Here is a 56,407-nt window from a genome sequence, read left to right on the forward strand (position 1 = left end):
GCCCCTTGTCATGTTGGGGGGCCAAGCCCCCCAAACCCCCACGGTGCGAGCTTCTCCCAACCCAGCGCTGGGCACGTGCGCTAGACCAGCGCGGCTTCGACCATGTCGAAGGCCTTTTCCGCCCCACGGGACCGGGGTGCTCGGTTGCGGTACAACCTCGCGGGGTCACCCCTTGTCATGTTGGGGGGCCAAGCCCCCCAAACCCCCACGGTGCGAGCTTCTCCCAACCCAGCGCTGGGCACGTGCGCTAGACCAGCGCGGCTTCGACCATGTCGAAGGCCTTTTCCGCGCGGGTGATCGCTGCGGGGTAGACCTCGTCGGCGGTGCGCCCGGAGCGGATCTCCTGGGCGTTGTGGTCGGCCAGGATCCGCTGCACGCCGAACACCTGCGCGGCCACGATGTTCGCGGTGAACTCGTCGTCCAGCTCGCCGGACGCGAACAGCTCGGTGGCGAGCTCACGTTCCTGGGCGAGCATGTAGACCGTCAGACGAGTCATCACGGTGGGCGTCGAGTACAGCAAGTTGTGGAACGTGATGGCCGTTGTGCTGTCGTTCAGACCGGTCAACGTGTCGCGCTTCGCGAGCCGTTGGAGGTAGCTCTGCCGCAGGGCCTTCAGCGCGGGCACGCCGGATGGGCGGTTCCGTATGACAAACGCCGGACCGCTGGTGTCGTCGAGGAACCGGCGGAGGACAAGGTCCTCCTTGGTGGAGAAGTAGGCGAACAAGGTCGGCTTGGACACCTCGGCGGCCGCGGCGACGTCCGCGACCGAGACGCCGTCGAACCCCGATTCCCGGAACAGCGCGAAGGCCGCGTCCATGATCGCTTCGCGGGTGCGGCGCTTCTTCCGCTCCCGCAGTCCGAGCTCTTCCATGAACAGAGCCTACCTCGGACAACAACTTAACCTCGTATTCTTCTTGACCGAGTTAAGTATTCTGGTGGCATGGCTGTCGAATCAGAGATCCGTGCCGAACGCGACTACATGGACGCCTGCCGGGCTCAGCTCACCCGCATGCGCGAGGAGGTCCGCACGATGCTGGCCACCGGCGCGGGTGAGGGCGAGGCCGTACTGGACAAGTACTTCAACCACGCGTTGCGGCAGTTCCGTGTCCAGGTGCTCGAGGAGCTGTCCGACATCGAAGGTGCGCCGTTGTTCTTCGGACGCCTCGACTGCCCACCGGGTGACCTTGTGTATGTCGGTCGCCGCGGTGTCCGTGACGGCGACGGCGAGCCCATGGTCATCGACTGGCGTGCACCGTTGGCGCGTGCCTTCTACGAGGCCAGCCAACAGGATCCGATGGGCGTTCGGGTTCGCCGCCGGTTCGGGTTCGATCGCCACGGCGTACTGACCGCCTACGAGGACGAACCCATCGACCGTCAGGCCGAGCCGAATGGCCTGCTGGCCGCGGAGATCGAGCGACCACGCGAAGGCCCGATGCGGGACATCGTCGCGACGATCCAGCCCGAACAGATGAGGCTGGTACGTGCGCCGCTCAACCGCACGCTGTGCATCCAAGGAGCGCCCGGCACGGGAAAGACCGCCGTTGGGCTGCACCGTTTGGCGTATCTGCTCTACACCGAGCGGGAACGCCTACGGCGAGACGGCGGAGTCGCCGTCATCGGTCCCAACCACTCGTTCCTCGCCTACATTCGCAACGTCCTGCCTGCTCTCGGCGAGGTGGAGGTCTCCCAGACCACCATCGACGAACTCATCGGCCTGAGCGTCACGGCGGAACGGACCGACGATCCGCGAGTGGCGCGGATCAAAGGCGATGCCCGGATGGCGCAGGTTGTCCGGCGGCACCTGTGGTCACGGATCCAGCCACTCGGGCAGACCGTGGAAGTCGAGTACCAGCACCGCACGTGGCGTCTGTCCCCTGAGGAAATCGCCGAGGAAGTCGACACCGTGCTCAGCCGCGGAGCCGACTATGGCACCGGGCGTGAACTGCTGGCGCAGCGTCTGGCGTATCTCGTGCTGCGTCAGATGGAGCGGGCTGGAAACCCGACCGCCACACCGCACCAGCTCCGACGCAACAAGGCGATCAACCGTGCCGTGGGGCGAATCTGGCCCACAGCAGATCCCGCGCGCCTGGTCTTCGATCTGCTCACCGACCGGACGCACCTCGCTCATGCCGCGAACGGCATCCTCTCCGCCGACGAGCAGGACGCCATCTTGCAGACGCCTCGCCCTCGCAGCGTGAAAGCGATGCGGTGGACCAGCCTCGACCTGGCTCTTCTCGACGAGGTCGCCGCGCTCGTCGAACGTCCCCGGAAACTGGGCCATGTCGTGGTGGACGAGGCCCAGGACCTCAGCCCGACGCAGATCCGGGCGATCGCCCGGCGCATGGCGGGTTCCGGCACCGTCCTCGGCGACCTGGCGCAGGCCACCAGCCCGTCCGCCGTCCAGGACTGGGCCGAGGTCCTCGCGCACCTCGACCAGCCGGACGGCCAGATCGAGGAACTGACGCACGGCTACCGCGTTCCGGCGCAGGTGATCGACTTCGCCGCCCGGCTGCTGCCGCACATCGCGCCGGGACTACGCGGCCCAGCATCGTTCCGGCACTCCGACGACGCCCTGTGCATCACCCGGACCATGCCCGGCGAGAAGATCGCGGCGACCGTCACGACCTGTCGCACCGCGCTGTCCAAGGAGGGGTCGGTCGGGCTCATCGCCGCCGACAACGACATTCCCCAACTCCACCGCGCTCTCGCCGAGAACGGGCTGAAGCACACCGTGCTGGGGACGGGCACGGAGACCGAACACCTCACTCTCGTTCCGGTCACACTCAGCAAAGGACTCGAGTTCGACACCGTCATCGTCTTCGAACCAGCCCGCATCAGCCAGGCCGAAGAGCGTGGCCTGCAACGCCTTTACGTGGCCCTGACCCGAGCCGTCAGCACGCTGCACGTCGTACACGCAGATGCGTTACCGGAACCACTCGCACAGGAATCTGTGGTGACTTCCTGACCATCGCCTTACGGCGAGGTGAGTGTTTCGGCGTCGTAGGCCTGGTGCAGCAGGTCGACGAACGCCGAAGCCTCTGGTAGGCGCATGTCCCCGATGCGGTTCACGGCAAGGCCCGGCGTCCAGGAGTTCATGACGACCGCTCCGCTCAAGGTGTCCTGTGGCGTGATCGGTTCGACGCGCTGCGGCACGCCGAGGCGCTCCAACTGGCGGCGGACGATGCTCATCGTGACGCCGGTCAGGATGTCGGCCTCGGGCCAGATCACGGTGGTGCCGTCCCAGAAGGCGAGGTTCCAGATGGTCGCCTCGCTGAGCCTGCCGTGGCGGTCGACGAACGCGGCGTCGTCGAAGCCCTGCTTGACGGCCTTACGGAGGTAGTAGGTCTTGGCCACCTCGCCGACGTGCTTGATCGTCGGCAGCGCGCGTTCGTGCTCGACCACCGCGAGCGACAGCGGGCCGTCCGGCCCCGACGACGGTGGGCTGGTCCGCACCAGCATCTGCAACTGCGGGTCAGCTGCACTGAACTCGCCGGCGTGCGGGTAGATGACCGCGGAGAGGGAGGCGTCCGCCGGGCCGGCCTCGATCGCGGCGCGCAGGTGGGCCCGTACCTGCTCATCGGGCAGGGCTGCGCCGAACAGCTCGTCCGAGGCGGAGCGCAGCCGGTCCAGGTGCAGATCGAGGCCCCGGACGCGGCCGTCACGCACCTGCGTCGCGGTGAAGTGCGCGAACCCCGCGAAGGCCAGCGGTGCCAGGTCCTCATCAGTGGCAGGCCGACCATTGCGTTGGACAACAAAAGAGGTCATGACGGCAACGTAGAACCTCACCCCGGCGTGAGTTGAACGGGAGATGGTGATCACCCGGCGAACGGCCACGAATTGACCCGGCGCTCCTGGGTACTCCATGGCCATGCCTTGGGTACAGAGACATCGCCGACGCTTACCGGGAAGCTGGTTCCGGAGCACTGTCGTCCGCAGTCACTACCGCAGTTCACCTGGCAGGGTTCCGGTCCTTGCCGTGGTCGCGGCGATCGTCGTGATTGTTCTGCTGATCGTCGTTTTCTAGAAACCGTTGCGCCGCGCGAAATCCGGGGACTCCGCGCGGCGCTGTGCCGTTCTAGTTCTTGCGGTTGACGGCGATGACGGGGATGCGGCGCGTGGTGTTGCGCTCGTAGTCCGCGAAACCCGGTGCGCGCTCGACCATCCGGGCGTAGAGGGCGTCGCGTTCGGCGCTGTCGGTGACTTCTTCCGCCGTGGCGTCGTACTTCTCCGTGCCGACCTCGACGGTGATGTCGGGGTTCGCCTTCAGGTTGTGGTACCACGCCGGGTGCTTGTCCGCGCCGCCGTTCGACGCGATGATCACGATGCGGTCGCCGTCCGGCAGGTACACCAGCGGGTTGGTGACCGTCCGGCCCGTCTTGGCGCCCTTGGTGGTCAGGATGACCATCGTCGCGCCCTCGAACATGCCGCCGACCTTGCCGCCGTTGGCCCGGAACTCCTCGATGACCTGTGTGTTGAAGTCAGACACCCGACACCTCTCCATTCGTGATTTTCTTGATTCGGAACGTCAGCATTCTGCCCTTTGTTCCCTCGGACAGCCCTTGTGGGCGGCGGATCGGGCGGACGCGTAACGGCAAGGCGCGCGAATTCGGACTTATCCGGTACGGCGATCCTCTACCGAAAGCGAGCCATGAAGACCACCTACGCGCGGCTCCGCAGAACCCTTGGTCAGCTGGCCTACGAGAAGCGCTACGGCGTGCGTACCGCCGAGCTGATCGAGCTGGACAAGCTCGGGATCGCGGGCGAAGGCCGCGGTTACTACGTTGCCGCGAGCTGGCGCACGTTACGCCGGACCTTGTCGCGCAAGGAGATCACGCCGCGGGATGTGTTCGTCGACTTCGGCTCGGGGATGGGACGGATGGTGCTGGAAGCGGCACGGTTCCCGTTCGGCCGGGTGGTCGGCGTCGAACTGTCCGAGGACCTGCACAAGATCGCCGAGGCCAACGTCCGGCGGACCCGGCAGCGCCTGCTGTGCCGCGACATCGAACTGCTGCACGGTGACGTGCTGACCTACCAGATACCCGACGACGTCAGCGTGGCGTTCTTCAACAACCCGTTCCAGGGCCTGGTGTTCGCCACGGTGATCGAGCGCTTGGTCGCCTCGCTGGACCGCAACCCGAGGCGACTCAAGATCATTTACTACAACCCGGTCGAGGAGCGGACCGTCCTCGACACCGGCCGGGCGACACTGGCCCGCGAACTCGTCCACGCCAGGCGCCGAACGGCGGGAACGCCGTTCGGCCTGACGAAGGTGTTCGAACTGCGCTAGCTCAGCCAGCGTCGACGGTCAGCGTGAACTGGCCGAGCGTCGCGTAGCCCGAGTATCCGTTGGTCGCGGGATTGCCCGCGCCCGTGCCTTCGACCTGGAACGTGTACCGCCCGGCCGCGAGGTTCTGCGAGAAGCTCGCGTCCAGCCCGGCCGCCTCGTTCGTGGAGACGCGCCTGACCGGCGGGTCGACGGTCGCGACGACCGAGCCGGTCGCGTCCCGCACAGTGAGCTTGACGTCCAGGTCAGGGGCGAAGACCGCGGGCACGGCGGTCGCGGTCAGCGTCCCGCCCGCGTGCTGGACGGCGAACACGTCCACGTCGGCGTCCGTGCTGACGATGCCGGTGACGGGCGTGTTGTCGCTGATCTCCGCGGCCGAACCGGGGTCGTTCGGGAAGTCGTCGGCCAGCGTGGGGGCGCCGTTGGCCGGGATGACCGCCAGGTCGTCCTCGGTGTTGTTGGCGTTGGTGTACTCGCCCTTGCTCCACTGGGTGACCGGCTGGCTGTAGCCGACGCCCATGATCGGCGCCCAGTTGGTGTGGCCGGCGTAGTACTCGACACCGGTGGTCTGGCCGTCGTGGCCGAGCCCCAGGTTGTGGCCGGTCTCGTGGGAGACGATCTCGGCGATCGCCTTGCCGTCGTAGCCGCCGTCCGCGTACGCCCAGGCAGGTTGGTAGTGCGCGTGCCTGCTGGCCTCGTCGAACGTGCCGATGTAGGCCTGGCCGCCGCAACCACAGTTGGTGACGTCCTTGGGCGTGATCACCGCGCGGGTGCCGTAGACCTGGTCGGACGTGCCGGACCGGGTGATCCGGTCGGCGGCGGGCTCCTCCGTGGTCACGTCGACGTCGAACGACCGGTAGTCCTCGGAGATCGCGAGAAACGCTTGGTAAATGGCCTCGCGCTCGGTGTCGTTGTACGTCGTCGGGTCGTTGTCGGCGTCGTAGGGCGGGGCGTCGATCCGGGCGCCGCCGTTCCACGCCGTGCCTTCGACGCTGTGACCGGTGAAGTCCAGGTAGATAGTGCGGTTCGAGCCCTGTCGGCTGTGCAGCTTGAAGACGTCGACGCCCGGCGGTACGTCCAACGCGGATGACAACGTTGACGTCGTGGGCGCGTGCTTCTTCTCGACCGATCTGATCCGGCTCGACTGGTCGAGCTCGAAGTGGTCACCGCGCGCGAGCTGGTTGACCTTCGCGACGGGGATGCCGTTGAGCGCCGACAGCACGATGGGTGAGACCGAGTCCAGCGACCGGGACCCTTCGGGCGCGGACTGAGCTGGGGCAGGGATGAGCAGGACCAGCGCGGCGGCCGCGGCAGCGGCTGCGACACCGGTTGCTCGTGCAGGGAGAGACAACCGGGACAACTCCTTTGGGTTCACCCAAACGGGTTCATCGGCGGCCCAACATACAAACAATCGGCGGGTTTGAACACCAACCAACGACGCGACAGTCCCCCATAAGGACGAACCGAATGTTCACCCAGCTGTCGCGCGACGGACCGCACGGCATGGCAGAGTCATCCGCTGTGCGAATCCGGGTATTGCTCGCGTGTGTCCTGTTAGGCGTGGTCACGGCCCAGCCGGCCACGGCTGAACCCCGTAAGGCCGGGCCGTCGAAGGTCCGGTTCTCGACGTTCAACGCGTCGCTCAACCGGTCGGCCGCCGGGCAACTTGTCGCCGACCTGTCGACCCCGGACAACGCCCAGGCCCGCAAGGTCGCCGAGGTCATCCAGGTGGACCGGCCGGACGTGCTGTTGATCAACGAGTTCGACTACGTGCCGGACAACCGGGCCGCCGACCTGTTCCGGGCCAACTACCTGCGGCGCGGCCAGAACGGCGGCAAGCCGATCGACTACCCGTACGCCTTCACCGCGCCCGTGAACACCGGCGTGCCGAGCGGCATGGACTTCAACCGCGACGGACGCGCCGACGGCCCCGACGACGCGTACGGCTTCGGTCTTTTCCCAGGCCAGTACGGCATGCTCGTGCTGTCGAAGTACCCGATCGACCTCGACCGCGTCCGCACGTTCCAGAAGTTCCGCTGGCAGGACATGCCCGGCGCGCTGCTGCCGGACGACCCGGCCACGCCGGCGAAAGCGGACTGGTACTCGCCGCGGCAGCTCGAAGTCTTCCGGCTCTCCTCGAAATCGCACTGGGACGTCCCGGTGCGGATCAACCGGACGACCGTGCATTTCCTCGTGTCGCACCCCACGCCTCCCTCGTTCGACGGCGCGGAGGACCGCAACGGCACGCGTAACCACGACGAGATCCGGCTGTGGGCCGACTACATCACCGGTAAGGCCGGTTACCTCTACGACGACAAGGGCAAGCGCGGTGGCCTGGAGCGCGGCGCCAAGTTCGTGATCGCCGGGGACTACAACTCCGACCCGGTCGACGGCGACAGCGTGCCCGGCGCGATCCAGCAGCTCCTGGACTCGCGTCGGCTGATCGACCTGAAGCCGGGCAGCCGCGGCGCGGTCGAAGCGGCGCGGACGCAGGGCGGCGCCAACCTCACGCACGGCGCCGACCCGCGCCACGACACCGGCGACTTCAACGACAACGCACCAGGCAACCTCCGGGTGGACTACGTCCTGCCGTCGTACGGCCTGATCCCGCTGCACTCCGAGGTGTTCTGGCCGGTCGCGGGCTCGCCGCTGGCCCGGCTCAACGACACCTCGGACCACCACCTGGTCGGCGTCACGCTGCTAGCTTTGGCCCGGTGACCAGGAGACTCACCTTGCTGCGGCACGCCAAGTCGGCCTGGCCGGACGGCGTGCCGGACCTTGAGCGCCCGCTCGGTGACCGCGGGCGCCGGGACGCTCCGGCAGTGGGCCGTTGGCTGGCCGAGAACGTGCCCAATCTGCAACTGGTGGTGTGTTCGACGGCGGTCCGTGCGCGCCAGACGTGGGACCTGGCCGCCGCCGAACTGACCAGCCGGCCGGACGTGCGGCACCACGCCAAGATCTACTACGGCCCGCTGGTCGAAGTGGTCCGCGACCTGCCGCCGGAGATCACCTCGGCGATGCTCGTCGGGCACAACCCGGACATGGAGGACCTGGTCGAGCACCTGACCGGGACGCCGACGACGTTCAAGACGTCGACCTTGGCCGTGCTGGGCACCGAACTGCCGTGGTCCGAAGCGGGACCCGGCTGGGCCGAAGTGATCTCGACCGCGACCCCCCGTGGCTAGCACTACTCCGATCGAGCGACACTGATCACCCAGGTTGTTCTGGTGGCCGCAACCCTGAAATCCTCGGGTGGGCGTCGACGCGATGGGGTTCGGACACATGCCGCAGGTGAGGCGGGGGGACGACAGTTCGCCGTTCGGACGTGAACTCCGGCGGCTGCGCACCCGGCGCGGGTTGTCCCTGCAGAAACTCGCCGAGCTGGTCAACTACACCCGCGGGTACATCGGCAAAGTCGAGACCGGCGACAAACCGCCGACCTCCGAACTGGCCCGTCGCTGCGACCAGGTGCTTGAGGCAGGCGGTCAGCTGATCGCGCTGGCGACGTCGGAAGGCCTGCCCCGGCTGGCCCAGCTGCCCGCGGCGGCCGCGACGTTCGTCGGCCGCGAGAACCAACTGAGCCAACTGGACCGTGCGCTTTCGGGCGACATGCCCGGTGCGCCCTGGACAGTCGCGATCGACGGACCGCCCGGCGTGGGCAAGACAGCGCTGGCGTTGCGGCTGGCGCATCAGGTGAAGGACCGCTTCCCGGACGGACAGCTGTACGTCGACCTGCACGGGTACTCCCCGGACGGCCAACCGTCGCGCCCGGACGTCGTCCTGGAGGAGTTCTTGGTGGCGCTGGGCACCAGCGCCACCGCGATTCCGTCGTCCACGAGCCAGCGCGCCGCGCTGTACCGGTCGTTGCTCGACGGCAGCCGGATTCTGCTCGTGCTGGACAACGCCCGCGATTCCCGGCAGATCGAGCACCTGCTGCCTGGTTCGGCGGGCTGCGGCGTGGTCGTGACCAGCCGGATGCGTCTCGGCGGCCTGCCGATCAGGCAGGACCAGCGGATCACCCTCGGTCCGCTCAGCGAGCCCGAGTCGATCCTGTTGCTGCGCACGGTGATCGGCAACGACCGTGCCGACGAGGAACCAGAGGCGACGGCAGGCCTGGCGCGTCGATGCGGGCATCTGCCGCTGGCGCTGCGGATCGCGGCCGAACGTGTCGCGACCCACCCGCACCACTCCGTGGACGAACTGGCCGACGAGCTGGGCGCGGAGGAAGAACGTCTCGACGTACTGTCCACAGAAGACGACTCGGTCGCTGTCCGGACGGTGTTCTCCTGGTCGTACCGCGACCTCTCCGGCGAAGCCGCGCGGATGTTCCGGCTGATCGGGTTGCACCGCGGTCCGCACCTGAGCGTGCACGCCGCTGCCGCGATGGCCGATGTGCCTGTCGCGCATGCGCGTCGGCTGCTCGACCGGCTTGTCGGCGTGCATCTGGTGCAGGGCTTGGGCGGCGGCCGGTATCGATGCCACGACTTGTTGCGCGTCTACGCCGCCGAGCGCGCTCTGGAAGAGGAGCCGCAGGAATCCCGGAACCTTGCGGTGCAACGGGTCCTGCACTGGTACCTGCAAACGTGCTTCGCGGCCAACCATGTGCTTTCACCGCAACGGTTCGACCCGCCGCTTGAGGTGTGCCCGTTCTCGTTGCCCACGTTGACCTTCGCGTCCTACGAAGAGGCGTTGGCGTGGTGCGAGGCCGAAATGCCGAACCTCATCGCGGCACCCCGGCTCGCGCTGGAGTACGGGGAGGACGCGATCGCGTGGAAGATCCCGGTGGGCAGCTTCAACTTCGTGTTCCTGCGCAAACGGTGGAGCCCGTGGATCAGCGCGCACGAACTCGGCATCGCAGGCGCCCGGCGGCTCGGCGACCGGTTCGGCGAGGCGTGGACGCTGAACAACGTCGCACACGGCTTCCGTGAGCTCCGGCGGTTCAAGGACGCCAAGGAGCACCTGGCCGAGGCGCTGGAGATCCGCAAGCAGATCAACGACCAGGTCGGGCTCGCGTGGACGTTGACCGCGATCGGGTTCGTCGACTGTGACCTGAACGAGTTCTCGGCCGCGGCGGACTCGCTGTTCGAAGCCCTGCGGATCCGGTCGGAAGTCGAACGCGACCACGCCGGTAACCCGGAACTGATGATCGCGAACAAACAGGGGCAGGGAATCGCGCGGGCGTCCCTCGGCAACGCGCTGACCGAACTCGGCAGGCTGGACGAGGCACTCGACGAGCTCAACCGGGCACTCGAGATCTTCCGCGACATCGCCGACAAGCACGGCGAGGGCTACACGCTGGTCAAGCTGGGCGACCTTTATGCACGACTGCGCCGGCCGAACGACGCGCTCGCCAACTTCGAAGAGGCTTTGGCCACCCGGCGCGAGATCGGCGACCGCTGGGGCGAGGCGGAGACGCTGCACAACCGCGGGCGCGTGCTGCTGGACACCGGTGAGGCAGAGGCGGCGCGGGAGTCGTGGCACGACGCGCTGGCGATCTTCGACGACCTCGACGACCCTCGCGCGGAAGACGTCCGGGCACTGCTTGCTTCGACGCCCCGGACCGCCGGCTGACCGTAGTGACGGCCCCGGACCGTTGGCTGACCGTACCGATGGTCGACGCCCCGACGTTGGCTGACCGTACCGATGGCACCTTCGGCGAATCCAGTTGTCCACAACCCGCCGGTAACCCTCCTACCAGGCCCTATCACCGGTAGACTGGGTCCGGGGTCGCCCCCCGGGAGTGGTGGGGGCTGCTTAGGGGCGGTTTGAACTGTGGGGCTGTGCGGGGCCGGGTTGGCTGCGTGGGGCGAACGTGGTGTGGGGCGTGCGCTGGTCTGCCGGAATGGTGTGGGGCGGCGCTGTCCACACGGGACAGGGCCGCCGTGAACGTGCCGCAGCGGCCCGTGGCGAACTTTCGTCCTGGAAGACCGTCACTTGAGGGCTTCGAAGAGGCGGGTGAGGAAGGCCTCCGTGTTCACCGAAACGGCCGCGCGGACCGGGGTTCTTCCCTGGCCTGCCTTGCTTTCGATGTCGGAGTCGTCGACGATCGCGCGCCAGTCGGAGATCAGTTGGCCGCGGGTGTGCGTGCCGCGTAGCTCGACGGTGACGACAACGTCCTTGTACTGAGCCAAAGCCGGGTCTTGGAGCAAGGCCGCGGCGAGCGGGTCGTGGATCGTGCACGTGCGGAAGCCGAACATTCGGGAGTAGAAGTCCGCGTAGTGCTTCAGCAAGGCGCTCGCGAACTGGGCGCGCGGGGTGGCGACTTCGGCGAGCGCGGCCATCCAGGCTTCGTCGGCGCGGGCTGTTTCGGTCACGTCCAGGCTGACCAGGGTCAGGTTCTCGAAGCCCGCGTCGAAGACCAGGTCCGCGGCTTCGGGGTCGTGCCACATGTTCGCTTCGGCGTGGGTGGTCACGTTGCCGGGGACGCCGAGGGCACCGCCGAGGACCGTGACCGACCGCAGCAGTTCGGGCAGGCGGGGTTCGAGGAGCAGCGCCAGTGCCACGTTGGTCAACGGGCCCAACGCGAGGAGGGTCAGCTCTCCCGGGTTCGCCCTGGCCAGCTGGACGATCTGTTCGGCGGCGGAGATGGAGATCGGGCGACGGCGGGCGGGCGGGCCTGCCTGACCGCCGAGGCCGTCGGCTCCGTGGACGAACTCGGTCGTGCGCAGTTCCTGGGCGAGCGGGCGGTGTGCGCCGACGGCGACGGGCACGTCGTGCAGTCCGGCGATGTCCAGGACTCTGAGGGCGTTGTCGGCGGCTGTCGGGGCGGGCACGTTGCCGTGCACGCTACCTACCGCGACGAGCTCCATGTCCGGTTGTGCCGCGAGGAACAGGATCGCGAGCGAGTCGTCGATGCCCGGGTCGGTGTCCAGAATGATGCGCACAAGGAACGACTCAACCAGAACGATCAGCGGGACGCAGCACTGTTGTGCTCAGCACCCCATACAAGACAGCGCCGATCACGAACGCGACGGCGACACCGATGTTGCTCGCGCCCACGCTGCCTGCTTCGGCCGCCGGTGTGAGCAGATAGCCCAGGACCGTGCGGATGTTCTCGTCCGCCGACGTGACCAGGCCAAGGCCGACGACGATCGCGACCACGATCGACGCCACGCCGGCCGCGTTGAAGCCGCCGTACCTGCCGGCCGGGTCGTACAGCGCGTCCTTCAGGTAGCCGTTCTTGCGGTGCAGGAACATGTCGGTCACGAAGATCGCCGACCAGGCCGCGGTGACGACACCGATGACGATCAGGAACGACTGCACGGGCGCGAAGAAACTCGGCGCCACGAAGATCAGGTAGATGCCGCCGACGACCATCAGCACGCCGTCGATCGCGACCGCGACCCAGCGCGGGATGTTCAGACCGAGCGCGAGCAGGTTCAGGCCGGAGCTGTAGAGGTTGAACACCGCGCCCGCGATCACACTGAGGATCGTGGCCAGCAGGAACGGAACCAGGAACCACGTCGGCAGGGCGACCGCGAAGGCGCCGATCGGGTCGACCGCCGCGGCCGCGGCCAGGTCCGGGCTGCCCGCCGTCAGCAGGACGCCGAACAGCATCAGCACCGCGGGAGCGGTGGCGCCGCCGATCGCGGTCCACCAGACCACCGATTTCGGCGAGCCCTTGGTGTACCGGCTGTAGTCCGCGCCGCCCGGTGTCCAGCCGATGCCGTTGGCGACGACCAGGAGGACGCCGCCGATCACCAGCGCGAGGCTGCCCGCGCCGGTACCGCCGGAGAAGTCGAGGTCAGGGATGATGATCACGAAGTAGCCGACCACCGCGACGGCGACCGCGAGCGTGATCCACTTCTGCACGCGCAGGATCACGTCATAGCCGTAGATCGCGATCACCATGACCAGGCCCGCGGTGATCACGAAGCCGATCGCGAGCATCGGTGTCGCGCCGAGGCCGGGGCTGAGTCGTTCGAGGATCGTGCGGGTCGCCAGTGCACCCAGCGTGACGCTGACGGTCTCCCAGCCGACTAACGACAAGTACACGAAGAATGTTGGCAAATTGTTCCCATGGTGGCCGAAGGCCGCCCGGCTGAGGGTCATCGTCGGCGCGCCGCCCTTGGTTCCCGCGAGCGCGACCAGGCCGACGACGGGGTAGGAAACCGCCAGACCGATGGCCACCGCCAAGGCGCCCTGCCACGGATTCAGGCCCAGACCCACCACGAAGACGCCGTAGGCCACGGTGAAGAAGCTGAAATTCGCCGCGGTCCACGGCCAGAACAGGCTCGCCGGCCGGCTGTGCCGCTCGGTCTCGCCGACCCAGTCGATGCCCTTCTGCTCGACCCGCCAGCTGTCCCGCCCGACCTCGACCACAGGCTCCCCCTCCCTGCGGCCGGCCTGCTCTCTTGGGGTGATGCGCCGCTGTCTCCCAAAAGAGTCGACAAGTCACCCCTGCAAACCAGTGCCGCGGCAGTCAATCGTTGACCATAAGCGGAAAGTAACAGGCGTGTCCGCGCTTGAACAGCAGCATGTCTAGGGGTCTTGCTGGTGTGGCGTGGACACGCCGGTGCGTGGGGGAGACGTGGCGCGCCCGGCCTCAGTGCCGGGCACGGCCAAGCACCGATCAGCGCTTGCTGACCCACTCCGAAGCGAGTGCGTACGGGTCCAGCGTGGTCGTGGTGCCCTCGGCGATGCGTTGTACGGCGAACCTCAGCAGATGACCGGCGTGCTCGGGGCCGATGCCCGCTTGTTCGGCTAGGCGCTCGTAAGCCAACTCGGACTTCCACGCGCGCTCGCACTGCGCGGCAACCAAGTCCGGTAGGTAGTCCATACCCTTGTGTACTCCTCCAGCTCCCATAAGGTTGAGACGCCCGGCGAACCTAATGGTTATGCGGCTGGGAAGTGACGTCCGCCATGCTTCGTTCGCGTAACGTTTACGCAATGACGACTTCAGCCCGGGAAGTGCTGGCCGATACCCAGGCCGAGCTCACTCCGTTGCCGGGAGCGAACCGTTTGCTGCCGCTTCTGGCGGACGGCAGGGCCCCGGTATCAGTGATCGCCGCGCTGGCAGGCGAGGAACGTCGAATCATCGCCAGCGACTGGCGGGCGTTCCTGACCTTGGCCGCCCGTGCGGAAGACTCAGCGACCAGGCAGTTCTTCAGTTTTCTGGCCGGTGGCGAAAGTGTGGCGCTCGATCTGCTCGTCCCGCTGGCCGAGGCATCAGGCGCGGATATGGCTTCGTACACACCACAAGCCGGTTGCCAGGCCTATCCGGCCTATGTGGCTTCGTTGGCGCTCAACGCCTCCCCGGTCGACGCGCTGCTGGCATTGTTCGCCAACTTCGCGGCGTGGGGTGAGTATTGCGCCGCGATCTCCGCGTCTCTGCGCGCGAACTATGGATTCGACGATCGGGCATGCGGTTTCTTCGACTTCTTCGCCAAGCCCGTGCCCGAACCCGAGCAGTACGCGTTGACCGCGATTCAGTCGGCGCTGGACTCCGGCTGGCAACCGGACGAAGCACAGCGCCACGGGCGACTGTTGTTGACCTACGAGTTGATGTTCTGGAACACGCTCGCGGACACGGCGGCGTCGCCGTCAGGCACGCAGTGACTCGATCATGATCGAGCCCAACCGGCCCGGTTCACCGCCGATGTGCCGTTCGGCCGCGATGATCCCGACGATGATCGCCTTCAGGTCGGCCCCGGTCACATCGGCGCGTACCGCACCGGCCTGTTGGGCCCGCGCGAGCAGACGGTCCTGCGCGGCACGCAGATCCTCGCTGGCCGGGCCGACGATCTCGCTCAGGTCCCGGCCGGACGACGCCAGCGCCTCACCGAGGGCCTTGTTGCCGACGACGTTGCGGACCATCCGGGCGAAGAAGCCGAAGAACGCCTCGCCGGGGTCGGCGGCGTCCGCAAGCGCTTTCGCGTCCGCGGCCAGCCCTTCGACCCGGCTCATCAGGATGGCTTCCAGCAACGCCTCCTTGGTGGGGAAATGCCGGTAGACGGTGCCGATGCCGACACCCGCGCGCTTGGCGACCTCGTCGACCGGAACGGCGAGCCCTTCGGTCTCGAAAACCTGCTGGGCGACTTCGAGCACCCGCGCGCGGTTACGCCGCGCGTCCGCCCGTAGCGGCCTTTCGGTCTCCGTCATGATCCTCACCCGCTCGACAACCGGAGGTCCTCCGTGATGCCGGGATTCGGAGGAAACATTCCGATTCTAACCCCCAGGTCACCCTCGTGAGCGTTTATCCGTGTTCTAACCCTGATAAACACTCACGAGGGGCCCTGGGGGTCGGGCGGAGAGGGATGGTGGAGAACAGGATGCTGGACTGGTTGCATGACGGCGGCGCGCGACCCCTCGACCATCTGTCCACATGATCACCGTGCTGATCTGCGACGACGCGCCCATCGTGCGGATGGGTCTGCGGATGGCCGTGGAGTCCGAGCCGGACCTGTCCGTGGTCGGCGAGGCGGGTGACGGCGCCGAGGCCGTGGCCGCGACCCGGGAGCTGAAGCCCGACGTGGTGCTGCTCGACATCCAGATGCCGCGTGTCGACGGGATCGAGGCCGCGCGCCAGATCCTGGCCGAGGAGACCAAGACCCGTGTCCTCGTGCTGACGACCTACGACCACGACGACAACGTCTACGCCGCGTTGCGCGCGGGAGCGAGCGGCTTCCTGGTCAAGGACGCGCCGCCGGAGCACGTCATCGAGGCCATCAGAGCGATCGAAGCGGGTGACGCCGTGCTCTCGCCCTCCGTCACCCGGCGCCTGCTGGACAGCGTCACGTTGCCCGGCGGTGTCAAGCTGCCGGAGTTGTCCGAACAGGACACGAAACTGCTCAGGCTGATCGCCAAGGGCATGACCAACGCCGAGATCGCGGCGGGCCTCGACCTCACTCCGGCCACTGTCAAGACGTACGTGTCCAGGCTGTTCACCAAGATCGGCGCCCGGGACCGGACGCACGCCGTGGTGCTGGCCTACGAAAGCGGGCTGGCGCGTCCGGGCAGTTGAGCCTCGTAGCCGGTGATGTAGCGCTCCATCGCCGCGTCGGCGGCCGCGCGATCCCCCGTGGTCAGCAGGTCCAGCAGGAGCCCGCGGGTGACCGCCAGCCCCAGCCGGGCGGCCGCCTGGGCGTCCTGTTCGGACAAGCCCTGGGCCATGCCGAGGGCGATGATCGGGTCGAGCCACGCGTGCACGACGTCGTCGAGCAGGTGTGTCGTTCCTGGCCTGCCCTGCAGCGCCTGGCCGTAGACCTCGAAGAACAGCCGCACGTTGGGCCAGAGCGCCGGGTCGGAGATCCGCCGCCAGAACCGGCGGGCCATGTCGCCGGCCGATTCGCCCGGCTCGTGCGCCAGGTCGGCCAGCACCGCACGCTGCCGTGCCTCGACCGTCCTGATGATCTCCACGAGCAGGCCCTGTTTGGAGCCGAAGTGGTAGATCAGCATCCGGTGGCTGGTCCCGAGCCCGGCCGCGATCTGCCGCAGGCTCTTCGTCCCGATCCCGTGCTCGGCCACGTAGTCCACTGCCGCGGCGAGCAGCCGTTCTTTCGCGTCTACCATTGTACCAGATGGTACATGTACCATCTGGTACACGAAGGAGGCGCCCGCCATGGCGAAGCAGGAATTAGAGGTCACCGCCCATTCGACGGCCGAACCCAGCACGGTGTACGCGCTCTTACGGGACGGCTCGACCTGGCCGGTGTGGTCCGGCATCGAGCGGTTCGTCCTGGAGCGGCCCGGCTCACCGGAACCGGAAAGCGTCGGCGCGATCCGCAACTTCCACCGCGGCCGGTACAAGATGCGCGAGCGGATCGCGGAACTCGTGCCGGACAAGCGGTTCAGCTACACCCTGCTCAGCGGCCTCGCCCTGAAGGACTACCGCGCGGACGTCGACCTGACGCCGGCCGGCGACGGCACGGACATCCGTTGGCACACGTCGTTCCGGCCCAAGGTGCCCGGTATGGGCTGGATCTATCGGCGCGCGCTGCTCAAGTACACCGAGGAGTTCGCGAACTCGCTCGCCGAGTACGCCGGGAAGCAGTGAGCTGAAAATCGGCGTCGCGCCGCTTCGGACGGTGTCCGTCGTCGGCTATGGGTAGAGGCGTGCCAGGTCCTTCGCCGCCCGGACGAACATCTCCCGAAGTTCCCGGGGCTCAAGCACTTCGGCGTCCGCCCCGAGCTGCAGGATGGCGTGCAACGCGTGCATGTTCGTCTCGATGGGCACGGTCACCGTGACCCAGCCGTCGTCGTCCGGCTCCGGCTCTTGGTCCCGCAGCGCACGGCCGACGACCGGGCCGAGCAGGAACGCCAGCTTGCGGCCCTGGGGCGACAGGCGGATCGTGGCCTGGCCCTTCCACAGCGTGTGCTGCACCCGCTCGGCCGCGACCTCCCAGTGTTTGGCCAGGTCGAAGTCCTGGGGCCGGTCGAATTTCTGGTCGGTCGGCTCCAGGGCGAGCATCCTCGACACCCGGTACGTGCGGGGCTCGCCCTTGCTCGACGCGATCAGGTACCAGGTGCCGTTCTTCAGCACGAGCCCGAGCGGTTCGAGCAGCCGTTCGACCTCGTCATTGCCCCACCGGCGGTAACGCACCGAGATCCGGCGCTGCTCCCACACGGCTCCGGCGACGGCGGCGAGGAACGGAGCCTGCTCGTCCTCGCGGAACCAGCCGGGCGCGTCCAACAGGAACCGTTCGCGGATGGACTCCGCCCTGGCTCGTAGCTCCGGCGGCAACGCGGCCATCAACTTGAGCTGCGCGGCCGCCAGCACCTCACCGAGGCCCAGCTGTTTGGCCTGGTCAGGCATGCCGGTGAGGAACAACGACCCGGCTTCGGCGGTGGTCATGCCGGTCAGCTGGGTGCGGTATCCGTCCAGCAACTGGTAGCCGCCCGCGGGACCGCGGTCGGCGTACACCGGCACGCCCGCGGCGCTGAGCGACTCCACGTCCCGGTAGATCGTGCGGACCGAGACCTCCAGCTCGTCGGCCAGTTCCTGCGCGGTCATCCGGCCCCTGGCCTGCAACAGCAGGAGGACCGAAAGCAACCGGCTCGCTCGCACCCGTCGATTTTGGCAGGTAGCGTGCCGGACATGCGGGTCGCGGGACGCGAGGTGACCATCTCCAGCCCGGACAGGGTGTTCTTCCCTGACCGCGGCGAGACCAAGCTCGACCTGGTCGACTACTACATCGCGGTCGCCGAGCCGCTGATGCGGACCATGGGCGGACGGCCCGTGCTGATGCAGCGTTTCCCCCGCGGTGCGGGTGGACCGTCGTTCTTCCAGAAGCGCGTGCCCGAGAACATCCCGTCGTGGCTGGAGACGACCGTCGTGCAGACGGTCAACGGCACGCCGTCGAAGGCCCTGGTCATCGCCGACGTGGCGCACGTCGCGTGGGCCGTGAACCTCGGGTGCCTCGGGTTTCACGTGTGGCCGTTCCTGGCCTCCGACCCGGCGCACGCCGACGAGCTGCGGCTCGACCTCGACCCGCAACCGGGGACCGGTTTCGCGCAGGCCGTCGAGGCTGCTCACGAGCTGCGGGCGTTGCTGTCCTCGCTGGGTCTCGAGGGGTACTTGAAGACGACAGGCAAGCGCGGACTGCACGTGTACCTGCGGCTTGAGCCGCGGTGGGACTCCTACCAGGTGCGGTCGGCGGCTGTGGCCGTGGCGCGGGAGCTGGAGCGGCGGCGTCCGGACCTGATCACCGCGGCATGGTGGAAAGAGGAGCGCGGCAGGCGGATCTTCGTGGACTACAACCAGAACGCCCCGCACAAGACGGTTTTCGGGGCTTGGTCCGTGCGTGACAAGGTGACCGGGCCGGTGTCCACGCCGTTGTTCTGGTCCGAAGTGGACTCGGTGTCGCCCGAGTCGTTGACCTTGGCTTCCGTTCCCGCGCGACTCGCCGAGCTCGGTGATCCCTGGGAGTCGATGCGGCCGCAGTCCTTGGAGCCTTTGCTGGAGATGCACGAACGGGACATGGCAGCGGGTCTGATGGACGCGCCGTGGCCGCCGGTGTACCCCAAGCAGCCCAACGAACCCGATCGTGTGACGCCCAGCCGGGCGCGGCCGCACTGAGGCTGGAACGGGACGCTTCAGACGGTGACCAGCGGTACTCGCACACCGGCCGCGTCCGCGAGTTTCCCGAGATCACCTGGATCTGACGTCAGCACCGCACCGCCGTGGCTGATCGCGGTGACGACGACGGCCGCGTCCACGACTCGCGGAAGGACTGTCGCAGCGTGAGGCCGGAGAGTTGCCGGGCATGTCGTTCCAGCGGGTCAACCAGCTTGTGAAGCCTCACTGAGGGCATCATCCACAAGTCGACCCGGCGGTCGCGCTCGCACCGATGGCGGGCACCTGCCCCAAGTCACGACATTGACACCTCACTCCGGTGAAGTGGTCCACAATGCACTGATCGGAACACAGGCGAGGTTCTCACCGAACGGGAGTTGCTGGTCGCCGCAGTAGAGGACGAAGCCCGCGCGGAAGCGATCACCGAGTCGCCGTTGCAGGAGGCGAAGCGAGCGAAAATCGTCGGTGCGAACGGTTTCAGCAGCCTTCACCTCGATGGCGACCACACGCCCAGCGTTGTCCTCCAGCACTGCGTCGACCTCGTAGCCGTCGCGGTCTCGATAGTGGTGCAGGCGTGGCATCGTCTGGCTCCAGGTGACCTGACGCGCGAGTTCACCGATGACGAACGTCTCGACGAGCCCGCCTGTCGTGGCGTCGTTGGTTACCCCGGAAACCAGATGGGCGGCCAGGCCGACATCGTTGAAAACCATTTTGGGTGTGGCAACGGCGCGAGTTGTCGCGTTCGCAGACCACCCCGGAATCAACCGGACCAGGTAAACCAGTTCGAGGAGTCCGACGTAGTCGCGAACAGTCGACGCTGGAAGCGCCAGGTCCGATGACAAGCGCGAGTAGTTGAGCAGGCCACCGGACTGGGCGGCGAGCGTCCCGACAAGTCGTCGCATGTCAGAGCCGCGTTGGATGTCCGCGACCTGGTGGACGTCCCTGCTCATGATGTCGTCCAGGTATGACCTGAAGAACTGGGCTCGGCGCCGGGGGGTTGTCCGGCGAACGGCTTCGGGATACCCGCCGCACGACGCGAGAGCCAGGTAATCGCGGCGACGCAGTTCCGAAGCTTTCGCCTGAAGCCGGCTGCCATGGGCGAACGCGGCATCGACAAAACCATCGGGCTCGTCGTGGATCTCGCCCTGGGACAGCGGGAACAGTTCGATCGTCTCCGAACGTCCGGGTAGCGCGTCAGGGAGTTGGCTCAGGCCGAGCAGCCGAGCCGAACCAGTGAGCAGGAATCGCCCTGGGCGAGGGTCGCGGTCGACTACGTGCTTGATCGTCAGCCACAATTCCGGAACACGCTGAACCTCATCGATGAGCATGGTGCCCGGGGCATCCAGAAAGGCCACTGGGTCGGCGACGGCCGAGGCCCTGGTCCGAGGATCGTCCAGATATCGCCGCACACTGTCCGGATGATCGCGCAGGCACAATTCAGCGAGCGTGCTCTTACCCGTCTGGCGGGCTCCGTTGATGATGACGACGCGCGTGTCCTCGAGTGCTTCAGCGACCTGCTCAGCGGCTCGACGCGGGAGGTACTCCTCGGCTCTGCGCACGGCCTGATCATACCGGTGCGTCGTGGATCTGCCGAAGTTCACGTCGCTGGTCTGCCGGAGGTGCTGTCGCCCATCTGCCGAGAGTTCCGCCGTGGATCTGCCGAAAGAGTGTCGAGCCGCGACGGCTTGGTGTGGATCGCCAGCTAGCCTGGATACGTGCCCGCCGCGACCCCTTCCCTGCAGATCGGCCCCTACCAGGTCGATCCTGCCGTCGTGCTCGCACCGATGGCGGGCATCACCAACGTCGCGTTCCGGCAGCTGTGCCGCGAGTTCGGCAGCCCGACCTCGCTGTACGTCTGCGAAATGATCACGGCAAGGGCGATCGTCGAGCGGGACGAGAAGACCATGCACATGATCACGTTCGGCGAGGGTGAGCACCCGCGGTCACTGCAGCTCTACGGCGTCGACCCGGCCACGATCGGCGAGGCCACCAAGATCATCGTCTCCGAGGACCGCGCCGACCACATCGACATGAACTTCGGGTGCCCGGTGCCGAAGGTCACCAAGAAGGGTGGCGGCGCCGCCCTTCCGTACAAGCGACGGCTCTTCGGCGACATCGTCAAGGCGGCTGTGGACGCCGCGGGCGACGTGCCCGTCACGGTCAAGTTCCGGGTCGGCATCGACGACGACCACCAGACGTTCCTGGACGCCGGGCGGATCGCGGAAGCCGAAGGGGCGCAAGCGGTAGCGCTGCACGCGAGGACGGCCGCGCAACGGTATTCCGGGACGGCCGACTGGTCGAAGATCGCCATGCTCAAAGAGGCCGTGACCACGATTCCCGTGCTGGGCAACGGGGACATCTTCAGCGCGGACGACGCCATCAGGATGATGGGCCAGACCGGGTGCGACGGTGTCGTCGTCGGCCGTGGATGCCTTGGCAGGCCCTGGCTTTTCGCCGAACTCCAGGCTGCGCTGAAGGGCGAGCCGGTTCCGGACGGCCCGAACCTCGGTACCGTCGCCCGAATCCTGCACCGGCACGCGCTGCTGCTCACCGAGCACCTGGGCGCCGACAAGGGAATTCGGGACCTGCGCAAGCACATGGCTTGGTATCTCAAGGGTTTCCCGATCGGTTCCGAGCTGCGCCAGAAGTTCGCCTTGGTCGACACGGTCGGCGAGATCGAGGACCTGATCGCGCAACTCGACCACGACGCGCCGTTCCCCGCCGACGCGGAGGGCCCGCGCGGCCGCCAGGGATCGCCCGGCAAGGTCACGTTGCCGGAGGGGTGGCTCGACGACCCGGACGACCGCTCGGTGCCGGTCGGCGCGGACGTGATGCATTCCGGCGGCTGAACGGATAGTGACGCGCCTCACGGCATGGAACGACGCCAAACTGGGTTCCCTGCCATATGGCCTTGGTTGTGGTGCACGGTGTGCTGTCTGACGCCGCGCAGTGGAACGACGTCCGTACCGAACTGACGACCAAGGGCCACCAGGTGATCGCCCGAGACCGCCGTGGCCGGAACGGCGTCGCGCTCGGCTTGGACTACGGCCTCAAGACCGAGATCGAGGACCTGCACCGCGTCCTCGACGAAGCCGGGCCCGATCCTATTCTCTTCGGCCACAGCTACGGCGCCGTGATCGCGTTGCTCGCCGCGCAACAACGCGACGACCTGCGGAGCGTGATCCTCTACGAGCCCATCGCGACCGGCCATCAGCTGCGCGCTTTCGTCGGCGACGCCCCAGAACGGGCCAAGCAGGCGGTGACCGACGGGGACGTCGAAGCCGCCATGGAGATCCTGGTCACGGATGTCTCCCCGACCCCGCCCGACGTCCTGCCGCGCTACCGCGGCAGCCGGATGTGGCAGTCGCAGTTGCCGTTCGTCGCCTCCGCGGTCGAGGAACTGCAGGCCTTGCTGGCGTACGACCTCGACTACGACCAGGTGGCCAAACCCGCCGCGCCGGCCAAGGTCGTGCTGGGCGCCAGGAACGTCGGCACGATGCCGTTCGGCAGGCCGACCGAGACGCTCGCGTACACCATCGGCGCCGAACTCGTCCTGCTCGGCAGCCTGGGCCATGTCGCCCACATGGAAGCGCCCATCCGGCTTGCCGAGGCGATAAGTTCCTAGTCATGCGCGCGGCGTTAGCCTCGGTCGTGCTGCTGGCGGGTTGTTCGACCGCTGTCGCCGGCAGTCCGGTCGCCGGTGACGGGAGTGACAAAGACCTCATCGCCGGTTACTTCGCCGCGTTCGACGCCGCCGCCGCGCGCGGATCCGAGGCGCAGCAGGAGTTCCTGCGCCGCACCCAGCATCCCGACTTCACCGACCGGATCTGCGAGCTTCCGGGCGTCACGATCACCGTCCAGCCGACCATGTCGACGCTGCGGCCGGACACGAAGTGGGCGCCAGAAGGGGCAAACCACCCACGTGGGGACGTCTACGTCGTCGCGGTGTCGTTGACGGTGGTCAAGGACGGTCAGGTGCTCGGCGACCAGATCGGGTCCGAACGGATCGTGGTGCTCGACGGCACCGTTTACGGCTTCATGCCGTGCCTTCGGCAGATGTGAAGCCGACTGCGAGGCGTGTCACATCTCATCACTGGGTTGGCCCAGTCGTTCATCCACCAGATGAGGGATTTCGGCATCCACCTGCCCTCAGTGTCTCAAGCCGGGCGGCCAACCGGTCGACAGACGTACGTGAGGGAGGTGGAGGCGGTGACCGGACTCGGAAGCGGTATCGCCGGGCATGAGCCCGTGTCAGACCCGCCGGAGTGGACCGTGCACGAGGACACAGGCGGCGTGAACACGCCTGACGGGACTTCTCTCGTGCAACTGCACGAATCGATCGCCACCCTGCTCGCGTCCCGTGGCCAGTGGCGTCAGGCCTACCAGCACCTCCGCTCCGCCCTCGAACTCATCCACGCGGACAAGACCGAGGCGCCACGCATCCCCGAGCAGTTGCGCCGTGAGGTCGACCGATTGCGCCGCGAACACGCCGAAGCCAAGGAACAGAGCATCCGAGACAGCCTGACGGCGAGCTACAACCGCCGCTACCTGGACCAACGACTGGTCACGTTGCTCGCCGACCGGCACACCATGCCCGGCGGGCTGGCCATCGCACTGGTCGACCTGGACTGGTTCAAGCAGGTGAACGACACGTTCGGGCATCTGATCGGCGACCGGGTGCTGCAACGCGTCGTCGATCTGCTCCAGGACGGCCTGCCTCCGGACGCCTTCTGCGCCCGCTACGGCGGCGAGGAGTTCGCGTTGGTCATCCCGGGCGTCGACGGTCCGACAGCGGTCGCGATGGCGGAGGCCGCCCGCATCAAGATCGAGAGTCATCCCTGGTCGAAGATCGTTCTCGGGTTGCGCGTGACGGTCAGCATCGGCATCGCGCACGAGCCGACGCTCAGCCTCGGCTCGGGTCCGGAGCGTCAGTTGCGCCACGCCGACGGCTTGCTCTACACGGCGAAGCAATCGGGACGAAACGCCGTTGCCTACCGCGTCGCCGGGCGGACCTACCTGGCGGGGCCGGCGGCTGGACGCAGGGCCGTGACCGAGTCAAGGGCGTTGGCCTTCTGAGCCTCTTCATCGCCCGTTCGGACTAGAACCCTGCGCGGTTCCGCGTACTGAACGTAAACAAAGTTCCTCGGGCAGTCGTCAACAGTGGACACCGCCCGTACTATCGCTGGGCAACGACCACTGTCGGTCTGCAACACTTGAAGCTCCCCGGCGCGTCTGGACAAGCGGGGCCGTGTTGATATCGTGACGTGACTGAGATTGGAGGGAGACCTGGTGGCCGACGAAGATCGCTCGTACGGCACCGGTGCTCGCCGCAGTCGTCACTCGACCGAGGAAGCGTCACCCGAACAGCAGCCACGCCGTCGCAGACGGTCAATGGAGGACTCGGGCGGCGTCAGTGTCTCGGACCTGGTCAAACGCCACTCGCGGACCGACCTGCCGATTCCCCAGGTCAACGGTGCCGCAGGGCATCCGGCGGCGGCGCAGACGCAGACGCGGGCCCCACGACGGGCCATCCGCGACGGCGAACCGGTACCACCACCCCCGCCGCAGGGACCTCCGCCACCAGCGGCATCCCCCCGGCCCCCGCAGGCATCCCGCGCCGCCGCACCACGCAGGCAGGCGCAGCCGCGGCCGGAGCAGCCGGCACAGCAGATGCCGCGCCCGGAGGCCCGTAACCGCGCTGCCGCACAGCCCACCGGCCAGCAGCCGACCGGCCAGCGGCCCGCTCCGACGCCACCGCGTGACGCGACCGGGCAGCGCCCGATACCGCAAACTGGTCAGAACCCCCCGAATCCGGCGCCGAGGCCAGTCGCGCAAGCATCCGGTACATATCAGGTGCCCGCCGCCCAAGTCGCCGCCGCCAAGGTCCCGCCGGCGCCGCGCGGACACACGTCCGGTCCACGGCCGATGCCGCAGAACTCGGCGGCGCTGCCCGCCCCCGCCAAGCAGGCCAACGGGCACACCGGCCAGCATCCGCGGCCGCCCCGCCCGCCTCAGCCCGCACAGCAGCTTCCGGTGCCGAACGGCCGCCCGCCCAAGCCGGTGGGCCAGATGTCCGCCCAGCTGCCGATCCCGCCTGCCCCGCTTGCTCCGCCCGCTGTCGAGCCGGAGGAGCTGGAGCACCACGGGAACCCGCAGATCCCGGCCGCGTTGAAGCGTCCGGCGCCGCCGAGCGAGCGCAAGCCGCTGCCGCCGCGCCGCGACATCGACGCGATCAGCATGACCACGGAGATGGAGGCCATCTCCGAAGACGTCAAGGAGATCCGCCGGGTGGACGCCACCCTGGCGCGGTTCTCCGCCGTGCACGACGAGCTCGCCGAAGAGGAACGACTAAAGAAGGAAAAGCGCGAGCGCTTGATGCCGTGGCTAAAAGGGGAAAGCGAGGGCGACGAAGAGCCTGACGTCCTCGCGGAAACCCAGGCAGCAGGCAACCTCGACCAGGAACTGGCGGACCTTCCCACGGTCAGCGAGCAGCCGGCGGTCGAACCCACTGTGCATACCGAACCCCCCGAGCCGCCGGAGCCGGTCCGCAAGACCGCCGGCGGCGGGGGGACCCGCAAACCGCCACGCAGCCGGCTTGTGCGTACCGGCCGGATCGCCGCCGCGTCCATCGCCGCGGTGCTGCTGGTCGGCACCGGGGCCGTCTGGGGCGGCAAGGAGTGGATCGACGGCCAGTTCCAGGAGATCGAGGCCCTCGACCAGAACTCCTCGGACATCAAGGACAGCGCGGCGCAGTTCGGTGACGAGAACTTCCTGATGGTCGGCTCGGACACCCGGGAAGGCGCCGAGGCCGAGGACGGTGTCGGCACCGCCGCGCAGGTCAAGGGCGCCAGGTCCGACACGATCATGATCGCGCACATCCCGAAGGACCGGAAACGCGTCGTGATGGTGTCCTTCCCGCGTGACCTGGAGGTCCAGATCCCGGCGTGCGAGAAGTACGACTCGGCGACCGGCGACTACGGCGAGCCGACCAAGCCGCTGAAGAACGAGAAGATCAACGCGGCGTTCATGGTCGGCGGGCCGAAGTGCGTCACCAGGGTGATCCAGAACCTGACCGGCCTGAAGATCAACCACTTCGTCGGCATCGACTTCCACGGCTTCAAGGACATGGTTGACGCGGTTCAGGGCGTCGAGGTGTGCGCGTCGCGGCCGATGTACGACACCGAGCTGAAGACCTGGATCGTCGAGAAGCCGGGCCAGAACGTCACGCTGACCGGCGACGCGGCGCTGAACTTCGTGCGGGCCAGGCATGTCCGGGACAGTCCGACCTCCAAGGAGGGCGACAAGACCTCGGACTACGGCCGGATCAAGCGCCAGCAGCGGTTCCTGTCGTCGTTGCTGCGCAAGGCGATGTCCGGCCAGGTGCTGCTGGATCCCACCAAGCTCAGCAACTTCGTCGGCGCCTTCAGCAAGGCGACCTTCGGCGAGGGCATCGACACCGACCAGCTGATCACGCTCGGCCGTTCGCTGCAGAGCGTCGGCGCGGGCAAGGTCACGTTCATCACGGTGCCGACCGTCGGCCTGCCGAACGATCGCGGCAACGAAGTGTTGCGGGACAAGGACAACAAGGCGCTGTTCAACGCGATCATCAACAAGTTGCCGTTGCCGGGCGAACAGCCTGACGGCGCGCCGCAGGCCCAGGCCGGGCAGACGCCGCCGGAGTCGCTGCAGAACCAGCAGGGCCAGATCGTCGACCCGCAGTCGGTGAAGATCCAGGTGCTCAACGCGGGTGCCGCGGACGGCGAGGCCCGCCGGGCCGCGACGTCGCTGCGCAACCAGGGGTTCCAGGTGCTGCAGGCGGTGGACGCTGGCATCAAGATCCCGAACACCGTGGTGAGGTACGGCACGGACATCAACGCGGCGACCACGCTGTCCGCGGCGGTGGTGGGCTCGAAGCTGGAGAAGGACGACTCGCTCGGCGGCGCGGTGGTCGTGATGCTCGGTCAGGACTACAGCAAGAAGATCCAGGCGCCGTCCCAGGGCACGCCCGGCTCGCAGACCACCCCGGCGCCGCCTCCCGCGGCGGAGGTCCCGAAGAACCTGTCGACCGTGAACGCCGGCGACGACAGCTGCGCCTGAGTTGTTGGACCGTGGTTCACCCACGGTTCACTTGGGAATTCGGTAAGAAAGGACACCTGCACGTAGGCTGACCCCATGCGTGAGGCCTACCGTGACCAGCTCGGCCAACTTGCCAACCAGCTGGCTGACATGTGCTCCATGGTCGGCGACGCGATGGCGCTCGCCACTCGTGCGTTGCTGGAGACCGATCTGGCATTGGCCGAACAGGTCATCGGCGACGACTCGAAGGTGGACGACGCCCGCGCGAAAGCCGAGGAAGAGGCGTACGCGCTGCTGGCGTTGCAGGCGCCGGTGGCGACCGACCTGCGGACCGTGCTCGCGGTCATCCACGCGGCGGAGAGCCTTGAGCGGATGGGCGACCTGGCCCTGCACGTGGCCAAGACCGCGCGCCGCCGTCACCCGAACCCCGTGCTGCCCGAGCCGGTGAAGGCCTACTTCGCCGAGATGGGCAAGGTCGCCTGCAAGATGGCGGCGCAGGCGGAAGAGGTCATCCGGACGCAGGACGTCAAGCTGGCCCGTGAGCTCGACGAGACCGACGACGAGATGGACGACCTGCACCGGCACCTCTTCACGGTGCTGATGGACCGCCAGTGGGAGCACGGTGTCGCGGCGGCCGTCGACGTGACGCTGCTCGGCCGGTTCTACGAGCGGTTCGCCGACCACGCCGTGTCGGTCGCGAACCGGGTCGTCTTCGTGGTGACCGGCAAGATGCCGGGCTACGACACCGACGAGCTCTGACCGAGCGAGTCCATCAGGTCTTCCAGCTGTTGCACCAGGCGGATGGTGTCGGCGGGCGCGAACGTCCCGCCGCCATCGTCCGGGTGGGCCTGCGCCATGTACCGGCCCTCCTCGGTGTCCAGCCAGCTCAGCCCGGGTGCTCTGGTCTCCCGCCCTGCTCTGTCCATAACGGACACGACGAAGTACCCGGCGCCGGTCCGAGGTTTGCGCAACATCTCCTGCGCGGCCAGCAGTTGTGCCTGGGAGGCGGTCCGCGCGGGCCGGACCTCGCGTCCGAAGCCTTCGCGTTTCTCTTCGGTGGCAGCGGGTTTCGCCGTTATCGTGACCGACTGCCCGTGCCCTGGCCGCAGTCGCGGCAGCAGGCTCACCGCGGTCCGCGCCAGGGACTCCGGCCGGACGAACTCGAACCGGAACATCTGGTCTTCCAGGGTGACCAACAGGCCGCGTTCACCATCCGTGGAAACCCTTGCGTACAAAGGGCTTTCGTCGTCCAGCGTGCCCATCACCGCGATCGCGACACGGTGACGCGACATCAGCCGCAGCGCTTCCGCGACATCCGGGTCAAGCCGCTCGTCGTGCACCAGCCCCCGGCGGGTCAGGTCCGCGAACACGGCCTGTGCGATTCGCACGCGGTCTTCGACGAAGTCGCCGATTCCGGGCAGCTGGAACGGGAAACGACGGCATTCCACGCCGAGCGCCTCGGCGAGGATGTCCACCGCCGCCAGCGACAACGTGAAGGACTCGGTCATCCGCCGATCACCGGCGGGGTGCTCGCCTTGGTCCCGAACGCCCGGTCCCCGTCGACCAGGTAGTTCTCGGCAGCCGACGCGCCGGGCACGGCTGGATCGATCGAGCGCGAACCAGCGGCGGCCGCGGCCATCGGCGCGACCGCGAAGCCACCCGCCAACGGAACCGCCGCCGCGGCCTGCGGCGTGAAACTGTCGGAAACGGCGCTCTCCGGCGACCCGATCGGCGCGGCCACCCCCGGTGCCGCGGACTGGGGCGTTGTGCCGTCCTGGGGCGTCCTGGGCATCGGCGCGCCCGATCCCGCCATGGCGGGCGGTGGCGCGAACGCGGGCATCGTGGCCGAGTCGGCCAATGCCGCGTCGTACGTCGCCACGACCTCCGCCGCGCGCTGCTGCGCCGCCTGCTGGGCGTTGTAGGCCTTCATGTGGTCGGCGTAGCGGGAGATCCACTGGAGCGGGTCGGTGATCGACCGCAGTTCGGCGTTCGCGGCGTCCACGTCGAACGGAACCGGTTCAGGCATGGCGTTCTTGGCCGCCGCCAACGCTTCCGAGTGTTTCGCGGCCTGCGTGCCCGCCAGTTCGGCGCCCCGGCCTGCGTCGCCGATCCACTGCCCGACCGCGACCATGAACTCCCGTGCGGCCTCGCCCGCGGCCCCGCGCCACTCCTCACGGCTGCTGTTGACCGCGCTGACCACGTCGTCCTGGAACTGCGTCAGCTTCGCGCCCGCCCGCTGCCAGTCGCCCGCCAGCGCGCCGACCTGGTCCGGGTCGACGTTCTCGGTGACCATCGACTTGAGTGTGGGATGGTCGATGTTCTCGTACAGCACGCCCTGCGGAACCGGTGCCTGACGCGTGTCCGGACCCGCGCTGGGCCGCGGCGTGACCTGGACGCGCCCGGCGATCCTGGCCATCAGGTCGGCGATGCCGAGCTCGGACCGACCGGTGGTGCCCACCGTGCCCAGGTCGTCGATGTAGACGCCGTCGGACTCGTTCGGCATGGCCACCTCTTCTCGTTATTTGCGGAAAGTCCCCGCGACCGCGTGCTCGTTCTGCCGGTAGTTGGCCATTGCCTGCCGCACGCCGCTCTCGGCGTCGGACAGCACGTCGGAAAGGCGGGTGAGCTGGGTCAGGAAGCCCTGCTGGTCGGACGCGACCTGCTGGACGAAGGGCGCCATCGCGCGGGCGCCGTAGCTGCCGCCGAGCATGGGTTTCTGGTCGAGCGTGCGCTGGTTGCCGCCGGTCAGCCACTCCCGCAGCATCCGGATCACCCGCAGCAGGTCCTCACCGGCCGCCGGGCTCACGGTGAACTGGCCGGACGTCGCGCTCGCCTTGAAGTTCTTCATGTTCTCGAGCATCTGGTCCATGGCGTTGCGCGCAGGATCATTCCAAGCCGCCGGAACGGTGGACTTCTCATCCTCATACATGAGAACCCCTCGGGTAGCGCCGGATCTGACGGCACGGTATCAACCGAACACCGAGCGTGTCCCTAGCCGGTGCGCAGTTCCACCCACTTGGTCCTTACCTGAAAGCGGTCCGTAACCTCCACACGCGGCGATTCCTGCCAATCACCCAACCGGTAGTGATCCACACCACATCATGCCTCGGATGAGTGAACGCCACTCGTCGGCGGCATTCGGCGCAATTGACGATCATCCAAACGGCGGGAATCCGCCTCGGACAGTCCGAAACCGATCCACATGCGACTCCGGATTCCGGACAGAAAGTCCCAGCTCCCTTGCGGCACAGCGGTTACGTCCACCCTTGAAGCGGCGCCCCCGCCCGGGCCCGCCATCGCCGCGGCATTCCGAATTCCCTCGGCCGATTCAGGGACGTTGATCTTCCGCGGCGAATGACGACGGGCACACCCGGCAAGACCAAATGCCGTAAACGGTACCGCCGATCGGGCGTAAGACGCGTAGCTTCACTCATTCTGAGCGGGGTCTGCCCATACGAGGTGTGGTGTGGTGTCGTTCCGGCCACGGACATACCTCAGAGCGTTCTCCGGGCTGGCCAATGCGTACTGATTTCTGCCGTCAGCCGTGATCACGTAGGCGCCGTCGTCCAGCGCCATGCCCCAGGCGACGACCTTGGCGTCGACGTGTTCGCCGTACTCCAGCACGACCGCGAAGACGCGAGGCGCCTGGTCGGCGACCATCTCGGCGACCGCCCATCTGAGGACAGCGTGCTGTACGGGCCGCGTGACCGCCGCATCGGCGTAAGAACGGCGAAAAGCGAACGGGCCGCCAGGAAGGTGTCCTGGCGGCCCGTGCGGTTTTGTCCTCGAAGATCAGCCGAAGCGGCCGGAGATGTAGTCCTCGGTCGCCTTCTCGGTGGGGTTGGAGAAGATCTTCTCGGTGTCGTCGATCTCGATCAGCCGGCCGGGCTGGCCGACGCCGAGCAGGTTGAAGAACGCCGTCTGGTCGCTCACCCGCGCGGCCTGCTGCATGTTGTGGGTGACGATGACGATGGTGTAGTCCTTCTTCAGCTCGGTGATCAGGTCCTCGATCGCCAGCGTCGAGATCGGGTCCAGTGCCGAACAGGGCTCGTCCATCAGCAACACGTCGGGCTGCACGGCGATCGCCCGCGCGATGCACAGACGCTGCTGCTGGCCGCCGGACAGGCCGCCGCCCGGCTTGTTCAGGCGGTCCTTCACCTCGGCCCACAGGTTGGCTCCGCGCAGCGCGCGCTCGGCCACCTCGTCGAGCTTCTTCTTGTCCCGCACGCCTGCGAGCTTCAGGCCGGCCACCACGTTGTCGCGGATGGACATCGTGGGGAACGGGTTCGGGCGCTGGAACACCATTCCGATCGTCCGGCGGACCGACACCGGGTCCACTGAGGACGCGTAGATGTCCTCGCCGTCCAGCAGCACCTCGCCCTCGGCGCGGGCGCCGGGGATGACTTCGTGCATCCGGTTGAGCGAGCGCAGCACGGTGGACTTGCCGCAACCGGACGGGCCGATGAAGGCCGTCACGTTGCGCGGCGGCACGGACAACGTCACGCCGTCCACCGCGTGGAACTTGCCGTAGAACAGGTTCAGGTCTTTGACGTCTATGCGCTTGGCCATGGCCGCCTCACTTCGTCTTCACGGCGGTGAGCCGCGAGATCACGGTTGCCAACAGGTTGATCACGGTGATGATCAAGATCAGGGTCACCGCCGCGCCCCACACCCTGGCCTCGCCGATCTCGTTGGTGGTCAGCCGCTCGGAGTTCATGAACAGTGGCAGCGACGCCATGTTGCCACCGAACGGGTCGTAGTTGATGAACTGCGTGTAGCCCACCAGGATCAGCACCGGCGCCGTCTCACCCATGACACGGGCGACCGCGAGCATGATGCCGGTGATGATGCCGGACAGCGCGGTGGGCACGACGATCTTCACGATCGTCTTCCACTTCGGAATGCCCAGTGCGTACGAGGCTTCCCGCAGTTCGTCCGGAACGATCTTGAGCAGTTCCTCCGTGGTCCGCACGACGACCGGGATCATCAGCAGCACCAACGAGAGCGACACCGCGAAGGCGCTGCGGGGCAGGCCGAGCGTGGTGACCCACAGCGCGTAGATGAACAGCGCGGCCACAATGGACGGCACACCGGACAGGATGTCCACAGTGAACGTGATCCACTTGGCCAGCTTGGAGTCGCGGCCGTACTCGACGAGGTAGATCGCCACCATGATGGCGATCGGGACGGCGATGACCGCGCAGATCAGTCCCTGGACCAACGTGCCGTAGATGGCGTGGTACGCGCCGCCGCCCTCCTGCCGCCCGGTCAGGCCGGCCAACGACTTCTGCCACCAGTCCGCGGTCAGGACGTGGGTGAAGCCCTTCTCGAGCACTGTCCACAGCAGCCAGACCAGCGGTGCGACGGCGATCACGAACGCGGCCGAGACCAGCACGGTCGCGGTCATGTTCTTCGCCCTGCGGCCCGAGGAGATGTGCTGGAACGCGGGTGCGGTCGCCGGCCGCTGGAGATCGGTGGTGGTCACTCGTACTCCTTCTTGCCGACGATGAACGACCGCGCGATCGCGTTGACCACGAAGGTCAGCAGGAACAGCACCAGACCGGCGGCGATGTACGCGCCGGCGCTGCGTGGGTCGTTGAACTCCGCGGCCGCGCGAGCGATCTTCGACGCGATCGTGTCGCCGCCGTCGAACAGGCTCCAGCCGAAGGTCCGCGAGGTGGTCGCGAGGATGATCATCACGGCGATGGTCTCACCGAGGGCACGGCCGAGACCGAGCATCGACGCGCTGATGTACCCGGCCTTGCCGAACGGCAGCACGGTCGTGCGGACGACTTCCCACCGCGTGGCGCCGAGCGCCAGCGCGCCCTCGATCTGCATGGTCGGTGTCCGCTCGAACACCTCACGGGAGATCGCCGTGATGATCGGCAGCAGCATCACGGCGAGCACGATGCCCGCGGTGAAGATGGTCTGGCCGATCGAGCGGTCGACGTTGCCGGTCTCGAACAGGAAAAGCCAGCCGAACACGGAGTTCAGCCAGCCGGTGACGGGCTCCAGCGTGGGCGCCAGCACGACGGCGCCCCACAGGCCGTAGATGATCGACGGCACCGCGGCGAGCAGGTCGATGACGTACGCGAACGGCCGGGCCAGCCTGCGGGGCGCGTACTGGGTCAGGAACAGCGCGATGCCCAGTGAGATCGGCATCGCGATGATCAGCGCGAAGATCGAGCTGAACACCGTGACCAGCAGCAGGTCCAGCACACCGAACGAGAGGTTGGTCGGGTCACCGGCCACCCATTCGCGGCTGAACAGGAAGTTCGCCTTGTTCGCGATCAGTGAGGGGACCGCCTGCGCCAGCAGGAAGACGCCGATCGCCGCGATCATCACGACGATCAGGATGCCGGCGCTCTTGGCCAGCCCGGAGAAGATCCGGTCGCCGGGGCGCACGATGACCTTGGCCGGCTGATCCGCCGACGGCGGCCGAGGGTCATGGGGTCGGGATTCCACCGGAATCGGTGCCTCCGCAGAAGTCTCGGTCGCCGGACCGCCCCGCCGGCCACCGGATCCACCGGTGGCGACGGGGCGTGGAGACCTTTTTCCGATCTCACTCATGGCGAAGTGTGCCAGCCTTTACCCATGTCAGGCGATAGCCTTGATGGCCGTCAGCAGCTTGTCCTGGAACTCCTGGGGCAGCGGCGAGTAACCGGCGTCAGCGAGACCGGCCTGTGCGTCGGTCGCGGCGACGGTCAGGAACGCCTTGACGGCCTTGGCGGTGTCGGCGTCGTAGCCCTTGGAGCAGACGATCTCGTACGTGGCGAGCACCAGCGGGTAGGAGTTCGCGGTCTTGCTGGCGTACAGCGCCTTCAGGTCGAGCTGCAGGTCGTTTCCGGAGCCCTTGACCTTGGCCTCCTTGATCGCGTTCGCCGCCGTCTCGCCGGTCAGCGCGACGCCACCGGAACCACTGTCCAGCTTGGCCATGCTCAGCTTCTTGTCCTGCGCGAAGGACCACTCGACGTAACCGATGGTGCCGTCGGCGGCGGCGATCGCGTCGGCGACACCCGGCGAGCCCTGCGCGCCCTGGCCGACGCCACCGTTGAACTTCTTGCCCGCGCCCTTGGTCCAGCTGCTGGCCGCGGCCGCGCCCAGGTACTGCTGGAAGTTGTCGGTGGTGCCCGACTCGTCACCGCGGTAGATCACGACGATCGGCTTGGCCGGCAGAGCCTTGCCGCCGTTCGCAGCGGTGATCGCGGCGTCGTCCCAGGTCTTGATGGCGCCGGAGAAGATCTTGGCCAGCACGTCCGGGGTCAGCGTGACGTCGGTGGCGCCCTCGAGCTTGTAGGCCACCGCGACCGGGCCGAACACCAGCGGCAGGTTCCACGCCGGGTTGCCCTTGCACCGTTCCTGCGCCTTGGTGGTCTCGTCGCCTTCCTTCAGCGGCGAGTCGGAGCCGCCGATGTCGGCGATGCCACCGTTGAACTGCTTGATGCCGTTGCCGGAACCGGACGACGTGTAGGCGAGCTGCTGGCCGGCGCACTTCGCGCCGTAAGCCTGGGTGAACACCTCCATGGCGCCCTTCTGGGCGCTGGAGCCCTCGGCGACAAGACTCTTCTTGCCACCACAGTCCACCGGGGCGGTGTTCGTGGGCGCGGGCGCGCCGGCGTTGCCCCCGCTCTGCGGGGTGTTTTGGTCCGAGCCGCACGCGGTGAGCGCCAGCGCGCCGGCCGCCATGAGGCTGATCAGGGCGCCATGCCGCTTGATCTTCACCAGTTCCTCCAGTCGAGGATTTTTCGTCCGATTCGCGACGAGCTCGCCGCTCGTGACGGGACGCTAAGCAGCCCGGCCGAACGGATGCCCCTCTAGAGATGAACGACAGGTGAACAAGGCACCCATTGTGAGCAGGGCTACCCCATTGGAATGGCGCCGTGACCTCGCCGCGACCTGGAGGTTTGCGGTGAGTGATTGAGCATGTGGCTACCGTGCGTACTGCACACCGGCGTCGAGCAGGCCGAATCCGAGCCTCCGATAGACGGCGATCGCGGGCGCGTTGTCGCTCTCGACATACAGGATGACCCGAGGCAGACCGAGTCCTCGCAGGTGACGCAGCCCGGCGAGGGTCAGCGCCTTGCCGAGGCCGCCGCCCTGGGCGTCCGGATCGACGCCGACGACGTACACCTCGCCCGTCGAATCCGGATGGACCTTGGTCCAGTGGTAGCCGATGATCCGGTCCCGCGAGTCGACGGCGAGGAAGAACCCGGCCGGGTCGAACCAGCCCTCCTTCTCGGCACCGAGGACGTCGTCGACCGTGAGACCGCCTTGTTCGGGGTGCCAGGAGAAGGCCCGCGCGTTCACCGCGACCATGGCTTCCTCGTCCTGTCCCGGCACGAACGTGCGCAACCGCACACCCTCGGGCAGCCGCGGCTCGGCGAACTCGCCGGCGCCGAAGTCCATGCCCATCCGGTGCAGCTCGCGGACGCGCCGCAGGCCGTGTTTCTCCGCCAGCCGGGCGGCGCCCGGGTGATCACGGTGCGACCAGATCCGCAGCGGGTCCGCGCGCTCCAGCACTGCCGTCAGCAGCTGCTCACCAATGCCCTGCCTGCGGAAACCCGGGTGCACGACCAGTTCGGCCACCTGGTTGCCGAGCTGGTCGCCCGCGGTGTCGATGTTCGCGTACCCCACCACGCCGTCCTGGACGGCGAGCAGGTGCACGTCGCCGGACGGCAGGTCGATCCCCGCCTCGTCGGACACCAGCAGCTCACGGACTTGCGCTGTCTCCAGCTCGGACAGGGTGGGACGCCAGACGAGTTCGGTCACACCCTTACTGAACCACGTCCAGGCTCAGTGATTCCGCCACTGGCGCAGCGGCGGCTCCTTTGGGCGGCTGGACGAACTTGTAGCCGACGTTGCGCACGGTCCCGATCATCTGCTCGTGCTCGATGCCGAGCTTCGCGCGCAGCCGCCGGACGTGCACGTCCACCGTCCGGGTGCCGCCGAAGAAGTCGTAGCCCCAGACCTCCTGCAGCAGCTGCGCGCGGGTGAACACCCGGCCGGCGTGCTGGGCGAGGTACTTGAGCAGCTCGAACTCCTTGTAGGTGAGGTCGAGCGGACGGCCGCGCAGCCGGGCCATGTACGTGGCCTCGTCGATGACCAGCTCGCCGAGCCGGATCGCGCCGTCGCCGCTGCCCTGACCGGCCGGGCCGCGCGAGGTCAGCAGCCGCAGCCGGGCGTCCACCTCGGCCGGGCCCGCGGTCGGCAGCAGGATCTCGTCCACCCGCCAGTCGGCGGTCACGGCCACCAGGCCGCCCTCGCCGACGATCGCGATCACCGGGCCGGAGTCGCCGCCGCTGGCCAGCAGCCGGCAGAGGCTCTTGGCGCCGGCGAGGTCGGTCCGGGCGTCGACCAGCACCGCGTCGCGGGAACCCGCGTCGAGCAGTGCGGTGACCTCGGGCTGCTGCGTGCGCACGGCGTGCGGGAGCAGCATCAGGGAGGGAAGCACCGAACCCGGCTCTGGGTCCGCCGTCAGCAGCAGCAGGTCGAGGCTCATGTGGGCCTACCGCCTCTCAGAAGGGGCCAACGCGGTTGTCCAGCAGAATAGCGAGCGTGGCCGGAAAAACCCCTGTTCGTAACACGCGGTTCACACACGTGGGGCAAGTCACCGCTGATGGAGTAATGCCGCGAGCACGTCGGGCGAACCGGAATTCCGTGATGATTTCGTGCGGTTTCCGCGGCCACGGAAGGTCTTCCGGGAAATCGCCCGCCGGGCCGGAGAAGGTCCTCGACGTGGACGCCGGTGTCCGATTCGCGCGCACGCGGCCCTGCCAAGGTCACCGCCGTAAGTGCTCGACGGGCGGCGCCTATCCTAGGTGCGCGGTCGCGGGGCTGTGGCTCAGGCCGGGCGTGCGGCCGGGTCTGGTAGACCGGATCGCGATCTGACTGAACGAGACGCGTCCCGATGCGTCCGACAAAGAAACATCGACACAGGTGGTGGCATGACTGCAGTGCCGAACGCAACGGCTGACCCGTCGAGGCCGAGCAAGCCGAAGCGATCGAAGACGCGTCCGCTGGTCATCACCCTCGTGATCCTGCTCGCCCTGCTGGTCGGGGTGGATTTCGGCGCCGCCGCGGTGGCGGAGTACCAGGTCTCCAAGCGCGCGAAGGAGGCGTTCGGGCTGTCCGACGACCCGGCGGTGACCGTGCGCGGCTTCCCGTTCCTGACCCAGGCGATCGGCGGCGAGTACGACCACATCACGGTGGACGCCCGCGGTGTACCGATCAAGGACATCCTCAAGGACGTCGAGGTGCACGCCGACCTGCGCGGCGTCCAGGCACCGCTGTCGGACCTGCTGGCCGGGCGGACGGACACGATCTCGGTCAAGGAGATCGAAGGCCAGCTGCGGGTCAAGGAGGCCGACTTCAACCGCGCACTGCAGTCCAACCAGCTGCGCGTGCGCACCAGCGACATCACGAACGTGACGATCGCGCCGGTCAGTGAGAAGCGGGTGAACGCCACCGCGAGTGGCGAGGAGGACATCGACGACAAGGCCGACCAGGAGGCCCTGAAGCAGGAGTCCGAGGACACCACGGCGGGCGTGCGGGTCGGCGCGACCGTCGACTTCGCCGGACAGCAGACCGACATCGTCGTCTACGCGATCGTCAGCCTGGTCGAGGCCAAGATCCAGGTCGCCCCGAAGCGGATCTCGCTGGCCAACTCGATCGGCGACAACCTGCTCGCGCCGAACATCCAGCAGCAGCTGCTGCCGCTGTTCGCGGTCAACCTCGACCCGGGCAAGCTGCCGGTGGCGATCACGCCGACGGCCGTGCAGGTCGACCCGGGCTCGCTATCGTTGAAGGGCAAGGCGCAGGACGTGAAACTGCGAGGCTTCGTGGGATGACCGGGGTCTGGGTGCTGATCGGCACGCTCGCCGTGGCGAGCCTGCTCGGTCTGGCCTGGCGCCGCTCCCAGGGCCGGGTACGCCAGGGAAAGACCGTGATGCTTCCCCCTGAACTGCACAAACTGGTGGATCCGGGCAGCCGGGTGACGCTGCTGCAGATCTCGACGACGTTCTGCGCACCGTGCCGGCACACCCGGATTCTGCTGTCCGACATGGCCGAGAAGGTCGACGGCCTGCGGCACGTCGACTTCGACGTGACCAACCACCCCGAAGTGGCCTCGTCGCTCGGCGTGCTCACCACGCCGACCACGCTGGCCGTGGACGCGAAGGGCACGGAGCTGATGCGAGTGGGCGGCGTGCCCAAGCGGGACAGGCTGCTCGACGCGTTGCGTCCGCACCTCGGCTGAGCCGCTCGATCGTCTGTCCCAGTGGGTGGACAGCGGTGCTCTGAAATGTGAGATCCGGGTACCCTCACCACCGTGTATACGTTGCTGACCAGGCGCCGCGCGGTGGACTACTGCCGCGTGGACTCGAGCCTCTGTCCAGCAACCCTCTGACCAGGCGATCCCGCGCCCGAAAGCTCTGAAGAGAGCGGCGCATCCCGCTGTCTGCCCGCAGGTCAGGAGGACACATGTCCGTCGATCCCCGTGGTCCCCGGCTCGCCGCCTGGATCACGACCGCTGTACTGGCCGTCGCGCTCGCCACGCAATGGTGGCCACTACTCGCTGCACAGGCCGTGATCTTCGCCATCGGCGCGTTCGCCGGGTTGAGATACGCACCCTATTCGTTGATCTACAAGCACTTCGTCGCGCCGCGGCTGCGGCCGACCGGCGAGCGGGAGGACGCGGCTCCGCTGCGGTTCGCCCAGGGCGTCGGGTTCGCCTTCGCCGCTGTCGGCACGGTCGCGTTCGTGCTGGGCGCCTCCACGCTCGGCATCGTCGCGACGGCGTTCGCGCTGGCCGCGGCGTTCCTCAACGCCGCGTTCGGCTTCTGCCTCGGCTGCGAGACCTACCTGCTGCTGCGCAGGCTCACCCCGTCCGTCGGCCGGCAGACACCGGCCTGATCCGCCCCAACCCCCCGAAGAGAAAGTGAGAGGCGCTCGATGAGCCGCGAAAACGTGCTGGTGTCGGCCCAGTGGGCCGAGGACAACCTCGAGACGCCAGGGGTGGTGTTCGTCGAGGTCGACGAGGACACCAGCGCATACGAGACCGGGCACATCCCGGGTGCTGTCAAGGTCGACTGGAAGAACGAGCTGCAGGACCCGGTCCGCCGCGACTTCGTCGACCGGGCGGGCTTCGAGAAGCTGTTGTCCGAGAAGGGAATCGCCAACGACGACCTGGTGGTCCTGTACGGCGGCAACAACAACTGGTTCGCCGCGTACGCGTACTGGTACTTCAAGCTGTACGGCCACGAGACGGTGAAGCTGCTCGACGGCGGCCGCAAGAAGTGGGAACTGGACGGCCGTCCGCTGTCGCAGGACGTCGTCAAGCGCGACGAGACCCAGTACACCGCGCAGGAGCAGAACCTCAAGCTGCGGGCGTTCCGCGACGAGGTGGTCGACGCGATCGGCACCAAGAACCTGGTCGACGTGCGGTCGCCGGACGAGTTCAGCGGCAAGCTGCTGGCCCCGGCGCACCTGCCGCAGGAGTCCGCGCAGCGTCCCGGCCACGTGCCGAGCGCGATCAACGTGCCGTGGGCCAAGGCCGCGAACGAGGACGGCACCTTCAAGTCCGACGACGAGCTTCGTGAGATCTACAAGGAAGCCGGCATCGACGAGGCCAAGGCGACCATCGCCTACTGCCGGATCGGGGAGCGTTCGTCGCACACCTGGTTCGCGCTGCACGAGCTGCTCGGCTACGAGGACGTCAAGAACTACGACGGTTCGTGGACCGAGTACGGGTCGCTGGTCGGCGTCCCGGTCGAGACCGGCACTGGCAAGGAGTGAATGTGAGCAGCAGCTGCGGAGCACCTGACCAGGCCGCGCCGATCGCGGGCGCGGAGGGCCAGACCGTCCTGTCCGGACGGGTTCTGTCCGGAGAGGCCCCGGTCGGCGGCGCGTTCGTGCGCCTGCTCGACGGCAACGGGGACTTCACCGGCGAGGTCGTGTCGTCGCCCGACGGCGAGTTCCGGTTCTACGCCGCGCCCGGCACGTGGACGGTGCGTGCGCTGCACCGCACGGGCAACGGCGAGGCGTCGGTCCAGGCCGACGGTCCGGGCGTGCACGAGGTGGCCGTGGCCGTCGCCTGATCGACCCTGACGCGACAACCGGGTGGCCCGAACGGACCACCCGGTTTTTTGCTGCCCGGTGTCCTGGCCCCTCGGGCTGTCGCGAGCCGCGGCCCGACGGCGGTTATCCTCAGTGCGTGCACCTGATTTTCACCTCGTTGCTGGTCATCATGGCCCTCGCGACCCTGTGGTTCGCGGGTTACGTCGTCTACCGGCTGTACAGCGACCAGCGCTGATGAGCACGGACAACAGCGAGTCCGTGCCGGGAAGTGGCGACGCGGCCGTGCAGGCGGCGGCGGAACGGGCCAAGCTGACCCGGCACCGCAACGTGCCGCAGTTCGACGACATGCCGATCCCGGCGGACACGGCGAACCTGCGCGAAGGCCCGGAGCTCAACGACGCGCTGCTGGCGTTGCTGCCCCTGGTCGGCGTGTGGCGCGGCGAGGGCGAAGTCGTCTATCCCACATTGGACAAGACTCACAAGTTCGGCCAGCAGCTCACGTTCGCCCACGACGGCAGGCCGTTCCTGTACTACGAGTCCCGGGCCTGGCTGCTGGACGACGACGGCAACGTGATCCGTCCGGCGGCGCGCGAGGTCGGCTGGTGGCGGCCGCAGCCGGACGACACGATCGAGCTGCTCCTCACACACGCGACCGGGATCGTGGAGATCTTCTACGGCAAGCCGCGCACGCAGACCTCGTGGGAACTGGCCACGGACGCGGTCGTGCGGACCGCGACGGCCAAGGAGGTCCTGGGCGCCAAGCGGCTGTACGGCCTGGTCAACAACGGTGACCTGGCGTACGTCGAGGAACGCGCGATGGTGGGCCAGGAGCTCCAGCCGCACACGTCGGCGTACCTGACTCGTATCGTCGGCTGACCACGCCTATGCGCATACGGCGGTGCGGTTCGGACGCGATGCTCGTCGAAGTGGATTCCCTGGACGAGGTCGACGCCGTACGGGCCGCGCTGGCCGAAGCCGACCTGCCGGGCCTGGTGGAACTGGTTCCGGCCGCGAGGACCGTACTGGCCGCTTTCCAGCCCGGTTCCGGTGGCCTGGCGCGCGTCAAACCGCTGCTGGACACCATCGACCTGACCAAGCGCGTGCGGACCGAGCCACGTGAAGTGGTGATCCCGGTGCACTACGACGGCCCGGACCTCGACCTCGTCGCCGAGACCGCGGGGACGGACGTCGATGGCGTGGTCGCGCTGCACACCGGCGCCGAGTACAAGGTGGCGTTCTCCGGGTTCGCGCCCGGCTTCGGGTACCTGGTCGGCCTTCCGCGGGAACTGCGGCAGCCCCGGCTGGAGAACCCGCGCAAACGTGTCGAGCCTGGTTCGGTGGCGATCGCGGGCGAGTTCACCGGGGTCTATCCGACGGCCTCGCCTGGTGGCTGGCGGTTGATCGGGCGCACTGACGTCACGTTGTTCGACTCGCGCCGTGAACCGGCGGCGTTGCTGGCACCCGGGGATGTCGTGCGGTTCGAGGCCGTTCGATGAGGGCGCTGACAGTCCTGGCCACCGGGCCGCTGGCGTTGATCCAGGATCTGGGCAGGCCGGGGAACGCGCATCTGGGCGTGCCGCCGTCGGGCGCCTTGGACCAGCCGTCCCTGCGGCTGGCCAACCGGCTGGTGGGCAATCCGGAGTCGGCCGCGGGCATCGAGACTCTGCTCGGCGGGTTGTCCGTACGCGCTGAGGCCTCGTGCACGGTCGCGGTGACCGGACCGCAGGTCAGCGTTTCGGTTTCCGGACGTGCGGCCGGTTCGCACCATCCGGTGCACCTGGCCGCGGGCGACGAGCTCGTCATCGGCACCCCGGCTGCCGGGCTTCGTTGCTACGTCGGGGTTTCCGGCGGCGTCGACGTGCCGGAGCAGCTCGGGTCCCGCGCGACGGACGTGCTGTCCGGGATCGGGCCCGAGCCGTTACGGAAAGGCGATGTGCTGCCGCTCGGCACGCCGGGCCTGCCGGTCGGCGTCGACGAGATCGCGCCCGCCCGCACCCCGGACGACCTGGTGATCCCGGTGGTGCTCGGGCCACGCGAGGACTGGTTCACCGATCCCGGCACTCAGATCGCCTCGGGGCAGTGGAAGGTCTCGCCGGAGAGCAACCGGGTCGGCGTGCGTCTCGTCGGCACGGCGTTGCGCCGGTGCGAGCGGTTCCAGGACGTGGAGCTGGCCAGCGAGGGTCTGGTCACCGGCGCGATCCAGGTGCGGCCCAACGGGTTGCCGGTGATCTTCCTCGCCGACCACCCGACCACCGGCGGTTACCCGGTGATCGGTGTGATCGGCTCGGGCAGCCTGCCTTCGCTCGCCCAGGCTCGGCCGGGCGTCCGCGTGCGCTTCCGGCCGACGGCCTGACAACCGTTTCGGCATGCAGAACAACTGGGACCGGCCGTTGTGCGCCGGGTCGCAGCGCCGCAGTCTGGTCTAGACCAGTGTGTCGCTGACCACGGCGTGAGGAACCCTGCCATGTCTCACAGACCTCGCTCCACCAGAACCCGTCTGATCACGGCCCTCGCCGCGGCTGTGCTGGCACTCGCGGGTACCGTCTCGCTGAGCGCGCCCGCACATGCCGCGGGCAGCCTGAGAGCCGCGTTCTCCTTGTCCGGCAACGTGGGGACGTACACCGTCACCAACGCGGGCACGGCCACCGTGACCGGATGGGCGATCACCTTCGAAGTACCCGCGGGCGTCACCGCGAGCACCGGCGAGAACGGAACCGTGTCCCAGTCCGGCACTTCCGTGACACTGACCCCGGCGTACTACATCAACTCGCTGGGACCAGGGCGTTCCACGTATCCCTACAACCCCACTGTCCGGTTCAGCACGGCGACGACTCCGACGAACTGCCGGATCGACGACGGCAACTGCGACGGTTCGGCGGACACGCCACCGGCCGCGCCGACGAACGTGCGGGCGACCGTCAAGACGACCAGGACAATCACGTTGGAGTGGAACGCTTCCGCAGCGGGATCGCTCCCAGTCGTCGGCTATGAGGTGTACCAGGGCACCACTCTCGTCGCTTCGCCGACGACCACGACCGCGTCCATCAGCGGGCTGACTCCGAACACCGACTACACGTTCACAGTCGTCGCGATGGACCGCAAGGGGACCAAATCTCCGGCCAGTGCGGCTTTGACCGTCCGCACGAACAACCCGAGCGACGACACCCAGGCGCCTTCCGTGCCCGGCGGTTTCCGTTCGACCAGCGCCGACTCCGGCAGCGTTTCGTTGGCGTGGAACGCATCCACCGACAACACGGGTGTCGTGGCGTACGACGTCTACAACGGCTCGACGCTCGCGATGACCGTGACCACGACGTCCGCGCGCGTCACCGGCCTTGCTCCGTCCACGAGGTATACCTTCACCGTCCGCGCCCGCGACGGCTACGACAACGCTTCAGCCGCGAGCGCTGCCGTCACCGTGTCCACTCAGGACATTGTCGCGGGATACGCGAAGGTCGCGTACTTCGTACAGTGGGGCATCTACGGCAGGCAGTACTTCGTGCGCAACCTGCACACCTCAGGTGCCGCAGGCAAACTGACGCACCTGTTGTACGCGTTCCAGAACATCGACCCCGTCAACCTGACCTGCCAGTCCGGCGTCACCAAGGGCACATCGCCGGACCCGCAGGACCCCAACCAGGGTGACGGCGCGGGCGACGCCGAGGCCGACTACAGCCGTCCGTTCGCCGCGGCGCAGTCCGTCGACGGTGTGGCGGACACCGGCTGGGAGCCGTTGCGCGGCAACTTCAACCAGCTCAAGAAGCTGAAGAAGCTGTACCCGAACCTGAAGATCCTGGTGTCGCTGGGCGGCTGGACGTATTCGAAGTACTTCTCCGACGTGGCCGCGACCGACGCGGCCCGCAAGAAGTTCGTGGCGTCCTGCGTCGACACGTGGCTCAAGGGCAACATCAAGCCCTACGGCGGCGCCGGCGGCCCGGGCACGGCGGCCGGGATCTTCGACGGCATCGACATCGACTGGGAATGGCCGGGCAGCCCGGACGGTCACGCCGGAAACCACTGGAGTCCCAACGACAAGGACAACCTGACGGCACTGCTGGCCGAGTTCCGTGCGCAGATGGACGCGTACGGCGCCACCACCGGCAAACGTTACGAGCTGCAGGCCTTCACACCGGCCGACCCCGCGAAGGTCACGGCGGGCTGGGACGTCAGCAAGATCTTCCAGTACCTCGACGTGGCGAACGTCCAGGGCTACGACTTCCACGGCTCGGGCAGCGACAACTCGTGGGAGCCCAACCGCACGGGGCACCAGGGCAACCTGTACGCCGACGCGGACGACCCGTACCCGGTCAAGTTCAGCGCGGAGGCCGCGATCAACGCGTACACCAACGCGGGCGTGAACCCACGCAAGCTCACGCTCGGGCTCGCGTTCTACGGCCGTGGCTGGCAGGGCGTGGCGAACGGCGGCAAGAACGGCGAATGGCAGAGCGCGAACGGGGCCGCGCCGGGCCAGTTCCCGGAAGAAGCAGGCACCCGCGGCTACGGCAACCTGGTCGCCGGTGTCCCGGGGTGCACGGTCCACCACGACGAACCGGCGGTGGCGACCTACTGCTACACCGGCAGCCAGTGGTGGACGTTCGACGACGTCTGGTCGATCCAACGCAAGACCGCGTGGATCAAGCAACGCGGCCTGCTGGGCGCGATGGCGTGGGAGATGTCCGGCGACCCGGGCCTCCTGATGAACGCGGTCGACACCGGCCTCCGCTGAAAAACCCTCGTGAGTGTTTATCCGTGTTCTAACCCTGATAAACACTCACGAGGGGTTACCTGGTCAGTATTCGGAGTCGTACAGGCGGGTCAGCTCACCGTGCAGCGCTGTGCTGTCGGTGAGCTGGACGCCGTCGAGGGTGTGCACGCGGGTGATCTTGCGGACGCTGGAGGCCAGGAAGATCCCGTCCGCCTCGGACAGCTCCGGGACCTGGATCGGCTCGGTCTTCACCGACCAGCCCTCCCGCTCGGCGGCCCGGAACAGCGCGGCCTGCGTGGTGCCGGGCAGGATGCCGATGGTCGCCGGCGGGGTCCGCAGGGTCCTGCCGGTCACGGCGATGAGCGTGGACGTCGGACCTTCGAGCACGGACCCGTCCGAGGTGGTGAAGATGACCTCCTCGGCACCGCGGCGCTCGGCCTCCCGGAGCGCGGCCATGTTCACCGCGTACGACAAGGTCTTGGCGCCCAGCAGCAGCCACGGCGCACGCACGGCCGCGTCGGCGTCGAAGCCCCGGTCGAGGGTCACGGCCGAGATCCCGGACGCGCGCTGGCGCTTGACCTTCTCGGCGATCTCCAGGCCGAGGGCGAACCCGGTCGGCGTTCCGTCGCCGCCTTCCACGCCCCGCGTGTACACCCATTTGAGTGCGATCTCGGATCCGCCGGTCCAGTTGTCGAGCACCGCCTGAGTCGCCCGGTCGAAGTCGGCGCGGGACGGTTCGGGCAGGTCCAGCATCGCGGCCGACCGGACCAGGCGGTCGAAGTGCGGGCCCAGCTCGCGGGGCTTGCCGTCGACCACCAGCACTGTCTCGAAGATCCCGTCGCCGCGCATCACACCGAGGTCGTCGACGCGGATCAGGGGATGGGCGGGATCGGCGAGCGTGCCGTCGAGGAGCGCAAGTACTGGCATGAGGATGAACCTACTCCCGCATATATTGGGTTGGTGGAGACGACTCGTAAAGAACGGGCGGCGCTCAAGTCCACGCTGCATGAACGCGGCATGCGGATGACGCCGCAGCGCCAACTCGTGCTCGACGCGGTGGTGGCGTTGGAGCACTCCACACCGGAACAGGTGTGCAAACACGTCCAGAAGACCACCCCGACGGTCAACATCACGACCATCTACCGGACGCTCGACCTCCTCGAACAGCTCGGCTTGGTGCGGCACGCGCACATCGGGCACGGCGCGCCCACGTACTCGGCGCGCGACCACGAGCACGTGCACCTGGTCTGCCACCAGTGCAGCGAGGTGGAAGAAGTGCCGTGTGAGCTGCTCGACGACCTGGCGGGAACACTGCGGGACCAGTACGGGTTCAAACTTGACGCCAGCCATGTCGCACTGTCCGGCACCTGCCGGAACTGCATCAACGGGGAGAACCAGTGACGCTGCCGGGAGCCGTGCCGCCGCAGGAGGACAACCCTGACCAGGGAGTCGCCTGGCACTACGGCGACCCATTCGGTGAGCAACGGGCCGCCGCGCGCACGGTCGCCGTCGTCGACAGGTCGAACCGCGAGGTCATCGCGGTCCCTGGGGACGACCGGCTGAGCTGGCTGCACCTGATGATCTCGCAGCACGTCAGCGAGCTTCCGGAGAACACCGGGACCGAGGCCCTCGTGCTGGACAGCCAGGGCCGCGTGGACGCGCACATGGTGCTGGCCCACCGTGACGGCACGGTGTGGATGGACACCGAGCCCGGCGCGCACGCCACCGGCGCCCGAGGTGACCAGCAGAGCCTGCTCGAGTACCTGGAGGCCATGAAGTTCTGGTCGAAGGTCGAGCCACGGGACGCGACCGCCGAGATCGCCGTGCTGTCGCTGATCGGACCGGAGGCTGTGCCGGCGCTTGAGGCTGTCGGCCTCAACGCGCCAACCGACACGTACGGCGTCGACGGGATGGTCCGCCGGATGCCGGGCAGCACCTTCGATCTGCTCGTTCCCCGGGCCGAGCTGGCCACGTGGTGGTCTCGGCTGACCGAGGCGGGGGCGCGTCCGATGGGCAGCTGGGGGTACGAGGCGCTGCGTGTGGAGGCCCTGCGTCCGCGACTGGGCATGGACACCGACGAGAAGACCATCCCGCACGAGGTGAACTGGGTTCCGTCGGCCGCGCACGTGGCGAAGGGCTGCTACCGCGGCCAGGAGACAGTGTCCAAAGTGCACAACATCGGCCGTCCGCCGCGCCGGATGTTGCTGCTGCACCTGGACGGCTCCGCCGACTCGCTGCCGTCCACGGGTGACCCGGTGAACGCGGGCGAGCGGACTGTCGGCCGAGTGGGCACGGTCGTGCAGCACCACGAGCTCGGCCCGATCGCGCTGGCGTTGATCAAGCGGTCCGTCGGCCCGGAGACCCCGTTGACCGCAGGCGGCGTGTCCGCCGCGATCGACCCGGACTCGATCCCGCCGGACACGCCCGGGCTCGGCCGGGAAGCCGTCAAGCGCCTGCACAGCTGACCGGACGCCGGGCGCGGGTGGATCGACCGAACGGCCCACTCCGCCGACAGCACGACGGACGCACTGGCCCCCGCCGTCCGACCGGAAGATTTCCGGCGGCCGCACCAGCGGGTGTTTCGACGTTCAACCATGTCGGCCTGCCGCGGGCGAACGATTGCAACAATCGGGTTCTGGGACCGGTCCCCGACGACACACGGCCCGGCGCTGTGTCACTATCACGCCATGTCCCAGTCGACAGGCACGATCATCACAGTGGCGCCGACCGGGGCCGAGCACGCCAAGAACGACGTGCCGAACCTGCCGGTCACGCTCGCGGAACTGGTCAGTACCGCGCAGGACTGTGAACGCGTGGGCGCGGCCATGATCCACGTGCACATCCGGGACGACGACGGTAAACCGACGCTCGATCTCGGTCGTCTCAAGGACACCGTGGCGGCGTTGCGGGACCAGACGAACCTGATCGTTCAACTGTCCACCGGCGGCGCGGTGACCGACCCGGAGTCCGACCGGCTGCGGGTGCTGGACGCCATGCCCGACTCGGCCTCGTGCACCATGGGCACGGTCAACTTCGGCGATGACGTTTTCCTCAATCGGTGGGAGTTCATCGTCGAACTGCACAAGGGAATGCGCGACCGCGGGATCGTCCCGGAGTACGAGATCTTCGATCTCGGTCAGCTGGCCACATTGCACAGATTGCTGGACAAACACGGTCCGCCCGCGGGTGGTCACGTCCATGTGGATCTGGTGATGGGAGTGCCCGGCGGAATGCCGGGCGACGTCGAGACGCTGGTGTCGGCGATGCGGCTGATTCCGGACGGCGCGACGTTTTCCGCGACGGGCATCGGCCGGAGCACCCTGCCGGTGATGCTCGCCTCCTTGTCCGCGGGTGGTCATTTGCGGGTCGGGATGGAGGACACGATCTCGTACGCGCGGGGCGAGCGGGTCAAGGACAACGCACAACTGGTGGCGAGGGCGGCCGGTCTGGCCCGAATCGCCCAGCGGCCGCCGTTGGCGTCCGTTCATGTCCGTGAATTGCTGGGGGTCAAGGGTGAAAAGGGGCTGGCCGATGTGGCGGTCTAGGCGTGGTTGCCGGAGGATGATCCCGTGATCGAAGTCCGACCTGGTGGGCGCCGACGCATCGACCGCGTGCTCGACCCGGACTACATCGAGGGCCTTGACCGGCTCGGCTTGGCCGAGGTCCGGGCGAGGCGGGACGATGCCGCGCAGGAGGAGACGGATCTTTCCTACCTGCGCAGGCTGCTGCACGGTCGTATCGACATCGTGCGGGCCGAACAGAAGCGGCGCACCGAGGGCGGTTCCGCCTCGGTCGTCGAACAGCTGGCGACGATCCTGGCCGACAACGCCGTCGGTCCGGCGATGGGCATGGGCCGCTACCAGACCCTGGAACCGTCGCGGGCCGAGGCGCATCGCAGGCACGTCGAGGCGCTGGTCTCCGACGCCGACCTGTCCGACGTCGCCTCACTGCCCGACGAACGGCTGGAACTGGCGCTGCAGACCTACGCCAAGGAAGAGGCTTCGGTCTCGCAGCGGCGCCGTCAGGTCCAGGTGGTGATGGACCTGCTCAACGCCGAGATCGCCAAGCGGTACCGGGAAGGCAAGGCGTCGGTCGACGAGTTGCTGGCCGCGGAGCGCGAGCGCGACGAACAGCCGGGCCTCGACTAGTCAGTTGAACCGCTCCCGGACAGCCAGGTCACCCCAGAACTCGCGGAGCTGTTCGAACCTCTCGGCGACGGTTTCCGCGTCGCCGGTTTCCAGCGCGTCCACGATCGCGTTGACGTCCGCGCATGTCGAGTCAGCCGACAGCTGCTCGTCGTCAAGCAACTGTACGAGTCCGCCGTAGTCGAGCTCGACGGCAGAATTACCGTCAAAGTGCTCGAGCCATCCGGCCGTGTCCTCGAGAACCTTGGCCGGTCCCCGCTCGCCGAAGGTGTGCACCGCCAGCTCGTAGGCGCGAGCGACCCTGGCTTGCGCGTCGGTGATCGTCGCCCGCCACGAGCTCTCCCTGTCGGGTGACGTCCGCGGCTCCAGCCTCAGCCGGCGATGGGCCGGTTCGAACATGACGAACCACGGCAACGGCACGGTCCACGTGGTCGACACGGCGTGCACGGCACCGGACGGGGTCTCGGACAAGATCGCGGCCGCCCGGGCCCGCACGCTGTCCACAGAGGCCGTAATGGCCGCCTCCCGCAGCACGGGGTGGGCCGTGGCCACGAAACCCACGAGCGCCGCGGCCGACCGCGGCCGTACGTCCAATGGGCACACAAGCGGGCCGATCTGGGGATCGGCGCCCGGGACCTCCCGCGGATCCAGGACGAGGATGTCCTTCACGGCGCGCGCGGAGGGGGTGCCGTCGGCCGACTCGCCCGGCAGTATTCCCGGCGGCACGGAAAGTTGTGACCTGAACCACATTTCCCGCTCGCGTTCGCCGACGGCCGAACGCGCCAGGGGACCGGTTTCTACTACGTTCCGTAGCCGCCTTGACAACTCCGTGTCAAAAGCCGACAACGGTTCGTACACCCGAAGGTAGGCGACGAACGGACGAGGCACTACTTCATGCTGTCATGACCCGTCCGGAACCGGATGATCGGCCGATCGACGCTGATCTGTCATCACCGGCACACGGTGCCGCGTCGCGTCGGACCCCATCGGCACGGTACGGTAGTTGTCAGGAATCAGTTGTCGAGATGAGTGGGGCCGCCGTTTCCCCCGGCCGCCCCATCCCTGTGCGAGGGGGTCGAGCCATGGGGCGCGGCCGGGCGAAGGCCAAGCAGACGAAGGTGGCCCGAGAGCTCAAGTACAGCACTCGGAACACGGACTTCGAGGCTCTGCAACGAGAGCTGTCGGGCCAGTCCAACGACCACCAGGACGAGGACCGTAGCGACGACTACGACGACGGATACGACGACTACCGTCGCTGAATCTCGGCACACAGACACCAGGGCTAGCTCCATGTGGCCTGCCCTGGTGTCTGTGTGACGGATACCGGTCCGAGCTACTTGGTGGCGTAGACACTCTGGAAGAAGCTCTCCGCGGCTGCCATCGCGGAGGCATCCTCCAGCACTTCACCTGGATGGTGACCGTGGCCGAGCAGTACGCCACCCCACCGCATTTTCAGGTACTCCGCTGACTTGTACAGCGTGCCGACCAACGAGTCGGACTTGTCGCGCTCCTCGGCGGTCGAGACGCCCCACAGGGTCTTCTCGCGCATGAGGGTCTTGAACGGCACGTCCGGCAGGTGCAACCACCCGCTCCAGTAGTCGAGGTAGCGCTTGGCTGTGGCCGACACGCTGTACCAGTACAGCGGCGACGCGATGACGATGTCGGTCGCCTCGATCGTGGCGTCCAGCAGGAGTCGTTCGTTGCCCTCGGGCTCCGGGTGGATCCGGCTCGACTGCCGGGTGTCGCGGAACGGGTCGAGCGGCAGGTCCTCCAGCCACAGCCAGCGCTGCTCGACGTCCCGCGGCAGGTACTCGGCGGCCTTGCGGGCCAGCGCCTCGGTGTTGCCCGGCTGACGCGAGCTGGCCAGCAGGAACAGGAACTTCTGCACTTCAACGCTCCCAGGTCGTGGTGACAGTGGTCGAGATACATGCATGTACATACAGAGGCTGTCACTGCATGTAGAATTCGTCAAGTGAGCACGGAGGCCTGGGGCCGCGTGGTGGCGCTCCACGCACGCATCGAGGGTGAACTCGGCAAGGCGCTGCAACGCCGGCACGGCCTGGGGCTGTCGGAGTACCGGGCGCTCGATCATCTCTCGAGGGCGACTGGAAAGAACGACTCGATGCGCATCCAGGAACTGGCCGAGGCGCTGGAGCTCAACCAGAGCTCGGTCAGCCGCCTCGTCGCCCGGATGGAATCGGCCGGGCTGAGCGAACGCGACATTTGCGAGGACGACCGGCGCGGCATTTACACCATGCTGACCGACGAAGGCCGGAAAACCCTCGCCGAGGCCGCCCCGACGTATCGGGAAACGCTGAAAGCCGCCCTGGAAAAGGCGGAAGCCGACCCGCAGCTGAAGGACACGGTGACGGCTTTCCGAACGCTCTAGCCGTGTCCACCATTCCGGCACGGCGTGTCCACCATTCCGGCACCCCGAAATTCCCCACCCGACCGCGCGAAGGGAATTTCGGGGTGCTGGAACGTGCGTTTCATGGTGCCGGAGTGGTGGACACGGGGTGCTGCAAAGGTGGACACGGCGGTCAGGGGTGGAGATACCTGAGCTGCCTGGCTTTCGCCTCGTCCAGTTCGTCGCGCGCGGCGTCGATCTCCGGACGATGGGAGACCTGCGGCACACCGATCTCCCACCAGGCGCCGGCCTCGGTCCACGAGCTCGGGTGCGTTTTGATCACCACGACCGCCGGAACGCCGGACCGCGCGTGTTCCCGGGCTTTCGGGTAAGCCGCACGAAGATCAGCGACAGAATCCGCCACGAGCACGGCACAGCCGAGACCGGCGGCGTGTGTGGCGAAGTCCACACGAGGTGGCTCGGGCAGGCGGCTGCGGACGTCCGGGTACATGTTGTTGAACCCGGCACCACCTTGGCCGCGCTGAAGACGGTCAATGACGGCATAGCCGTCGTTGTCGCACACGACCGCGACGAACCCGTGCCCGGCGAACGCCGCCGAGAACAGCTCCGAGTTGAGCATCAGGTACGAGCCGTCGCCGAGCAGCGTCGTGACCACACCCTGAGGCCGGGCCATCGTCGCGCCCCAAGCACCCGCGATCTCGTAACCCATGCACGAGAAGCCATATTCGACGTCCATGGTCGACTCGCCGGTCGCCCGCCAGCCGCCGATCAGCTCGCCCGGCAGGCCGCCGGACGCGGTCATCACGTAGTCCTCCGGGCCGGAAAGATCGTTCACGACCCCGACCACCTCGGCGTACGTCGGCAGCGAGCCGCCGGCCGACCGCAGGCCCGAGATGTGCTCGTCCCACTTCGCCAACTCCGCCGAGGCCCGGGAGGACCACGCCTCCGGCGCGTACCAGTCGATCAGCGGGAGTTCCTCGAGCCCTTCGCGGGCGTCGGCGACCACGGCGACGGCGCCGTGCTTCACGGCGTCGAAGCGGGCGGCGTTGATCGTCACCAGCTTGACGTCCGGCGAGAACACCGACCACGAAGCCGTCGTGAAGTCCTGCAGGCGCGTGCCCACGGCGATCACCACGTCCGCTTCGGCCGCCAACGCGTTCGCCGAGGCTGAGCCCGTGATACCCAACGGGCCCGCGTGCAACGGGTGCGAGTGCGGCACGAGCGTCCGGCCCGCGGTCGTCTCGACGACGGGCACGTTGTGCCGCTCGGCGAACTCGATCGCGGTCTGCCCGGCACCCGAGTACCGCACGCCACCGCCCAGCACGAGCAACGGCCGCTCGCCGGCACGGATCACCTCGGCGGCCCGGCCGACCGACCGCCGGTCCGGGCGCGGACGCAGCACGTGGTGCTCGACCGGCTCGAACAACGACTCGGGGAAGTCGAACGCCTCAGCCTGGACGTCCTGCGGCAGCGCCAACGTCACCGGACCGCACTCACCGGGGTCCGTGAGCACCCGCGCCACCTGGGGCAGGGTCGCGATCAGCTGCTCGGGCCGGGTGATCCGGTCGAAGTAACGGCTGACCGGCCGGAAAGCGTCGTTCACGCTGACCGTGGCGTCACCGAACGGCTCGATCTGTTGCAGCACAGGGTCAGGCGCGCGGTTGACGAACGTGTCGCCTGGCAGCAGAAGCAAGGGCAGCCGGTTGGCGTTCGCGACACCGGCGGCCGTGACCATGTTCAAGGCGCCGGGCCCGATCGACGACGTGGCCACGCCGACCTGGCGCCGGTGCGTGGCTTTGGCGTAGCCGACGGCCGCGAGCGCCATGCCCTGCTCGGTGTGCCCACGCCACACCGGAATCCGGTCACGGTATTCCTCAAGCGCGGCACCGATGCTGAGCACGTTGCCGTGCCCGAAGATCGCGTAGACCGCCGGGAACAACGGGGCCTCGGTGCCGTCGAGCAGCTCGGTCCGTTGTGCCACAAGCCAACGGACCAGCGCCTGGGCGGTGGTCAACCTCATGACTGAACCCTCCCTTCGGCAGAGGTCACCGGGCAGCGCGGGTCGCCGGCCTGCTTCTCCCAGGATTGCCGGACCCACGTGTGGGCGGGGTCGTCACAGAAGGCCATCGACCGGTCGTCAGCGGGCCCGGCGAGCACGTTGAGGTAGTACATGGGGTAACCCGGCGCGGCGACACAAGGACCGTGATATCCGCGCGGGATAAGGAAAACGTCGCCGTCGCGGACGGTCACGTCCTCGTCGATCGAGCCGTCCGCGGTGTAGGTTTTGTGGAAGCCGAAGCCTGCCCGTGAGGGCGTGATCCCGTCCTGGCCGGCGATCCGGAAGTAGTAGATCTCCTCGTTGATCACTTCGCACTCACTGGCCTCGTCGTGCTTGTGCGGCGGGTACGACGACCAGTTGCCGTCCGGGGTGATCAGCTCGCACGCGCTGAGCTTGTCGGCGTGGTCCCAGACCCCGGGCACCCCGAAGTTCGTGACCTGCCTGGTCGCGTTGCCCGAACCGCGGACCTCGACCGGGACTTCCTCCGCCGGGCCGTACTTCGGCGTCAGGCGCTTCGTGCAGCGGGCCATGGGCAGCGCGACCTCCGCACCGTCCTTTGTCGACAGAGTGACGTTGGCGTCCCTTGGCACGTAGGCGAAGTCCGTGACCCTGGTGAAGACCGTTTCCCGGCCCCGCAGTTCGAACCTCTCTTCGTCCACCTCGACCGTGAGGCTTCCGGCGAGCGGCAGGACAAAGGCCTCGAACTCGCCGGTGGAGACGGTCCTGGTGGCGCCACGGGGAATCGTGAGCACCCGCAGCCCGGTGTAGGTCCAGCCCGCGTCCCGCGGCGTCAACCGGATCGTGTCCGTGCCGTCCGAAAGCGTCCCGTGTGGACGGTGCAGGCTCATGCGCGAACTCCTTCGTGCAGGACTTTGGCAGCGGCTTCGACGGCACCGGCGACATCCCCGTCAGGCGGGTAGAGCAACGCACGGCCCACGACCAGACCACGAACCACCGGGTGCCGCAACGACCTTCCCCAGGAAGCGATGTCCTGCTCGACACTGGGGCCGGGCACGCCACCGAGCACCACGGTCGGCAAGGTCGTGGCATCCAGCACGAAGTCCGGGTCCTCTGGCGCGGGCAGCTTGAGCCACGTGTACGCCGAGGTCTCGCCCAGCGAGGACGCCACAGTCGTGGCCCTGGCGAGCGACGGGCCGTCCTTGAGCAGCTGGAGCTTTCCGTCCACCCGCCGGTACGGCAGCGGCTCGACCATGGCCATGACGCCCCGGGCGGCCAACGAGGTGACCGCGTCCGCGCAGGCCTGCAAGGTCGGGACGGTCCCGGCGTCGTCGTCCACGATCCGCAGCAGCATCTTGCCGCCGTCCAGGCCCAGGTCGGCGATGGCGGACGCGCTGTACGCGGTGAACCGGTCGTCGACCTCCCAGTCGGCCCCGGCCAGGCCGCCGCGGTTCATCGAGCCGATGACGATCTTGTCCTGCAACGCGCCGAGCAGCAGCAGCTCCTCGACGATGTCCGGGGTGCCCAGCACGCCGTCGACCGCGGGGTTCTCCAGGGCGATGAGCAGGCGTTCCAGCAGTGAGCGGCGGTTGACCATGGCGTTCGGATCGCCGGGCACGCCCATCGCGCCACGGGCCGTGTGGTCGGCCGCGACCAGGAAGATCGTGCCCTGGTCCGTCAAGAGGGATGCGCGCCGCGCACGAGTTGTATACAGCTTATGCACAGCCTGTGGATCAGTCGCACGCGTGTGCAGGAGCTCGGCCCACTGCTTGTCACTGATCACCCAGGCGCTCCTCGATCTCGTCCCGTTCCGGCATCGCGTCGGCACAGGCCAGCCGACCTGCCACGATGGCGCCCGCGACGTTGGCGTACTCGGCGATCTTCACCGGCTCCCAGCCTTCCAGCAGGCCGTGGATGAGAGCACCGCCGAACGCGTCACCGGCGCCGAGGCCGCACACGACGTCGATCGGATGCGGCGGCACGGTCCACGACCCGTCCGCGGTCGCCACCAGCACCCCGTCCGCGCCCTTCTTGATCATCACGAGCGAGACACCGCGGTCCAGGACGCGGCGCGCGGCCTCGTCCGGATCGGCCGTGCCCACCGCGACCTCGGCCTCGGTCCGGTTGCCGACGGCGACCGTGACGTGGTCCAGCATCCACGAGATGTGTTCCCGTGCACTGTCCACATCGGACCAGAACATCGGCCGGTAGTCCATGTCCAGCACGGTGTGATCCCGGCGCCCCCTCGCCGCCAGGATCTCGCGCTGGGTGCCGCGCGCCGGTTCGGTGCTCACGCCCGTCCCGGTCACCCACAGCACAGGGACCTCGCGCACGACGTCCCACGGAACGTCCTCGGCGGCCAAGGTGAGGTCGGGCGCGGTGGGCAACCGGTAGAACAGCAGCGGCGGGTCCTCGGGCGGATCCAGCGCGCAGAACACCACCGGCGTCAACAGGTCCGGCGACGTACCCACGTACGACGGCGAAACTCCGAACTCCGCCAACGCGTCCCGGACGTAGTCACCGAACCCGTCCGGCCCGACCTTGGTCAGCACCGCGGTCCCGCGGCCGAGCCGCGCGGCGGCGACCGCGACGTTGGTCGCGGTGCCGCCGAGCGACTTGGCGAAGGTCCGCACCTTGGCCAACGGAACCCCGCTCTGCTCGGGATAGAGGTCCACCCCGACCCTGCCGACCGTCAGCGCCTCCAGGGTCATTTCTCCACCGCCC

At 68.0% G+C, this 56,407-nt stretch carries 60 protein-coding genes (1 of these 60 cut by a window edge); 30 read left to right on the forward strand and 30 right to left on the reverse strand.

The annotated features are described in order from the left end of the window. Positions 1–247: 247 nt before the first annotated feature. Entirely contained in the window at positions 248–871 is a 624-nt protein-coding gene (locus GC106_RS04495; protein WP_173124744.1) for a TetR/AcrR family transcriptional regulator, read from the reverse strand. Positions 872–940: 69 nt separating this feature from the next. On the opposite strand from GC106_RS04495, the gene GC106_RS04500 reads away from it, so the two are divergent. Then, positions 941–2,965, forward strand: coding sequence for a HelD family protein (locus GC106_RS04500; protein WP_173124746.1), 2,025 nt, complete (start codon positions 941–943; stop codon positions 2,963–2,965). Between the two features lie 8 nt (positions 2,966–2,973). Here the strand turns inward: GC106_RS04500 and GC106_RS04505 are convergent, their stop codons facing one another. Both GC106_RS04505 and GC106_RS04510 read right to left on the reverse strand, forming a co-directional pair. Then, a complete protein-coding gene (locus tag GC106_RS04505) occupies positions 2,974–3,765 on the reverse strand; it encodes an aminotransferase class IV family protein (protein ID WP_173124748.1) in 792 nt (263 codons plus the stop codon). Between the two features lie 310 nt (positions 3,766–4,075). Continuing rightward, the gene (locus GC106_RS04510; RefSeq protein WP_312872421.1) at positions 4,076–4,486 is read right to left on the reverse strand and encodes a nitroreductase family deazaflavin-dependent oxidoreductase; all 411 of its coding nucleotides are present in this window, start codon (positions 4,484–4,486) and stop codon (positions 4,076–4,078) included. 162 nt (positions 4,487–4,648) lie between these two features. Between GC106_RS04510 and GC106_RS04515 the strand changes: the two genes are divergently transcribed. Continuing rightward, positions 4,649–5,287, forward strand: a complete 639-nt coding sequence (locus GC106_RS04515) for a class I SAM-dependent methyltransferase (protein WP_173124752.1) — start codon at positions 4,649–4,651, stop codon at positions 5,285–5,287. Between the two features lies 1 nt (position 5,288). Here GC106_RS04515 and GC106_RS04520 read toward each other — a convergent pair whose 3' ends face one another. Further along, positions 5,289–6,635, reverse strand: a complete 1,347-nt coding sequence (locus GC106_RS04520; RefSeq protein WP_173124754.1) for a zinc-dependent metalloprotease family protein — start codon at positions 6,633–6,635, stop codon at positions 5,289–5,291. A 170-nt stretch (positions 6,636–6,805) separates the two neighbouring features. On the opposite strand from GC106_RS04520, the gene GC106_RS04525 reads away from it, so the two are divergent. From GC106_RS04525 to GC106_RS04535, 3 genes are all read left to right on the forward strand, one after another. Then, positions 6,806–8,002 (forward strand): endonuclease/exonuclease/phosphatase family protein, encoded by a 1,197-nt coding sequence (locus GC106_RS04525; protein ID WP_376777702.1) that lies wholly within the window; start codon positions 6,806–6,808, stop codon positions 8,000–8,002. Then, positions 7,999–8,469, forward strand: a complete 471-nt coding sequence (locus GC106_RS04530; protein WP_173124758.1) for a SixA phosphatase family protein — start codon at positions 7,999–8,001, stop codon at positions 8,467–8,469. Before GC106_RS04525 ends, GC106_RS04530 begins: the two co-directional genes overlap by 4 nt. Positions 8,470–8,566: 97 nt before the next feature. Beyond that, the gene (locus GC106_RS04535; RefSeq protein ID WP_173124760.1) at positions 8,567–10,855 is read left to right on the forward strand and encodes an ATP-binding protein; all 2,289 of its coding nucleotides are present in this window, start codon (positions 8,567–8,569) and stop codon (positions 10,853–10,855) included. A 359-nt stretch (positions 10,856–11,214) separates the two neighbouring features. Here GC106_RS04535 and GC106_RS04540 read toward each other — a convergent pair whose 3' ends face one another. The 3 genes from GC106_RS04540 to GC106_RS04550 all read right to left on the reverse strand — a co-directional run bounded on the left by GC106_RS04540 (position 11,215) and on the right by GC106_RS04550 (position 14,063). Next, positions 11,215–12,168 (reverse strand): nucleoside hydrolase, encoded by a 954-nt coding sequence (locus tag GC106_RS04540; RefSeq protein WP_312872423.1) that lies wholly within the window; start codon positions 12,166–12,168, stop codon positions 11,215–11,217. Positions 12,169–12,178: 10 nt separating this feature from the next. Beyond that, a complete protein-coding gene (locus GC106_RS04545; protein ID WP_173124762.1) occupies positions 12,179–13,606 on the reverse strand; it encodes a purine-cytosine permease family protein in 1,428 nt (475 codons plus the stop codon). 250 nt (positions 13,607–13,856) lie between these two features. After that, on the reverse strand, positions 13,857–14,063 hold the full coding sequence (locus GC106_RS04550; RefSeq protein WP_173124764.1) for a hypothetical protein: 207 nt from the start codon (positions 14,061–14,063) through the stop codon (positions 13,857–13,859). Positions 14,064–14,173: 110 nt separating this feature from the next. Here GC106_RS04550 and GC106_RS04555 point away from each other — a divergent pair, with 110 nt between their 5' ends. Further along, the gene (locus GC106_RS04555) at positions 14,174–14,842 is read left to right on the forward strand and encodes a TenA family protein (RefSeq protein ID WP_173124766.1); all 669 of its coding nucleotides are present in this window, start codon (positions 14,174–14,176) and stop codon (positions 14,840–14,842) included. On the opposite strand, the gene GC106_RS04560 is transcribed toward GC106_RS04555, so the two are convergent. Then, positions 14,828–15,385: a TetR/AcrR family transcriptional regulator gene (locus GC106_RS04560; RefSeq protein WP_173124768.1), complete on the reverse strand. Its 558-nt coding sequence runs from the start codon at positions 15,383–15,385 to the stop codon at positions 14,828–14,830. The two genes, GC106_RS04555 and GC106_RS04560, sit on opposite strands and share 15 nt — an antisense overlap. A 223-nt stretch (positions 15,386–15,608) precedes the next feature. On the opposite strand from GC106_RS04560, the gene GC106_RS04565 reads away from it, so the two are divergent. Further along, entirely contained in the window at positions 15,609–16,247 is a 639-nt protein-coding gene (locus GC106_RS04565) for a response regulator (protein ID WP_173124771.1), read from the forward strand. Here GC106_RS04565 and GC106_RS04570 read toward each other — a convergent pair. Continuing rightward, positions 16,214–16,795: a TetR/AcrR family transcriptional regulator gene (locus GC106_RS04570; RefSeq protein ID WP_173124773.1), complete on the reverse strand. Its 582-nt coding sequence runs from the start codon at positions 16,793–16,795 to the stop codon at positions 16,214–16,216. The genes GC106_RS04565 and GC106_RS04570 overlap by 34 nt on opposite strands. 49 nt (positions 16,796–16,844) lie before the next feature. Here GC106_RS04570 and GC106_RS04575 point away from each other — a divergent pair, with 49 nt between their 5' ends. Then, complete coding sequence (locus GC106_RS04575; RefSeq protein WP_173124774.1) at positions 16,845–17,279, forward strand: SRPBCC family protein; 435 nt, start codon at positions 16,845–16,847, stop codon at positions 17,277–17,279. A 45-nt stretch (positions 17,280–17,324) separates the two neighbouring features. Here the strand turns inward: GC106_RS04575 and GC106_RS04580 are convergent, their stop codons facing one another. Beyond that, the gene (locus GC106_RS04580) at positions 17,325–18,290 is read right to left on the reverse strand and encodes a helix-turn-helix transcriptional regulator (RefSeq protein WP_173124775.1); all 966 of its coding nucleotides are present in this window, start codon (positions 18,288–18,290) and stop codon (positions 17,325–17,327) included. Between the two features lie 30 nt (positions 18,291–18,320). On the opposite strand from GC106_RS04580, the gene ligD reads away from it, so the two are divergent. Beyond that, positions 18,321–19,301: a non-homologous end-joining DNA ligase gene (ligD, locus tag GC106_RS04585; protein WP_173124777.1), complete on the forward strand. Its 981-nt coding sequence runs from the start codon at positions 18,321–18,323 to the stop codon at positions 19,299–19,301. Positions 19,302–19,318: 17 nt separating this feature from the next. On the opposite strand, the gene GC106_RS48675 is transcribed toward ligD, so the two are convergent. After that, positions 19,319–19,441, reverse strand: coding sequence for a hypothetical protein (locus GC106_RS48675; RefSeq protein ID WP_281368380.1), 123 nt, complete (start codon positions 19,439–19,441; stop codon positions 19,319–19,321). Positions 19,442–19,609: 168 nt separating this feature from the next. Continuing rightward, positions 19,610–20,857, reverse strand: coding sequence for an ATP-binding protein (locus GC106_RS04590; protein WP_173124778.1), 1,248 nt, complete (start codon positions 20,855–20,857; stop codon positions 19,610–19,612). Positions 20,858–21,013: 156 nt separating this feature from the next. Here GC106_RS04590 and dusB point away from each other — a divergent pair, with 156 nt between their 5' ends. The 6 genes from dusB to phoU all read left to right on the forward strand — a co-directional run bounded on the left by dusB (position 21,014) and on the right by phoU (position 28,133). Next, positions 21,014–22,147 carry a tRNA dihydrouridine synthase DusB gene (gene dusB, locus GC106_RS04595; protein ID WP_173124780.1) on the forward strand — a complete coding sequence of 378 codons (1,134 nt, stop codon included), beginning with the start codon at positions 21,014–21,016 and terminating at the stop codon, positions 22,145–22,147. A gap of 56 nt (positions 22,148–22,203) precedes the next feature. After that, the gene (locus GC106_RS04600; protein WP_173124782.1) at positions 22,204–22,923 is read left to right on the forward strand and encodes an alpha/beta fold hydrolase; all 720 of its coding nucleotides are present in this window, start codon (positions 22,204–22,206) and stop codon (positions 22,921–22,923) included. 2 nt (positions 22,924–22,925) lie between these two features. Beyond that, entirely contained in the window at positions 22,926–23,360 is a 435-nt protein-coding gene (locus GC106_RS04605) for a hypothetical protein (protein WP_173124783.1), read from the forward strand. A 147-nt stretch (positions 23,361–23,507) separates the two neighbouring features. Beyond that, positions 23,508–24,374: a GGDEF domain-containing protein gene (locus GC106_RS04610; protein WP_312872424.1), complete on the forward strand. Its 867-nt coding sequence runs from the start codon at positions 23,508–23,510 to the stop codon at positions 24,372–24,374. Between the two features lie 213 nt (positions 24,375–24,587). Further along, positions 24,588–27,395, forward strand: coding sequence for an LCP family glycopolymer transferase (locus GC106_RS49205; protein WP_173124786.1), 2,808 nt, complete (start codon positions 24,588–24,590; stop codon positions 27,393–27,395). Positions 27,396–27,470: 75 nt separating this feature from the next. Next, entirely contained in the window at positions 27,471–28,133 is a 663-nt protein-coding gene (phoU, locus tag GC106_RS04620) for a phosphate signaling complex protein PhoU (protein WP_173124787.1), read from the forward strand. On the opposite strand, the gene GC106_RS04625 is transcribed toward phoU, so the two are convergent. The 10 genes from GC106_RS04625 to GC106_RS04670 all read right to left on the reverse strand — a co-directional run bounded on the left by GC106_RS04625 (position 28,112) and on the right by GC106_RS04670 (position 36,873). Beyond that, on the reverse strand, positions 28,112–28,882 hold the full coding sequence (locus GC106_RS04625) for an ESX secretion-associated protein EspG (RefSeq protein WP_173124788.1): 771 nt from the start codon (positions 28,880–28,882) through the stop codon (positions 28,112–28,114). The two genes, phoU and GC106_RS04625, sit on opposite strands and share 22 nt — an antisense overlap. Next, positions 28,879–29,877 (reverse strand): WXG100 family type VII secretion target, encoded by a 999-nt coding sequence (locus tag GC106_RS04630; protein WP_173124789.1) that lies wholly within the window; start codon positions 29,875–29,877, stop codon positions 28,879–28,881. The genes GC106_RS04625 and GC106_RS04630 overlap by 4 nt, the downstream gene beginning before the upstream one ends. 15 nt (positions 29,878–29,892) lie before the next feature. Then, the gene (locus GC106_RS04635) at positions 29,893–30,303 is read right to left on the reverse strand and encodes a hypothetical protein (protein ID WP_173124790.1); all 411 of its coding nucleotides are present in this window, start codon (positions 30,301–30,303) and stop codon (positions 29,893–29,895) included. A 497-nt stretch (positions 30,304–30,800) separates the two neighbouring features. Beyond that, the gene (locus tag GC106_RS04640; protein ID WP_173124791.1) at positions 30,801–31,034 is read right to left on the reverse strand and encodes a hypothetical protein; all 234 of its coding nucleotides are present in this window, start codon (positions 31,032–31,034) and stop codon (positions 30,801–30,803) included. A gap of 132 nt (positions 31,035–31,166) precedes the next feature. Next, the gene (gene pstB / locus GC106_RS04645) at positions 31,167–31,943 is read right to left on the reverse strand and encodes a phosphate ABC transporter ATP-binding protein PstB (RefSeq protein ID WP_173124792.1); all 777 of its coding nucleotides are present in this window, start codon (positions 31,941–31,943) and stop codon (positions 31,167–31,169) included. Between the two features lie 7 nt (positions 31,944–31,950). Then, positions 31,951–32,859, reverse strand: coding sequence for a phosphate ABC transporter permease PstA (pstA, locus tag GC106_RS04650; RefSeq protein ID WP_312872426.1), 909 nt, complete (start codon positions 32,857–32,859; stop codon positions 31,951–31,953). Then, complete coding sequence (pstC, locus tag GC106_RS04655; protein ID WP_312872486.1) at positions 32,856–33,779, reverse strand: phosphate ABC transporter permease subunit PstC; 924 nt, start codon at positions 33,777–33,779, stop codon at positions 32,856–32,858. Before pstC ends, pstA begins: the two co-directional genes overlap by 4 nt. 192 nt (positions 33,780–33,971) lie before the next feature. Beyond that, positions 33,972–35,096 carry a phosphate ABC transporter substrate-binding protein PstS gene (gene pstS / locus GC106_RS04660; protein ID WP_312872427.1) on the reverse strand — a complete coding sequence of 375 codons (1,125 nt, stop codon included), beginning with the start codon at positions 35,094–35,096 and terminating at the stop codon, positions 33,972–33,974. A 207-nt stretch (positions 35,097–35,303) separates the two neighbouring features. Beyond that, positions 35,304–36,143: a mycothiol synthase gene (gene mshD, locus GC106_RS04665; protein WP_173124795.1), complete on the reverse strand. Its 840-nt coding sequence runs from the start codon at positions 36,141–36,143 to the stop codon at positions 35,304–35,306. A 4-nt stretch (positions 36,144–36,147) separates the two neighbouring features. Further along, positions 36,148–36,873 (reverse strand): winged helix-turn-helix transcriptional regulator, encoded by a 726-nt coding sequence (locus GC106_RS04670; protein WP_173124797.1) that lies wholly within the window; start codon positions 36,871–36,873, stop codon positions 36,148–36,150. Between the two features lie 445 nt (positions 36,874–37,318). Between GC106_RS04670 and GC106_RS04675 the strand changes: the two genes are divergently transcribed. The 9 genes from GC106_RS04675 to GC106_RS04715 all read left to right on the forward strand — a co-directional run bounded on the left by GC106_RS04675 (position 37,319) and on the right by GC106_RS04715 (position 45,174). After that, the gene (locus GC106_RS04675) at positions 37,319–38,221 is read left to right on the forward strand and encodes an LmeA family phospholipid-binding protein (protein WP_173124799.1); all 903 of its coding nucleotides are present in this window, start codon (positions 37,319–37,321) and stop codon (positions 38,219–38,221) included. Further along, positions 38,218–38,628: a TlpA family protein disulfide reductase gene (locus GC106_RS04680; RefSeq protein ID WP_173124801.1), complete on the forward strand. Its 411-nt coding sequence runs from the start codon at positions 38,218–38,220 to the stop codon at positions 38,626–38,628. Before GC106_RS04675 ends, GC106_RS04680 begins: the two co-directional genes overlap by 4 nt. Positions 38,629–38,852: 224 nt before the next feature. Next, entirely contained in the window at positions 38,853–39,284 is a 432-nt protein-coding gene (locus tag GC106_RS04685; protein ID WP_173124803.1) for a DUF4395 domain-containing protein, read from the forward strand. A gap of 39 nt (positions 39,285–39,323) precedes the next feature. Next, the gene (locus tag GC106_RS04690; RefSeq protein ID WP_173124805.1) at positions 39,324–40,166 is read left to right on the forward strand and encodes a sulfurtransferase; all 843 of its coding nucleotides are present in this window, start codon (positions 39,324–39,326) and stop codon (positions 40,164–40,166) included. Beyond that, positions 40,163–40,468, forward strand: a complete 306-nt coding sequence (locus GC106_RS47540) for a DUF1416 domain-containing protein (protein ID WP_376777703.1) — start codon at positions 40,163–40,165, stop codon at positions 40,466–40,468. The genes GC106_RS04690 and GC106_RS47540 overlap by 4 nt, the downstream gene beginning before the upstream one ends. Positions 40,469–40,682: 214 nt before the next feature. Further along, the gene (locus GC106_RS04700; RefSeq protein WP_173124809.1) at positions 40,683–41,324 is read left to right on the forward strand and encodes a heme-binding beta-barrel domain-containing protein; all 642 of its coding nucleotides are present in this window, start codon (positions 40,683–40,685) and stop codon (positions 41,322–41,324) included. An 8-nt stretch (positions 41,325–41,332) separates the two neighbouring features. Then, positions 41,333–41,944 (forward strand): 5-oxoprolinase subunit B family protein, encoded by a 612-nt coding sequence (locus tag GC106_RS04705; RefSeq protein ID WP_173124811.1) that lies wholly within the window; start codon positions 41,333–41,335, stop codon positions 41,942–41,944. Then, entirely contained in the window at positions 41,941–42,801 is an 861-nt protein-coding gene (locus GC106_RS04710) for a 5-oxoprolinase subunit C family protein (protein WP_173124814.1), read from the forward strand. Before GC106_RS04705 ends, GC106_RS04710 begins: the two co-directional genes overlap by 4 nt. 111 nt (positions 42,802–42,912) lie before the next feature. Continuing rightward, positions 42,913–45,174, forward strand: coding sequence for a glycosyl hydrolase family 18 protein (locus tag GC106_RS04715; protein ID WP_173124816.1), 2,262 nt, complete (start codon positions 42,913–42,915; stop codon positions 45,172–45,174). A 63-nt stretch (positions 45,175–45,237) separates the two neighbouring features. On the opposite strand, the gene GC106_RS04720 is transcribed toward GC106_RS04715, so the two are convergent. After that, positions 45,238–46,080: an aminodeoxychorismate lyase gene (locus GC106_RS04720; protein WP_173124818.1), complete on the reverse strand. Its 843-nt coding sequence runs from the start codon at positions 46,078–46,080 to the stop codon at positions 45,238–45,240. Positions 46,081–46,170: 90 nt separating this feature from the next. On the opposite strand from GC106_RS04720, the gene GC106_RS04725 reads away from it, so the two are divergent. The 4 genes from GC106_RS04725 (at position 46,171) to GC106_RS04740 (ending at position 49,301) form a co-directional block, all read left to right on the forward strand. Then, on the forward strand, positions 46,171–46,554 hold the full coding sequence (locus GC106_RS04725; protein ID WP_246364951.1) for a Fur family transcriptional regulator: 384 nt from the start codon (positions 46,171–46,173) through the stop codon (positions 46,552–46,554). Further along, positions 46,530–47,618, forward strand: a complete 1,089-nt coding sequence (ygfZ, locus tag GC106_RS04730; RefSeq protein WP_173125515.1) for a CAF17-like 4Fe-4S cluster assembly/insertion protein YgfZ — start codon at positions 46,530–46,532, stop codon at positions 47,616–47,618. Before GC106_RS04725 ends, ygfZ begins: the two co-directional genes overlap by 25 nt. A gap of 222 nt (positions 47,619–47,840) precedes the next feature. Next, positions 47,841–48,698: a beta-keto acid cleavage family enzyme gene (locus GC106_RS04735; protein WP_173124822.1), complete on the forward strand. Its 858-nt coding sequence runs from the start codon at positions 47,841–47,843 to the stop codon at positions 48,696–48,698. Between the two features lie 24 nt (positions 48,699–48,722). Continuing rightward, complete coding sequence (locus GC106_RS04740; RefSeq protein ID WP_173124824.1) at positions 48,723–49,301, forward strand: RsiG family protein; 579 nt, start codon at positions 48,723–48,725, stop codon at positions 49,299–49,301. Here GC106_RS04740 and GC106_RS04745 read toward each other — a convergent pair whose 3' ends face one another. Then, positions 49,302–50,186 carry a DUF8083 family protein gene (locus GC106_RS04745; RefSeq protein ID WP_173124826.1) on the reverse strand — a complete coding sequence of 295 codons (885 nt, stop codon included), beginning with the start codon at positions 50,184–50,186 and terminating at the stop codon, positions 49,302–49,304. A gap of 194 nt (positions 50,187–50,380) precedes the next feature. Here GC106_RS04745 and GC106_RS04750 point away from each other — a divergent pair, with 194 nt between their 5' ends. After that, positions 50,381–50,557 carry a DUF3073 domain-containing protein gene (locus GC106_RS04750; RefSeq protein WP_173124828.1) on the forward strand — a complete coding sequence of 59 codons (177 nt, stop codon included), beginning with the start codon at positions 50,381–50,383 and terminating at the stop codon, positions 50,555–50,557. Between the two features lie 74 nt (positions 50,558–50,631). On the opposite strand, the gene GC106_RS04755 is transcribed toward GC106_RS04750, so the two are convergent. After that, complete coding sequence (locus tag GC106_RS04755; RefSeq protein ID WP_312872429.1) at positions 50,632–51,186, reverse strand: flavodoxin family protein; 555 nt, start codon at positions 51,184–51,186, stop codon at positions 50,632–50,634. Positions 51,187–51,270: 84 nt separating this feature from the next. Between GC106_RS04755 and GC106_RS04760 the strand changes: the two genes are divergently transcribed. Next, positions 51,271–51,687: a MarR family winged helix-turn-helix transcriptional regulator gene (locus tag GC106_RS04760; protein WP_312872430.1), complete on the forward strand. Its 417-nt coding sequence runs from the start codon at positions 51,271–51,273 to the stop codon at positions 51,685–51,687. 151 nt (positions 51,688–51,838) lie between these two features. Here the strand turns inward: GC106_RS04760 and iolD are convergent, their stop codons facing one another. The 5 genes in view from iolD to GC106_RS04785 are tightly spaced (each overlapping or abutting the next) and all read right to left on the reverse strand, a layout consistent with a single transcriptional unit that may run on beyond the window. Next, positions 51,839–53,686, reverse strand: coding sequence for a 3D-(3,5/4)-trihydroxycyclohexane-1,2-dione acylhydrolase (decyclizing) (gene iolD, locus GC106_RS04765; protein ID WP_173124834.1), 1,848 nt, complete (start codon positions 53,684–53,686; stop codon positions 51,839–51,841). After that, a complete protein-coding gene (gene iolB / locus GC106_RS04770; protein WP_173124836.1) occupies positions 53,683–54,573 on the reverse strand; it encodes a 5-deoxy-glucuronate isomerase in 891 nt (296 codons plus the stop codon). The genes iolD and iolB overlap by 4 nt, the downstream gene beginning before the upstream one ends. Further along, positions 54,570–55,466 (reverse strand): Cgl0159 family (beta/alpha)8-fold protein, encoded by an 897-nt coding sequence (locus tag GC106_RS04775; protein ID WP_173124838.1) that lies wholly within the window; start codon positions 55,464–55,466, stop codon positions 54,570–54,572. The genes iolB and GC106_RS04775 overlap by 4 nt, the downstream gene beginning before the upstream one ends. After that, positions 55,456–56,394, reverse strand: a complete 939-nt coding sequence (gene iolC / locus GC106_RS04780) for a 5-dehydro-2-deoxygluconokinase (RefSeq protein WP_173124840.1) — start codon at positions 56,392–56,394, stop codon at positions 55,456–55,458. Before iolC ends, GC106_RS04775 begins: the two co-directional genes overlap by 11 nt. Then, a protein-coding gene (locus GC106_RS04785) for an ATP-binding cassette domain-containing protein (RefSeq protein WP_173124842.1) crosses the window boundary here: on the reverse strand, positions 56,391–56,407 show its 3' portion. The gene runs 763 nt beyond the window's last position; the window shows 17 of its 780 coding nt (coding positions 764–780); the start codon falls outside the window, past its right edge — the gene reads right to left on this strand; the stop codon is at positions 56,391–56,393. The genes iolC and GC106_RS04785 overlap by 4 nt, the downstream gene beginning before the upstream one ends.

This window comes from Kibdelosporangium persicum, from assembly GCF_013280595.1.
Lineage (GTDB): Bacteria > Actinomycetota > Actinomycetes > Mycobacteriales > Pseudonocardiaceae > Kibdelosporangium > Kibdelosporangium persicum.

Coding starts and splice junctions, on each gene's coding strand:
- GC106_RS04625 (WP_173124788.1), bottom strand. CDS start 28,882: ATGACCGAGTCCTTCACGTTGTCGCTGGCGGCGGTGGACATCCTCGCC.
- GC106_RS04605 (WP_173124783.1), top strand. CDS start 22,926: ATGCGCGCGGCGTTAGCCTCGGTCGTGCTGCTGGCGGGTTGTTCGACC.
- phoU (WP_173124787.1), top strand. CDS start 27,471: ATGCGTGAGGCCTACCGTGACCAGCTCGGCCAACTTGCCAACCAGCTG.
- GC106_RS04560 (WP_173124768.1), bottom strand. CDS start 15,385: ATGACGGAGACCGAAAGGCCGCTACGGGCGGACGCGCGGCGTAACCGC.
- GC106_RS04710 (WP_173124814.1), top strand. CDS start 41,941: ATGAGGGCGCTGACAGTCCTGGCCACCGGGCCGCTGGCGTTGATCCAG.
- GC106_RS04505 (WP_173124748.1), bottom strand. CDS start 3,765: ATGACCTCTTTTGTTGTCCAACGCAATGGTCGGCCTGCCACTGATGAG.
- GC106_RS04600 (WP_173124782.1), top strand. CDS start 22,204: ATGGCCTTGGTTGTGGTGCACGGTGTGCTGTCTGACGCCGCGCAGTGG.
- GC106_RS04700 (WP_173124809.1), top strand. CDS start 40,683: ATGAGCACGGACAACAGCGAGTCCGTGCCGGGAAGTGGCGACGCGGCC.
- GC106_RS04715 (WP_173124816.1), top strand. CDS start 42,913: ATGTCTCACAGACCTCGCTCCACCAGAACCCGTCTGATCACGGCCCTC.
- GC106_RS04550 (WP_173124764.1), bottom strand. CDS start 14,063: ATGGACTACCTACCGGACTTGGTTGCCGCGCAGTGCGAGCGCGCGTGG.
- GC106_RS04575 (WP_173124774.1), top strand. CDS start 16,845: ATGGCGAAGCAGGAATTAGAGGTCACCGCCCATTCGACGGCCGAACCC.
- GC106_RS04565 (WP_173124771.1), top strand. CDS start 15,609: ATGATCACCGTGCTGATCTGCGACGACGCGCCCATCGTGCGGATGGGT.
- GC106_RS04500 (WP_173124746.1), top strand. CDS start 941: ATGGCTGTCGAATCAGAGATCCGTGCCGAACGCGACTACATGGACGCC.
- GC106_RS04675 (WP_173124799.1), top strand. CDS start 37,319: ATGACTGCAGTGCCGAACGCAACGGCTGACCCGTCGAGGCCGAGCAAG.
- iolB (WP_173124836.1), bottom strand. CDS start 54,573: ATGAGCCTGCACCGTCCACACGGGACGCTTTCGGACGGCACGGACACG.
- GC106_RS04555 (WP_173124766.1), top strand. CDS start 14,174: ATGACGACTTCAGCCCGGGAAGTGCTGGCCGATACCCAGGCCGAGCTC.
- GC106_RS04720 (WP_173124818.1), bottom strand. CDS start 46,080: ATGCCAGTACTTGCGCTCCTCGACGGCACGCTCGCCGATCCCGCCCAT.
- GC106_RS04535 (WP_173124760.1), top strand. CDS start 8,567: ATGCCGCAGGTGAGGCGGGGGGACGACAGTTCGCCGTTCGGACGTGAA.
- GC106_RS04515 (WP_173124752.1), top strand. CDS start 4,649: ATGAAGACCACCTACGCGCGGCTCCGCAGAACCCTTGGTCAGCTGGCC.
- GC106_RS04630 (WP_173124789.1), bottom strand. CDS start 29,877: ATGCCGAACGAGTCCGACGGCGTCTACATCGACGACCTGGGCACGGTG.
- pstB (WP_173124792.1), bottom strand. CDS start 31,943: ATGGCCAAGCGCATAGACGTCAAAGACCTGAACCTGTTCTACGGCAAG.
- GC106_RS04705 (WP_173124811.1), top strand. CDS start 41,333: ATGCGCATACGGCGGTGCGGTTCGGACGCGATGCTCGTCGAAGTGGAT.
- GC106_RS04670 (WP_173124797.1), bottom strand. CDS start 36,873: ATGAGCCTCGACCTGCTGCTGCTGACGGCGGACCCAGAGCCGGGTTCG.
- GC106_RS04690 (WP_173124805.1), top strand. CDS start 39,324: ATGAGCCGCGAAAACGTGCTGGTGTCGGCCCAGTGGGCCGAGGACAAC.
- GC106_RS04685 (WP_173124803.1), top strand. CDS start 38,853: ATGTCCGTCGATCCCCGTGGTCCCCGGCTCGCCGCCTGGATCACGACC.
- iolC (WP_173124840.1), bottom strand. CDS start 56,394: ATGACCCTGGAGGCGCTGACGGTCGGCAGGGTCGGGGTGGACCTCTAT.
- GC106_RS04735 (WP_173124822.1), top strand. CDS start 47,841: ATGTCCCAGTCGACAGGCACGATCATCACAGTGGCGCCGACCGGGGCC.
- GC106_RS04750 (WP_173124828.1), top strand. CDS start 50,381: ATGGGGCGCGGCCGGGCGAAGGCCAAGCAGACGAAGGTGGCCCGAGAG.
- GC106_RS04570 (WP_173124773.1), bottom strand. CDS start 16,795: ATGGTAGACGCGAAAGAACGGCTGCTCGCCGCGGCAGTGGACTACGTG.
- GC106_RS04640 (WP_173124791.1), bottom strand. CDS start 31,034: ATGGTCGCCGACCAGGCGCCTCGCGTCTTCGCGGTCGTGCTGGAGTAC.
- ligD (WP_173124777.1), top strand. CDS start 18,321: ATGCGGGTCGCGGGACGCGAGGTGACCATCTCCAGCCCGGACAGGGTG.
- GC106_RS04725 (WP_246364951.1), top strand. CDS start 46,171: ATGCGGATGACGCCGCAGCGCCAACTCGTGCTCGACGCGGTGGTGGCG.
- GC106_RS04635 (WP_173124790.1), bottom strand. CDS start 30,303: ATGTATGAGGATGAGAAGTCCACCGTTCCGGCGGCTTGGAATGATCCT.
- GC106_RS04680 (WP_173124801.1), top strand. CDS start 38,218: ATGACCGGGGTCTGGGTGCTGATCGGCACGCTCGCCGTGGCGAGCCTG.
- GC106_RS04495 (WP_173124744.1), bottom strand. CDS start 871: ATGGAAGAGCTCGGACTGCGGGAGCGGAAGAAGCGCCGCACCCGCGAA.
- iolD (WP_173124834.1), bottom strand. CDS start 53,686: ATGAGGTTGACCACCGCCCAGGCGCTGGTCCGTTGGCTTGTGGCACAA.